The organism is Tessaracoccus lubricantis, from assembly GCF_039544535.1.
Lineage (GTDB): Bacteria > Actinomycetota > Actinomycetes > Propionibacteriales > Propionibacteriaceae > Arachnia > Arachnia lubricantis.
In genome coordinates, this window is record NZ_BAABLV010000046.1 from 1 (window position 1) to 44,526 (window position 44,526).

40 protein-coding genes are annotated in these 44,526 nt (G+C 70.5%); 13 read left to right on the plus strand and 27 right to left on the minus strand.

Annotated elements, in window-relative coordinates:
* Positions 1-229, plus strand: a 229-nt coding sequence (locus ABEA30_RS15050; RefSeq protein WP_345584304.1) for a hypothetical protein, incomplete at its 5' end; no start/stop codon positions are given.
* A gap of 63 nt (positions 230-292) precedes the next feature.
* Here the strand turns inward: ABEA30_RS15050 and ABEA30_RS15055 are convergent.
* From ABEA30_RS15055 to ABEA30_RS15135, 17 genes are all read right to left on the minus strand, one after another.
* The gene (locus tag ABEA30_RS15055) at positions 293-1,438 is read right to left on the minus strand and encodes an MFS transporter (RefSeq protein ID WP_345584306.1); all 1,146 of its coding nucleotides are present in this window, start codon (positions 1,436-1,438) and stop codon (positions 293-295) included.
* Positions 1,439-1,642: 204 nt separating this feature from the next.
* Positions 1,643-2,608, minus strand: coding sequence for a polyprenyl synthetase family protein (locus ABEA30_RS15060; protein WP_386085675.1), 966 nt, complete (start codon positions 2,606-2,608; stop codon positions 1,643-1,645).
* 16 nt (positions 2,609-2,624) lie between these two features.
* Positions 2,625-4,205 (minus strand): NADH-quinone oxidoreductase subunit NuoN, encoded by a 1,581-nt coding sequence (gene nuoN / locus ABEA30_RS15065; protein ID WP_345584308.1) that lies wholly within the window; start codon positions 4,203-4,205, stop codon positions 2,625-2,627.
* Positions 4,205-5,716 (minus strand): NADH-quinone oxidoreductase subunit M, encoded by a 1,512-nt coding sequence (locus ABEA30_RS15070; protein WP_345584374.1) that lies wholly within the window; start codon positions 5,714-5,716, stop codon positions 4,205-4,207. The genes nuoN and ABEA30_RS15070 overlap by 1 nt, the downstream gene beginning before the upstream one ends.
* Positions 5,717-5,736: 20 nt before the next feature.
* Positions 5,737-7,593, minus strand: a complete 1,857-nt coding sequence (nuoL, locus tag ABEA30_RS15075) for an NADH-quinone oxidoreductase subunit L (RefSeq protein ID WP_345584376.1) — start codon at positions 7,591-7,593, stop codon at positions 5,737-5,739.
* Positions 7,594-7,651: 58 nt separating this feature from the next.
* Positions 7,652-7,951 (minus strand): NADH-quinone oxidoreductase subunit NuoK, encoded by a 300-nt coding sequence (gene nuoK / locus ABEA30_RS15080; RefSeq protein ID WP_345584310.1) that lies wholly within the window; start codon positions 7,949-7,951, stop codon positions 7,652-7,654.
* Positions 7,948-8,769 carry an NADH-quinone oxidoreductase subunit J gene (locus ABEA30_RS15085; RefSeq protein ID WP_345584312.1) on the minus strand — a complete coding sequence of 274 codons (822 nt, stop codon included), beginning with the start codon at positions 8,767-8,769 and terminating at the stop codon, positions 7,948-7,950. The genes nuoK and ABEA30_RS15085 overlap by 4 nt, the downstream gene beginning before the upstream one ends.
* The gene (nuoI, locus tag ABEA30_RS15090) at positions 8,766-9,326 is read right to left on the minus strand and encodes an NADH-quinone oxidoreductase subunit NuoI (protein WP_345584314.1); all 561 of its coding nucleotides are present in this window, start codon (positions 9,324-9,326) and stop codon (positions 8,766-8,768) included. Before nuoI ends, ABEA30_RS15085 begins: the two co-directional genes overlap by 4 nt.
* Positions 9,326-10,654 (minus strand): NADH-quinone oxidoreductase subunit NuoH, encoded by a 1,329-nt coding sequence (gene nuoH / locus ABEA30_RS15095; protein WP_345584316.1) that lies wholly within the window; start codon positions 10,652-10,654, stop codon positions 9,326-9,328. The genes nuoI and nuoH overlap by 1 nt, the downstream gene beginning before the upstream one ends.
* The gene (locus ABEA30_RS15100) at positions 10,651-13,059 is read right to left on the minus strand and encodes an NADH-quinone oxidoreductase subunit G (protein WP_345584318.1); all 2,409 of its coding nucleotides are present in this window, start codon (positions 13,057-13,059) and stop codon (positions 10,651-10,653) included. Before ABEA30_RS15100 ends, nuoH begins: the two co-directional genes overlap by 4 nt.
* Entirely contained in the window at positions 13,056-14,369 is a 1,314-nt protein-coding gene (gene nuoF, locus ABEA30_RS15105) for an NADH-quinone oxidoreductase subunit NuoF (protein WP_345584320.1), read from the minus strand. Before nuoF ends, ABEA30_RS15100 begins: the two co-directional genes overlap by 4 nt.
* Complete coding sequence (nuoE, locus tag ABEA30_RS15110) at positions 14,366-15,109, minus strand: NADH-quinone oxidoreductase subunit NuoE (RefSeq protein ID WP_345584322.1); 744 nt, start codon at positions 15,107-15,109, stop codon at positions 14,366-14,368. The genes nuoF and nuoE overlap by 4 nt, the downstream gene beginning before the upstream one ends.
* Positions 15,106-16,401, minus strand: a complete 1,296-nt coding sequence (locus tag ABEA30_RS15115; RefSeq protein ID WP_345584378.1) for an NADH-quinone oxidoreductase subunit D — start codon at positions 16,399-16,401, stop codon at positions 15,106-15,108. The genes nuoE and ABEA30_RS15115 overlap by 4 nt, the downstream gene beginning before the upstream one ends.
* A gap of 53 nt (positions 16,402-16,454) precedes the next feature.
* Positions 16,455-17,156 carry an NADH-quinone oxidoreductase subunit C gene (locus ABEA30_RS15120; protein WP_345584323.1) on the minus strand — a complete coding sequence of 234 codons (702 nt, stop codon included), beginning with the start codon at positions 17,154-17,156 and terminating at the stop codon, positions 16,455-16,457.
* Positions 17,153-17,707, minus strand: coding sequence for an NADH-quinone oxidoreductase subunit B (locus ABEA30_RS15125; protein ID WP_345584325.1), 555 nt, complete (start codon positions 17,705-17,707; stop codon positions 17,153-17,155). Before ABEA30_RS15125 ends, ABEA30_RS15120 begins: the two co-directional genes overlap by 4 nt.
* 13 nt (positions 17,708-17,720) lie before the next feature.
* Positions 17,721-18,080 (minus strand): NADH-quinone oxidoreductase subunit A, encoded by a 360-nt coding sequence (locus ABEA30_RS15130; RefSeq protein ID WP_345584327.1) that lies wholly within the window; start codon positions 18,078-18,080, stop codon positions 17,721-17,723.
* Between the two features lie 16 nt (positions 18,081-18,096).
* A complete protein-coding gene (locus tag ABEA30_RS15135) occupies positions 18,097-19,386 on the minus strand; it encodes a geranylgeranyl reductase family protein (RefSeq protein ID WP_345584328.1) in 1,290 nt (429 codons plus the stop codon).
* Positions 19,387-19,627: 241 nt separating this feature from the next.
* On the opposite strand from ABEA30_RS15135, the gene ABEA30_RS15140 reads away from it, so the two are divergent.
* From ABEA30_RS15140 to ABEA30_RS15150, 3 genes are all read left to right on the plus strand, one after another.
* Positions 19,628-20,860, plus strand: coding sequence for an isochorismate synthase (locus ABEA30_RS15140; protein WP_345584330.1), 1,233 nt, complete (start codon positions 19,628-19,630; stop codon positions 20,858-20,860).
* Positions 20,861-20,904: 44 nt separating this feature from the next.
* Positions 20,905-22,701, plus strand: coding sequence for a glycoside hydrolase family 15 protein (locus tag ABEA30_RS15145; protein WP_345584332.1), 1,797 nt, complete (start codon positions 20,905-20,907; stop codon positions 22,699-22,701).
* Positions 22,702-22,770: 69 nt separating this feature from the next.
* Positions 22,771-23,427 carry a carbonic anhydrase gene (locus tag ABEA30_RS15150; protein ID WP_345584334.1) on the plus strand — a complete coding sequence of 219 codons (657 nt, stop codon included), beginning with the start codon at positions 22,771-22,773 and terminating at the stop codon, positions 23,425-23,427.
* A 12-nt stretch (positions 23,428-23,439) separates the two neighbouring features.
* On the opposite strand, the gene ABEA30_RS15155 is transcribed toward ABEA30_RS15150, so the two are convergent.
* Together ABEA30_RS15155 and ABEA30_RS15160 are read right to left on the minus strand one after the other, a co-directional pair.
* Positions 23,440-25,071, minus strand: a complete 1,632-nt coding sequence (locus ABEA30_RS15155; protein ID WP_345584336.1) for a DUF6297 family protein — start codon at positions 25,069-25,071, stop codon at positions 23,440-23,442.
* A 2-nt stretch (positions 25,072-25,073) separates the two neighbouring features.
* Positions 25,074-25,718, minus strand: a complete 645-nt coding sequence (locus ABEA30_RS15160; RefSeq protein WP_345584338.1) for an ABC transporter ATP-binding protein — start codon at positions 25,716-25,718, stop codon at positions 25,074-25,076.
* A gap of 74 nt (positions 25,719-25,792) precedes the next feature.
* Between ABEA30_RS15160 and ABEA30_RS15165 the strand changes: the two genes are divergently transcribed.
* Both ABEA30_RS15165 and ABEA30_RS15170 read left to right on the plus strand, forming a co-directional pair.
* On the plus strand, positions 25,793-26,500 hold the full coding sequence (locus ABEA30_RS15165; RefSeq protein ID WP_345584340.1) for a demethylmenaquinone methyltransferase: 708 nt from the start codon (positions 25,793-25,795) through the stop codon (positions 26,498-26,500).
* Positions 26,497-28,203: a TM0106 family RecB-like putative nuclease gene (locus ABEA30_RS15170; protein WP_345584342.1), complete on the plus strand. Its 1,707-nt coding sequence runs from the start codon at positions 26,497-26,499 to the stop codon at positions 28,201-28,203. The genes ABEA30_RS15165 and ABEA30_RS15170 overlap by 4 nt, the downstream gene beginning before the upstream one ends.
* Here the strand turns inward: ABEA30_RS15170 and menD are convergent.
* Genes menD through ABEA30_RS15190 form a run of 4 tightly spaced genes read right to left on the minus strand, consistent with a single transcriptional unit; the run spans position 28,169 to position 32,506 of the window.
* A complete protein-coding gene (menD, locus tag ABEA30_RS15175; RefSeq protein WP_345584344.1) occupies positions 28,169-29,707 on the minus strand; it encodes a 2-succinyl-5-enolpyruvyl-6-hydroxy-3-cyclohexene-1-carboxylic-acid synthase in 1,539 nt (512 codons plus the stop codon). The two genes, ABEA30_RS15170 and menD, sit on opposite strands and share 35 nt — an antisense overlap.
* Positions 29,704-30,630 (minus strand): o-succinylbenzoate synthase, encoded by a 927-nt coding sequence (locus ABEA30_RS15180; protein WP_345584346.1) that lies wholly within the window; start codon positions 30,628-30,630, stop codon positions 29,704-29,706. Before ABEA30_RS15180 ends, menD begins: the two co-directional genes overlap by 4 nt.
* The gene (locus ABEA30_RS15185) at positions 30,627-31,505 is read right to left on the minus strand and encodes a 1,4-dihydroxy-2-naphthoate polyprenyltransferase (protein WP_345584348.1); all 879 of its coding nucleotides are present in this window, start codon (positions 31,503-31,505) and stop codon (positions 30,627-30,629) included. The genes ABEA30_RS15180 and ABEA30_RS15185 overlap by 4 nt, the downstream gene beginning before the upstream one ends.
* Positions 31,502-32,506 (minus strand): AMP-binding protein, encoded by a 1,005-nt coding sequence (locus ABEA30_RS15190; protein ID WP_345584350.1) that lies wholly within the window; start codon positions 32,504-32,506, stop codon positions 31,502-31,504. Before ABEA30_RS15190 ends, ABEA30_RS15185 begins: the two co-directional genes overlap by 4 nt.
* 47 nt (positions 32,507-32,553) lie before the next feature.
* On the opposite strand from ABEA30_RS15190, the gene ABEA30_RS15195 reads away from it, so the two are divergent.
* The 4 genes from ABEA30_RS15195 (at position 32,554) to ABEA30_RS15210 (ending at position 35,531) form a co-directional block, all read left to right on the plus strand.
* Complete coding sequence (locus tag ABEA30_RS15195) at positions 32,554-32,802, plus strand: PLD nuclease N-terminal domain-containing protein (RefSeq protein ID WP_345584352.1); 249 nt, start codon at positions 32,554-32,556, stop codon at positions 32,800-32,802.
* A 63-nt stretch (positions 32,803-32,865) separates the two neighbouring features.
* Positions 32,866-33,486, plus strand: coding sequence for a dihydroxyacetone kinase subunit DhaL (gene dhaL, locus ABEA30_RS15200; protein ID WP_345584354.1), 621 nt, complete (start codon positions 32,866-32,868; stop codon positions 33,484-33,486).
* 42 nt (positions 33,487-33,528) lie between these two features.
* Complete coding sequence (locus ABEA30_RS15205) at positions 33,529-34,347, plus strand: nucleotidyltransferase family protein (RefSeq protein ID WP_345584356.1); 819 nt, start codon at positions 33,529-33,531, stop codon at positions 34,345-34,347.
* Positions 34,344-35,531, plus strand: coding sequence for a GHMP family kinase ATP-binding protein (locus tag ABEA30_RS15210; RefSeq protein WP_345584358.1), 1,188 nt, complete (start codon positions 34,344-34,346; stop codon positions 35,529-35,531). Before ABEA30_RS15205 ends, ABEA30_RS15210 begins: the two co-directional genes overlap by 4 nt.
* Positions 35,532-35,608: 77 nt before the next feature.
* Here ABEA30_RS15210 and ABEA30_RS15215 read toward each other — a convergent pair whose 3' ends face one another.
* The 3 genes from ABEA30_RS15215 to ABEA30_RS15225 all read right to left on the minus strand — a co-directional run bounded on the left by ABEA30_RS15215 (position 35,609) and on the right by ABEA30_RS15225 (position 38,510).
* Entirely contained in the window at positions 35,609-36,463 is an 855-nt protein-coding gene (locus ABEA30_RS15215) for a hypothetical protein (protein WP_345584360.1), read from the minus strand.
* 147 nt (positions 36,464-36,610) lie between these two features.
* Complete coding sequence (locus ABEA30_RS15220) at positions 36,611-37,522, minus strand: cation diffusion facilitator family transporter (protein WP_345584362.1); 912 nt, start codon at positions 37,520-37,522, stop codon at positions 36,611-36,613.
* A gap of 46 nt (positions 37,523-37,568) precedes the next feature.
* Entirely contained in the window at positions 37,569-38,510 is a 942-nt protein-coding gene (locus tag ABEA30_RS15225) for an NAD(P)-dependent oxidoreductase (RefSeq protein ID WP_345584364.1), read from the minus strand.
* A 110-nt stretch (positions 38,511-38,620) separates the two neighbouring features.
* Here ABEA30_RS15225 and ABEA30_RS15230 point away from each other — a divergent pair, with 110 nt between their 5' ends.
* Positions 38,621-41,728: a glycine--tRNA ligase gene (locus tag ABEA30_RS15230; RefSeq protein WP_345584380.1), complete on the plus strand. Its 3,108-nt coding sequence runs from the start codon at positions 38,621-38,623 to the stop codon at positions 41,726-41,728.
* A gap of 19 nt (positions 41,729-41,747) precedes the next feature.
* Positions 41,748-43,211, plus strand: a complete 1,464-nt coding sequence (locus tag ABEA30_RS15235) for a patatin-like phospholipase family protein (RefSeq protein ID WP_345584366.1) — start codon at positions 41,748-41,750, stop codon at positions 43,209-43,211.
* Here ABEA30_RS15235 and ABEA30_RS15240 read toward each other — a convergent pair.
* Positions 43,208-43,834 carry a hypothetical protein gene (locus ABEA30_RS15240; RefSeq protein ID WP_345584368.1) on the minus strand — a complete coding sequence of 209 codons (627 nt, stop codon included), beginning with the start codon at positions 43,832-43,834 and terminating at the stop codon, positions 43,208-43,210. The two genes, ABEA30_RS15235 and ABEA30_RS15240, sit on opposite strands and share 4 nt — an antisense overlap.
* Before the next feature lie 165 nt (positions 43,835-43,999).
* On the opposite strand from ABEA30_RS15240, the gene ABEA30_RS15245 reads away from it, so the two are divergent.
* Entirely contained in the window at positions 44,000-44,392 is a 393-nt protein-coding gene (locus ABEA30_RS15245; RefSeq protein ID WP_345584370.1) for a DUF488 domain-containing protein, read from the plus strand.
* Positions 44,393-44,526: the final 134 nt, after the last annotated feature.

The window sequence follows — 44,526 nt, forward strand, 5'->3', positions numbered from 1 at the left end:
CCTCTTCCACTGGACCTACCGCTCCGGCTACCAATTCCTCGTCAACAACCAAGGCACCACCCGCCTCCACACCCCTCAATCCGTCGACCCACCCCCACCCACGGCACCACCCATCAAGCCCTACACCGATCCCCCACCCCACGACCCCGCCTGGGACACATACCCCCACCACACCACCTGGCTCAACCCCCACGACCCCCTCACCGGCCTCACCTGCCTCGCCGGCTGAACCCCCGACACCCCACGCCAGCCCCATCACCAACCGGGATGAGGCCTACAGGCGCGCCTGCATTCAGGAGGTGCGCCCGCGCACCGCGACCACGACCGCTGCGACGCCGACCGTCACGGCCGTGACGACGAAGGCTTGGGGGAACCCGAAGCCGCCGGCCAGCGCGCCGATGGCCATGGCACCCACACCGGTGCCGACGTCGAACCCGACGTTCCACAGGACCGAGGCCGACGCCCTGTTCTCCTCGCCGGCGTCGACGAAGGCCCGCACCAGGGTCACCGTCTGGATCGCACCATAGGCCAGCCCCAGCAGGGCTGCGCCGGCGATCAACCACGCTGGCCGCTCCGAACGCAGCGCGGCCGCCACCGCCGCCACGCCGAGGGCCGCGATGCCCAGCAGGGACCAGATGAACGGCTTCGTGCCGAAGCGGTCGCTGAGCGTGCCCGCCAGCCAGCGGCCGACGGCGGCCAGCCCGGTCACGGCCATCAGGATGGTCATGGCCACCGCTGTCTCGCTGGCCAGCTGCGGGGCGAAGGTGAGCATGGCGCCACCGGAGGCCGTCACCAGCAGCAGCGCCGCCACCGGCATCCACATGAGGGCGAGCACACGCAGCAGCGGTGCACGCCGCGCCGAGGAGGCCCGGTCGGCCGCGGTCTGCCTCTCGATCTGGCGGCCCAGAGGCGTCACCCAGAGCAACGCTGCCACGGGCAGCAGGCCGAGCATGAGCGTCCCCTGAAGGCCCAGTGCGTCGACCAGCAGCGGCGCCACCGTCATCAGGGCGAGCTGCGGGATGGACACCGCCAGGCCGTAGAGGCCCAGCCCCCGTCCGCGAGCTTCCGGCGGTGTGAGGAGGGCGACCGCCGTGGCGCCGCAGACCGAGATGATGCCGAAGCCGATGCCGCGCACGGCGTTCGTGGCAAGCACGGCCCAGAGGTTGGGGCTGATCGCCTGCAGTGCCGCGGGTACACCGAGCGCCAACAGCCCGAGGCTGAGCGTCCGTGTCCAGCCCCACCGGAGAAGCCAGCGGTTGACCTGCAACTGCGTCAGTACCGTCGTCGCCATGAGGATGGTGGTGGTCATGCCCGAGCCGAACTCCGCCGCTCCGCCCTCCACCGCCCAGAGGGGCGAGACGGGCAGGAGCACCGCGAAGCCCGCGAAGGCGACCACGGCGGTCACCAGGATCAGCGGCATTCCGGGCGCGCGCAACACCACAGGGCATCACTCCAACGGGTGGGGGGTTCAGGATCGCCTCACTCTAGCGCCACGGCCGGGGAAGCCCGTCAGCGGCGAAGGGCCAAGCGCCTGGGCTGCGCCCACCGCGAGCGCGAAGACCGTCGCAACAGCAGCAAGTCAGAAGGCCCAGGGCCCTTCGACCGGGCGCTGGGCGCCCGGCTCAGGGACCGGTCACGACGGCTAGGAGCTGCGCTCGACGAGGTCCGTGCAGACCTGAAGCAGTGCGTCCTTGGCCTCGCCCTCGGGCAGCGGGGCGAGGTGGGCGCGCGCGATCTCGGCGTGGCGCTCGACCTCGGCCTTCGCGCGGGCCATCACGGGGTGCGCCTGCAGGGCAGTGAGCGCGGCCTCGAGCGCCTCGTCGGAGCTGAGGTCGCCGTCGATCATCGCCAGCAGATCCGCGTCGGCCGGGTTGTGCTCGGCCCGCAGCATCAGCACGGGGAGCGTCGGGACGCCCTCGCGCAGGTCGGTGCCGGGCGTCTTCCCCGTGCTGGTGGAGGTGATGTCGATGAGGTCGTCCGAGAGCTGGAACACCAGTCCGATCTCCTCACCGAAGTTCGCCAGGGCGGTGAGCACCTCGTCGGTGGCACCGGAAACCATGCCGCCGAACCGGGCGGACGCGGCGATCAACGAGCCGGTCTTGTCCGCGATCACCTGGATGTAGTGGGCCAACGGGTCGTCGCCCTCCCCCGGGCCCTTCGTCTCGGCGATCTGGCCCTGCACCAGGCGCGAGAACGTCTCGGCCTGCAGCATGACGTAGTCGACGCCGAGCTCGGCGACGGTGGTCGACGCACGGGCGAACAGGAAGTCGCCCACGAGGATCGCCACCGAGTTGCCCCACAGCCGGTTGGCCGACGGCGCGCCGCGGCGCAGGTCGGCGACGTCCATGACGTCGTCGTGGTAGAGGCTCGCCACGTGGGTGAGCTCCATGACCATGGCGGCCCGCATGAGGTCGTCGTGGTCAGTGCCTGACCCGAACTGGGACGAGAGGAACACCAGCGCCGGACGGAACCGCTTGCCGCCCGCCGCGATGATGTGGCGGGCAGCTTCGGTCACGAACGGCGAGCTGGCGACCGCACTCTCGACCAGACGCTCCTCGAATTCGTCGAGGAGCGCGGTCAGGTGTGCGTCGAGCGGGGCGTTGCCCACTGTGTCTCTCCTTGGGTCAGCGGATGAACTGCGAGGCGCCGGCGATGAGGTCGAGCAGACCGCCAGGCACCAGGCCGAGGACCAGCGTAGCCGCGGCAGAGATCGCCAGCACGACCCAGGTGGCGATGGACGGCGACTCGACGACTCCCACCGTCTCCTCGTCGGCCTCCTGGAACCACATGGCCACGACGACCTTGAGGTAGAAGAAGGCGGCGATGACGCTCATCACCACGGCGACCAGGACGAGCCAGCCGTAGCCGCCCTCCCACGCCGAGGCGAACACGGCCAGCTTGCCGACGAAGCCCGCCGTGAGCGGGATGCCGGCGAAGCTCAGCATGAACAGCGTCATGAGGACGGCGATGAACGGGCTGCGCCTGCCCAGCCCGCGCCAGGACTCGAGGCCGTTGGCCTCGCCACCGGCGCGGCGCACCATCATGACGATGGCGAACGCACCGAGCGTGGCGACTCCGTAGGTCAGCAGGTAGAACGCGACGGAGGCAACCGAGGCGACGGAGACGTTCTCGCCGGCCTGCACCGCGCCGACCACACCGACGAGGATGAAGCCCGCGTGGGCGATCGACGAGTACGCCAGCAGGCGCTTGATGTCGGTCTGGGCGAGCGCCGCGGTGGCGCCCACCAGCATCGTGACGACGGCCACGACGGAGAACAGCAGCTGCCAGTCCCAGGCCAGGCCGCCCATGGCGACGTAGTAGACGCGCAGCAGGGCCGCGACCGCCGCGGTCTTCGTGGCGATCGCCATGAAGCCGGTGACCGGGCTCGGGGCTCCCATGTAGGCGTCGGGCGTCCACGCGTGGAACGGGACGGCACCGATCTTGAACAGCAGGCCCACGGAGGTGAGCAGCATGCCGCCGAGCAGCAGCCATTCCGAGCCGGCGCCGGCGCCGATGGCGTCGGCGACGCCGGCAAGGCGCAGCGAGCCGGAGTAGCCGTAGAGCAGCGCGATGCCGTAGAGCATGATCGCCGAGGCGACCGAGCCGAGCAGGAAGTACTTCAGCGCACCCTCCTGGCTCAGCAGGCGACGGCGGCGGGCCATGCCGGTGAGCAGGTACAGCGGCAGCGAGAAGATCTCGACGGCGACGAACAGCACGAGCAGGTTGTTGGTCGAGGCGAACAGCATCATGCCGAACAGCGCGAACACCAGCAACGGGAAGACCTCGGTGTGCTCGCGACGGAGGCGGTCCGCCTCACGCTCGAGCGGCGAGCCCGGCACGGTGGCGGCCGACGACGCGAACGACGACACCCCGCCGCCGACGCGGCGCTCGGCGAAGAGCGCGACGCCCGCCAGGCCGACGACCAGCAACAGCGACCAGAAGACGTACGCAGGGCCGTCGATCGCGAGCAGCCCCATGGCCGCCAGCGACGGCGTCTCCTGGATCCAGTTGAGGACCGTGACGCCCAGCGCGGCGAGGATGCCGATGGCGGCCAGCCCCGCCTGCACGGTGTGGCGCAGGTGACGGGGCACGAACCCCTCCAGCAGGATGCCGAGGGAACCGACGCCCAGCAGGATGAACAGCGGCGCCAACAGCATCCACTCCAGCGAGGGAGCGGGGATCGGCGTCTCCAGGAGGTTGATCATCAGTTGCCTTCCTCAGCCTGCGGGGCGGGATCAGTCACGCCGACCGTGGCCATCGTGGCCTGTGCCGCATCGTCCGCCACCGCCAGCACCGGCTTCGGGAGGAAACCGAACACCAGGAGCAGGGCGATGAGCGGCGCGACGACGGCCTTCTCGCGGAGCGTGAGATCTGTCGTGACGTGGGTGGCGACCTGCTCGGTCACCGGGCCCGTCATCGTGGTCTTGTACATCCGCAGCACGTACACGGCCGCCAGCACCATGGCCAGCACCAGGAACGCGATGTGGACGGGGTAACGCTGCCACGAGCCGGCGAGCACCAGGAACTCGGCGACGAAGTTGCCGAAGCCCGGCAGCGACAGGGCCGACAGGCCCGACATCAGGAGGACGCCGGCGAGCACCGGGGCCACCTTCTGCACGCCGCCGAAGGCGTCGATGTCCGCCGAGCCACGGCGTCGCATCATGAACCCGACGACGAGGAACAGCGCGGCCGTCGACAGGCCGTGGTTGAGCATGTAGAAGATCGAGCCGCTCATCGACTGGCTGGTCAGCGCGAAGATGCCGAAGACCATCAGGCCGAAGTGGCTGATCGACGTGTAGGACACCAGGCGCAGGAGGTCCTTGGCGCCGAACGCCATGAGCGCGCCGTAGAGCATCGACACGATGGCCCAGATCAGGATCACCGGGGTCGCCCACTGGCTGGCCTCCGGGAAGGCCTGGAGGCAGATCTTGATCATGCCGAAGGTGCCGATCTTGTCGAGGATGCCCACGAGCAGCGTCGACGTGCCGGGCGTGGCCTGCTCCGCCGAATCCGGCAGCCAGGTGTGCAGGCCTGCCAGCGGGGCCTTCACCGCGAACGCGAAGAAGAAGCCGGCGAACAGCCAACGACCCAGGTTCGTGTCGATGTCGAGCCCGACCAGGTCCGCGATCAGGAAGCTCGGCGAGCCGGCACCGGCGGTGACGGCGTAGACGCCCGCGACCGCGACCAGCATGACCAGGCCACCGGCCAGGGAGTAGATCAGGAACTTGATGGCAGCGGCGCTGCGACGTGCCCGCCCGTAGCCGCCGATGAGGAAGTACGTCGGGATCAGCGTGGCCTCGAAGGCCACGTAGAACAGCAGGATGTCGGAGGCCATGAACACGTACAGCGCGAACCCCTGCAGCAGCAGCGCGAGCGCGAAGAACGTGGAGCCACCCCACCGGGCGCCTGGCTCGTCACCGGTGTGCCACTCGGCGAGCAGCACCGCGGGCACGATGAGGACGGTCATCAGCACGAGGATCGCGCCCATGCCGTCGAGGTCCAGTGCGTAGTGGGCGCCGATCGCGGGGATCCAGGAGACCTCCTCGGCCAGCACCGCCTCCTGCGAGTGCAGGATGAACGCCAGGACGCCCAGCACGAGCGTGGTCAGCGCGAAGCCGTAGCCGACGAGCTTGCCGACGTGGCCCTTCACGAAGAACAGCACGATGGCGCCGACGATCGGGACGAGGGCAAGGACCGTCAAGAGCGGGAATGCCAGTGTCATTTCTCAGTTACTCCTTAGCCCAGCTGCCCGATGACGACGACGACGGCGAGGGCCAGCAGACCCACACCTGCGGTCAGCCCGTAGCTGCGGACGTAGCCGTTCTGCAGTTTGCGGAACCATTCGCCGGCACCCGTGGCGACCGACGCCGAGCCCATCACCGCGCCGTCGGCGACGCCGCGGTCGAAGGCTCCGAGGCCGGCGGTCAGGCCCTTGGTGGGGCGGATGATCGCGTGCTCGTTGAAGGCGTCGCCGTAGAGGTCGTTGCGGCCGGCGTGCACCAGCGGGTTCCTCGTCTCCGGCGCCTCACGCGGGATGTCACCCTTGTGCAGGAACCACCCGATCGCCACGCCGACGACGACCACGGCCAGCGTGGCGATGCCGACGGTGGTGAAGTGGATCAGCGGCGTGTTGTGCGGCTCCTGGCCGGTGGCCGGCGCCAGCCAGTCCTGGATCCAGCCGTTCATGAGCAGGCCGGCGACGACGGACAGGACGGCCAGCACGATCAGCGGCACCGTCATGACGGCGGGCGACTCATGCGGGTGGACGCCCTCCTCCCAACGCTTGCGCCCGAAGAACGTCATCATCATCAGTCGCGTCATGTAGTACGCGGTGACGCCGGCGCCGATCAGGGCCAGCACGCCGTAGACGACGTTCTCGTGGAAGGCGGCCTCGATGATGTGGTCCTTCGAGTAGAAGCCCGAGAGGAACGGGAAGCCGATGATGGCCAGGTAGCCGATCCCGAAGGTCAGGAAGGTGACCTTCATGGGGCCGGCCAGCGCGCCGTAGCGGCGCATGTTCACGTCGTCGTCCATGCCGTGCATCACGGAGCCGGCGCCGAGGAACATGTTGGCCTTGAAGAAGCCGTGGGTGATCAGGTGGAAGATCGCGAACGACGCACCGACCGGCCCGAGGCCCGCGGCCAGCATCATGTAGCCGATCTGCGACATCGTGGAGCCCGCGAGGACCTTCTTGATGTCGTCCTTCGACGTACCGATCCACGCACCGGCCAGCAGCGTCACCGTGCCGACGATGGCCACGGCCGTCGACGCGATCGGCGCGGCCTCGTAGATCACGTGCGAACGCACGACGAGGTAGACGCCGGCGGTGACCATGGTGGCGGCGTGAATGAGGGCCGACACCGGAGTGGGGCCCTCCATCGCGTCCAGCAGCCAGGACTGCAGCGGCACCTGGGCCGACTTGCCACAGGCGCCCAGCAGCAGGAAGAAGCCGATCAGGGTGACCCACACCGGGCTGAGGCTGGCCACGCCCGCGTTGACGTCGTCGAAGCGGACCGAACCGAACATGGCCAGCATCGAGAAGATGGCCATCGACAGGCCGAGGTCGCCGACGCGGTTGACGATGAAGGCCTTGTTGCCTGCGGCCGACGCGGAGTTGCGGTGCGCCCAGAAGCTGATGAGCAGGTAGGACGCCAGGCCCACGCCCTCCCAGCCGAGGAACAGCACCAGGTAGTTGTCGGCCAGCACCAGGATCAGCATCGCGGCGATGAACAGGTTCAGGTAGGCGAAGAAGCGACGACGGCGCTCGTCGTGGGCCATGTAGCCGATCGAGTAGACGTGGATCAGCGAACCCACGCCGGTGACCAACAGGACGAACAGGATCGACAGCTGGTCGACGAGGAAGCCGAGGCCGATCGACCAGTTGCCGGTGGCGATCCACTCGTACAGCTGGACGTTGATGACCCGGTCGTCGGCCGACGCGCCGAGGAGCTGCAGGAACAGCACCACGCCGATGGCGAACGACGCGATCGGCGCCAGGGTGCCGAGCAGGTGGCCCCAGGTATTGGTCGCCTTGCCTGCGAGCAGCAGGAACGCGGCCGAGGCCAGCGGGATGGCCACGAGCAGCCAGACCATGAGTCCGGTGCTCGAGAGGGCGGAGACGGTTTCTAGGAGTTGCACGCTGCTTGTCCCCTTACAGCTTCATCAGGTTGGCGTCGTCGACCGAGGCCGAACGGCGGGACCGGTACACGGCGACGATGATCGCCAGGCCGACCACCACCTCGGCGGCTGCGACGACCATCACGAAGAAGGCCGCGACGATGCCGTCGAGGTTGCCGTGGAATCGGGCGAATGCGACGAATGCGAGGTTCGTGGCGTTGAGCATCAGTTCGATGCTCAGGAAGGCGATGATGGCGTTGCGGCGCAGCAGGAAGCCTGCGATGCCGATCGCGAACAGGATCGCCGAGAGGATCAGGTAACCCTCGGGGCTCATTCGTCGTCTCCTTCGATCTCAGCGGTACGACCCTCGAGCGCCTGGTAGGCCGACGAGGTGGGTGCGCGCAGCTCGTCGACGTCGACCACCACGCCACGCATGGTGAGCGTCTGGGACACCGACTTCTCCGCGATCGACCCGTCCGGCAGCAGCGCGGGGACCGAGATGGCGTTGTGCCGCGCGAAGACGCCCGAGTTCGGCAGCGGGCCGGGGTGCTCCCCCGTCTCGGCGTAGGCGAGCTTGCGCAGTTCCATCGACTCGACCTGCGTGAGCTTCTTCGTGAGTCGCTCGCCGTGCGCGAGCACCATCGCACCCACCGCAGCGGTGATGAGCAGCGCCGCACTGGCCTCGAAGAGGAACACGTACTCGCCGAACAGCTTGTTCGCCAGCGACGGGATGTTGCCGCCGTACTCCGCGTTGGCCTCCGCCAGGCCGGCCGGCTGGCCACCCAGGGTGAACTGGCCGACGGCGGCGATCAGCAGGATGCCGAAGCCCAGCGCCACCAGCGAGGCGGCGATGCGGTGGCCCTTCAGCGTCTCGACGACCGAGTCGAGCGAGTCGATGCCGATGAGCATCACGACGAAGAGGAACATCATCAGGATCGCGCCGGTGTAGACGACGATCTGGATGACGAACAGGAAGGGCGCGTCCTGCGCGGCGTAGAGCACCGCGAGCGAGACCATGACACCGGCCATGGCGATGGCCGAGTAGATGGGCTTGCGCGCCAGCAGGAAGATCAGGGCGCAGACCACCGCGACGGGGGCGCACACCCAGAATGCGACCTCACCGGCGGTCACCAGCGGGATCATGGGGGTCATTTGGCCGCTCCTGAAATCGTCGAGCCGGTGCGGGTGTCGGGCGTGCCCGTCGCGGGCAGGCCCAGGAAGTAGTCCTTCTCGTCGTCACCGAGTCGACGGGGGTGCGGAGGCTGCTCCATGCCACTGAGCAGCGGCGCGAGGAGGTCTTCCTTCTCGTAGATCAGCTTCAGGCGCGTGTCGTCGGAGATCTTGAACTCGTTGGTCATCGTGAGCGCCCGGGTGGGGCACGCCTCGATGCACAGTCCGCAGAAGATGCACCGCAGGTAGTTGATCTGGTACACGTGGCCGTAGCGTTCGCCGGGCGAGTAGCGGGCGTCGTCGGTGTTGTCGGCGCCCTCCACGTAGATCGCGTCCGCGGGGCACGCCCACGCACACAGCTCACAGCCGACGCACTTCTCCAGGCCGTCGGGCCAGCGGTTGAGCTGGTGCCGGCCGTGGAAGCGCGGCATCGTGACCTTCTCCGCGCCCTTCTTGTGGGGGTACGACTGCGTGAACGTCTTGCGGAAGATCGTGTTGAGCGTGACGCCGAAGCCGGCCCACGGATCGAAGATGCCCATCAGGCTTCCTTCCCTTCTGCGGTGACCTCTGCCGGGGTCTGGTCCTGCGCGGGTCCGCGAACGACGCCTGCCAGCTCGGGCAGCATCTGCCCTGGCATCGGCGGCACCGGGTAGCCGCCTGCGAACGGGTCGTAGACCTCCTCGACGACGGGGCGTTGCTCCGGCGTCTCGGCGACCGGGTGCTTGCCACCGAACAGCCACCACAGGACGATCAGCAGCGCGAGTCCGAGACCGAGGGTGGCGTTGCGGTACTGCGTGTTGGCCACCAGCGCGACCACGATGATCCAGATCAGCGAGATCTCGATCAGGGCCTTCCAACCGAGGCCCATGAACTGGTCGTAGCGCAGGCGCGGGAGCGTGCCGCGCAGCCACACGAACACCGAGATCAGGAACTGGACCTTCAGCATGAAGAAGATGGGCCCGAACCACGGGTTGTTGAAGAACTCGATGTTGTTCAGCGGCCAGAACGGCAGGTAGCCGCCCAGGAACAGCGTCGTGCAGACTGCCGAGACCGTGGCCATGTTGATGTACTCCGCCAAGAAGTACAGCGCGTAGCGGAAGCCGGAGTACTCGGTGAGGTAGCCGGAGACCAGCTCGGACTCACACTCGGGCAGGTCGAACGGTGCACGGTTGGTCTCGCCGACCATCGCGATCGCGTAGATGATGAACGACGGGATCAGCAGCAGGAAGTACCAGGTCTGCAGGCCCAGCGGCAGCACGATGTCGGTGAACGGCACCACGAGCTGCAGCGGGATCCGCTGCGACTCCACGATCTGCGAGGTCGACATGGAGCCGGCCATCAGGAAGACCGCCACCATCGACAGGCCCATCGAGATCTCGTAGGAGATCATCTGCGCCGTCGAGCGGATCGAGCCGAGGAACGAGTAGGTGGAGTTGCCCGCCCAGCCGGCCAGCACGATGCCGTAGATGCCGATCGAGGCCGAGGCCAGGATGAACACAGCAGCCACGGGCAGGTCGGTGAGCTGGAGGCGCGTCTCCACGCCGAAGATCGTCACCTGGCCGCCGAACGGGATGACCGTCCAGCAGGTGAAGGCTGCCACGGCGGTGAGGACGGGCGCGAGGTTGAACAGCCACTTGTCGGCGTTCTTCGGGCGGAAGTCCTCCTTGATGAGCGCCTTCATGCCGTCCGCCAGCGCCTGGCCGAGGCCGAAGGGGCCGTTCATGATGGGGCCGAGGCGGTGCTGCATCTTGCCGACGAGGCGCCGCTCGTACCACACGTTGAAGATCGTCCAGACCAGGAGGACGACGAACAGCGCCACCACCTTGATGAGGATCAACCACCAGGGGTCGTTCAGGAAGATGTTCATGCCTCTGCTCCTTCCACGACGGTGACCGGCGTGACGCGGACCGGCGAACCGGGTGCGGCGACGAGGCGCTCACCCAGGCCGGGGTTGACGGGCACCCAGACGACGTCGTCGACCATGCCCGGGACGATGTCGACCGGCAGCACGAGGCTGCTGCCCTCCGCCTCGACGGTGGCGACCTCGGTCAGGCCGAGGCGCTCCGCGGTGGCGGTGGAGACGCGGGCGACGGCGGGGCGTGCGGTGGCACGCAGCGCCAGCTCGTAGTCGTTGCCCTGTGAGGCGTCGAGCAGTTCGCGCCAGCCGGCGACGACCAGCTCACCCTGGGCCGGCACCGCCTCGACGGCGGGGGCTGCGGGTCGGGCGCCGTCCCAGGCACCGAGCTCCGAGAAGTCGGTGTACGCCTGGCCCGGTGCGCGGAACCCGAGGTCGGAGCCGAGTGCGTCGGACAGGGCCGCGAGGATGCGGATGTCGGTCATCGGCGAGACGGGCTGCTTGATGATGGTGTTGACGCGGCCGTGGCGGTGCTCCCAGTTCAGGAAGTGACCGGCCTGCTCCTCGAGGAGGGCTGCGGGGAAGACCACGTTCGCGCGCTCGGTGACGGCGCTGGCGCGCTGCTCGATGGACACGACGAAGTCTGCGGCCTCGAGGCCGGCCAGCGCGGCGGCGGGGTTTCCGAGGTCGTACGGGTCGACGCCCGCGATGACGACGGCCTTGAGCGTGCCGGCGGCCAGCGCCCTGAACTGCTCCGTGGCCGACAGGCCGGCCTCGGCAGGCAGTGTCGGCACGCCCCAGTGCGACGCCACGTCGACGCGGGCGGCCGCGTCGGCGACGGGACGGCCACCGGGCAGCAGACCCGGGAGGCAGCCGGCGTCGACGGCGCCGACGTCGCCGGCGCGGCGCGGGATCCAGGCGAGGCGGGCGCCGGTGGCGTCGGCCTTCGCTGCGGCGGCGCTGAGCACGCCCGGCAACACGGCGGCGCGCTCACCCACGAGGATGATCGAGCCGGCGTCGAGGTCTGCGAGGGAGTGAAGCGCCTCGGCCTCGCCGCCGGGGGCGGTGGGCACCAGCGTCGCCGACATCTTGTCGGAACCGCGCGACAGGAACGGCGCGATGGTGGTGACCTTCAGGCCACCCTTGCGCACGGCCTTGCGCAGGCGCAGGAACACGATCGGCGACTCGTCCTCAGGCTCGAAGCTGACCAGCACGACGTGCTTGGCGGCCTCGAGGTCTGCGTAGGTGACCGACTCCTCGACCCCGCGGCCGGCTACATGCGCGGCCAGGAAGTCGGACTCCTCCGTGGAGGAGGGACGGGAGCGGAAGTCGACGTTGTTGGTGCCGAGCACCGCACGGGCGAACTTGCCGTAGGCGTAGGCGCCCTCCACGGTCAGGCGGCCGCCGGTCTGCACGCCCACGGAGGCGCCGGCCGCGCGGAGGCCCTGCACCGCCGCGTCGATGGCCTCGGGCCACGAGGCGGGCTCCAGCACTCCCCCGCGGCGCACCAGCGGGCGGGTGATGCGATCGTCGCCGCGGCTGTACATGAAGCCGAAGCGGCCCTTGTCGCAGCTCCACTCCTCGTTCACGTCGGGCTTGTCGCCCGCGAGGCGGCGCTTGACCTGATGGTGACGCTGGTCCGTGCGCAGCTCGCAGCCGGAGGCGCAGTGCTCACAGGTGGTGGTCCGTGACACGAGGTCGAACGGGCGGGCCTGGAAGCGGTAGGCCGCCGACGTCAGCGCGCCCACGGGGCAGATCTGAACGACGTTGCCGGAGAAGTACGAGTCGTACGGGTCCTGCTCGTAGGTGCCGACCTGCTGCAGCGCGCCGCGCTCGACCAGCGCGATGAACGGGTCACCCGAGATCTGCTCGGAGAAGCGGGTGCAGCGCGCGCACAGCACGCAGCGCTCGCGGTCGAGGAGGATCTGCGCGGAGATGCTGACCGGCTTCGGGAACGTGCGCTTCAGTTCGGTGAAGCGGCTCTCCCCCGGGCCGTTGGCCAGCGCCTGGTTCTGCAGGGGGCACTCGCCGCCCTTGTCGCAGATGGGGCAGTCCAGCGGGTGGTTGATGAGGAGGAACTCCAGCATGCCCCGCTGCGCCTTCTCGGCGACGGGCGAGGTGAGCTGGGTGTTGACCTTCATGCCCTCGGCCACCGGCATGGTGCAGGAGGCCTGCGGCTTGGGGAACCCGCGGCCGTTGCCGGCGTCGGGGATGTCGACCATGCACTGGCGACAGGCGCCGACCGGGTCGAGCAGCGGGTGGTCGCAGAAGCGCGGGATGGCGGTGCCGATCATCTCGGCGGCCCGGATGATCAGCGTGCCCTTCGGGACGCTCACCTCCGTGCCGTCGATGGTCAGCGTGACCATGTCGGGCTTCGGCGCCACCTCAGCCGAGGTCTGCTTGGCGTCGACGGTCATCGCACGTCTCCTTCCGCGGCGAACAGTGCGCTCTTCTCGTAGGGGAACAGCTCCCAGGCGGGCGTGTGGTAGCCCGCCTCGAACTCGGAGCGGAAGTGCCGCACCGCCGAGGTGACGGCGGCGACCGCACCGTCGGCGAGCGCGCAGAACGAGCGGCCGCCGATGTTGTCACAGATGTCGAGGAGCTTGTCGACGTCGCCCTCCATGGCGGTGCCGGCCTCGAACTTCATCAAGAGCTGGACGAGCCACCAGGTGCCCTCACGGCACGGGGTGCACTTGCCGCAGCTCTCGTGCTTGTAGAACTCGACGAAGCGCAGCGTGGTGCGCACCACCGACGTGGTGTCGTCGAAGATCTGCAGGGCCTTGGTGCCCAGCATCGAGCCCGCCGCCGCCATGCCCTCGTAGTCCATCGGGAGGTCGAGGTGCTCGGGGGTCAGGATCGGGGTCGAGGAACCGCCCGGGGTGAAGAACTTCAGCTCGTGGCCGTCGCGCATGCCGCCGCCGAGCTCGATCAGCTCGCGCAGGGTGACGCCCATCGGCGCCTCGAACTGGCCGGGGGTCTTGATGTGGCCGGACAGCGAGTACAACGTGAAGCCCTTCGACTTCTCCGTGCCCATCGACTGGAACCATTCGGCGCCGTGGTTGACGATGGCCGGCACCGAGGAGATCGACTCGACGTTGTTGACCACCGTGGGCGAGGCGTACAGGCCGGCGACGGCGGGGAACGGCGGGCGCAGGCGCGGCTGGCCGCGTCGGCCCTCGAGCGAGTCGAGCAGCGCCGTCTCCTCACCGCAGATGTAGGCACCGGCGCCGGCGTGCACGATGATGTCGAGGTCGTAGCCGGTGCCGAGGATGTTCTTGCCCAGGTAGCCGGCCGCATAGGCCTCACGCACCGCCTGCTGCAGGCGGCGGATCACGTGCAGCACCTCACCGCGACAGTAGATGAACGCGGTGTGGCAGTTGATGGCGTAGGCCGACACGATGATGCCCTCCACCAGCGTGTGGGGCGTGGCCATCATCAGCGGGATGTCCTTGCAGGTGCCCGGCTCCGACTCGTCGGCGTTGACGACGAGGTACTTCGGGTTGGGGTTGTCCTGCGGCACGAAGGACCACTTCATGCCCGTCGGGAAGCCCGCGCCGCCGCGGCCGCGGAGGTTGGCGTCCTTGACCAGGTTGACCAGGTCCACCGGCTGCATCGTGAGCGCCGTGCGCATCGCGCGGTAGCCGCCAGTGGCTTCGTAGCGGGCCAACTTCCAGGAGTTCGGCTCGCCCCACTGTTCGCTGAGGACGGGGGTCAGCAGATCGGTCACCGTGCGGCCTCCTGCTCGGCAGCCGCCGGCTTCGCGTCAGCGGCCGGGGCCTTCCAGTTGTTCTCGCGGGCGATCTCGCGGCCGGCGAGCGACGCGGGGCCGGCCGAGGGGCCCTCGTCGGCGCGGCCGTCGGGGAAGCCGGCGAGCACGCGCTCGGCCTCACGCCACGAGGTGATCGTCGCGCCACGCGACGAGACGACCTCCTCGTCGTTGGCCAGCTTCTCCAGCAGGTCGTCGGCCTTCTCCGGCGTCATGTTGTCGAAGAACTCCCAGTTGACCATCATCACGGGGGCGAAGTCGCACGCCGCGTTGCACTCGAGGCGCTCCAGCGAGATCTGGCCGTCGGGCGTGGTCTCGCCCTCGTCGATGCCGAGCTTCTTCTTGGCGCGGTCCAGCAGGATGTCGCCACCCATCACGGCGCACAGCGCGGTGGTGCACACACCGACGTGCTGCTTGCCGGCCGGGCGGCGCTTGTACATGGTGTAGAAGGTGGCCACGCCGGAGACCTGCGCGGTGCTGATGCCCAGCACGTCGGCGCAGACCTCGATGCCGCGGGGGCTGATGCGGCCGTCGACGGACTGCACCAGGTGCAGCATCGGCAGCAGCGCGGACCGCGGCTGCGGGTACCGGGCGGCGAGTTCGCGGAGTTCACCGATCGTGGTGTCGTCGATGTTGCTCGACTGGTCGGTGTAATCCACCGAACCGGAATCGGGGAAGTGGCTGGCAAAGTGGCCGCTCATCGGTCCACACCTCCAAGGACGGGGTCGAGGCTGGCGATGGCGACGACGACGTCGGACATCATGCCGCCCTCGCACATCATCGGAATCGCCTGCAGGTGGTTGAATCCCGGGTCGCGGAAGTGCACCCGGTAGGGGCGGGTCCCGCCGTCTGAGACGACGTGGCACGCGAGTTCGCCCTTGGGGGATTCGATGGCCTGGTACACCTGGCCCACCGGAACCCTGAAACCCTCGGTCACGATCTTGAAGTGGTGGATGAGCGCTTCCATGGACTCGCCCATGATGTGCTTGATGTGCTCGTTGCTGTTGCCCTGGCCGTCGGCACCCACCGACAGCTGCGCGGGCCAGGCGATCTTCTGGTCTGCGACCATCACGGGCTGGCCCTGCGTGCGCTCGAGGCGCTCGATGCACTGCTCGACGATCTTCAGCGACTCCCAGCACTCCTGCAGGCGGATGCGGAAGCGGCCGTAGCAGTCATCCGAATCCCAGGTGACCACGTCGAAGTCGTAGGTCTCGTAGCCGCAGTAGGGCTGCGTCTTGCGCAGGTCCCAGGCATAGCCGGTGGCGCGCAGCGGTGGGCCGGACATGCCCATCATGGTGGCGGCGGTGAGGTCCATGACACCGACGCCGGACTGGCGGCCGATGAAGATGGGGTTCTCGTTGCAGAACGCCGCGTACTCCGGCAGGTGCTTCTTCAGCCAGTCGACGATGGTGCGCAGGTGGCTGATGCCGTCCTCGGGCAGGTCGTTGGCGACGCCGCCGGGGCGGATGAACGCGTGGTTCATGCGCAGGCCGGAGATGGCCTCGAAGAAGTCCAGGATCATCTCGCGCTCGCGGAACGCGATGGTCATCACGGTGAGCGCGCCGATCTCCATGCCACCGGTGCCCATGGCGACCAGGTGCGAGGCGATGCGGTTGAGCTCCATCATCAGCACGCGGATGACGTTGGCGCGCTCGGGGATGTCGTCGGTGATGCCGAGCAGCTTCTCGACGGCCAGGCAGTAGACGGCCTCGTTGAACAGCGGGGCGACGTAGTCCATGCGCGTGACGTAGGTCACGCCTTGGGTCCACGTCTTGTACTCCATGTTCTTCTCGATGCCGGTGTGCAGGAAGCCGATGCCGGGGCGGATGGACTTGACGGTCTCGCCGTCCATCTCGAGGATCAGGCGCAGCACGCCGTGCGTCGACGGGTGCTGGGGGCCCATGTTGACGACGATGGTCTCGTCGCCGCGCTCGGCCTGCTCGGCCGCGATGTCGGTCCAGTCGCCGCCCTGGGCCAGGTAGACCCGGTCGATCTTCTCGTCACCGCTGCCGGCGAAGATGTCCTCGGTGGTTGCGTGGGTCTGGGTCACGAGTAGGTCCTCCGGTTGTCGGGAGCGGGCACCTTCGCGCCCTTGTACTCGACGTCGACGCCACCCAGCGGGTAGTCCTTGCGCTGCGGGTGGCCCTTCCAGTCGTCCGGCATGAGGATGCGCGTGAGCGACGGGTGGTCGTCGAAGATGATGCCGAACATGTCCCACGTCTCGCGCTCGTGGTAGTCGGCCATCGGGTAGGTGGCCACCACCGACGGGATGTGGGGATCCTCCTCCGGGCACGTGACCTCGAGGCGGACGCGGCGGTTGTGGGTGTAGCTCAACAGGTGGTACACCGAGTGCAGTTCGGCACCCTTCTCGTTCGGGTAGTGCACGCCGGAGACCGACACGCACACCTCGAAGCGCAGGAAGGCGTCGTCGCGGAACGTCCTGGCGACGGTGGCCAGGTGCTCGCGCGGCACGTAGATGGTGAGTTCGCCGCGGTCGAACAGGAAGCGGGCGCCGCCCAGTTCCTCCGACAGCAGTTCCAGCGCACGGCCGTGGACGGCGTCGGAGGCGTCGTCGAAGGGCGGCTCGGTGCGGCCGGGCATGCTCAGGTCACGGCGGAGGCCGCCGTAGCCAGAGGTGTCACCGGCGCCGCGCGACCACATGCCCGCCTTGCTGGTGAAGACGGGCTGCTGGGCCGGGAGGCCCGAGGTGGCCGGCAGGTTCTCCTCGGGGGTGAGGTCGTCGCTCATCGCATGAGGCCCTTCATCTCGACCTTCGCCGGGGCCGCGAGGGCGGCCTGCTCGGTGTCCTCGACGTGGCGCACCATGTTGGCGCCCATCGGGTACTTCTGCACCTTCTCGCGCAGCTTGAACATGCCCTCGATCAGCATGTCGGGGCGGGGCGGGCAGCCGGGGATGTACATGTCGACGGGCAGGAAGTGGTCACAGCCCTGCACGATCGCGTAGTTGTTGAACATGCCGCCGGACGAGGCACAGGCACCCATGGAGATGACCCACTTGGGGTTGGGCATCTGGTCGTAGACCTGGCGGATGACGGGGGCCATCTTCTGCGACACCCGGCCCGACACGATCATCAGGTCCGCCTGGCGGGGGGACGCGCGGAAGACCTCCTGGCCCCACCGGCCGGCGTCGTAGCGGGGCGTGCCGAACGCCATCATCTCGATGGCGCAGCAGGCCAAGCCCATCGTCGCGGGCCAGAACGAGGCCTTGCGGACCCACCCGAAGATGCCTTCGAACGTGGTCAGCAGGATGCCGCTAGGAATCTTGTCTTCGATACCCATTGCTTATCTCCGATCATTCCCAGTCGAGGCCGTTGCGGCGCAGGACATAGACGTAAGGGATGAAGAACAGCACGATGAACACGATCATGGCGATGATCGCGAACATGCTGAGCTGGTTGTAGGCGACCGCCCACGGGAGCAGGAACACGACCTCGATGTCGAACACGATGAACATCATCGCCGTGATGTAGTACTTGACCGGGAACCGGCCGCCGCCGATCGGCTGCGGCGTCGGCTGGATGCCGCACTCGTAGCTGTCGTACTTCGCACGGTTGTAGCGAGCCGGCCCGACGACCAGGCTCAGCCCCATGGAGACCACGACGAACACGGTGGCGAGCAGCACCATGCCGACGATGGGGATATAGGGGTTCATCCTTCTTTCCTTCCGATCACGCCGACGGAGCGACCTTGCACAAGGTGTTGATGATCCGGTCCATCGCGTCGCCGTCGCGGGCGTCGGTGAGGTTGGCCAGCAGCTTCATCACGAAGCGCATCAACATGGGCCGGGGCAGACCGTACCGGGTGCAGATGTACATGATCCGCGGGTCGCCGATGAGTTTGGTGAAGATCATTCCGAGGCGATAGTAGCCACCGAGGCTGTCCTTGAGTGCGGCGGGGTACGCCTGCATGGCGCGCTCGGCGGATGCCGTGCCGACGCCGCGGGACTTCGCCTCGGCCAGGGCCTGCGCGGCGAGTTCGCCCGCCTCCATGGCGTAGGCGATGCCCTCACCGTTGAACGGGCTGACCATGCCACCGGCGTCGCCCACCAGCACCAAGCCCCGGCCGTAGTGCGGCTGGCGGTTGAAGGCCATCGGCAGCGCTGCGCTCTGCACCTTGCCCACCATGTTCTCGTCGCGGTAGCCCCACTCCTCCGGGGTACCGGCGAGCCAACGCTTCAGCAGGTCGCGGTAGTTGGTCTGGCCGAAGCCCTTCGAGGTGCTGAGCACGCCGAGGCCGACGTTGCAGGTGCCGTCGCCCATCGGGAAGATCCAGCCGTAGCCGGGCAGCAGCGTCGACTTGCCGGGCTCGCCGTCCCACAGCTGCAGGTGCGACTCGAGGAACTCGTCGTCGCTGAGCGGGCTCTTGTAGTACGTGCGAACGGCCACGCCCATGGGGCGGCTGTCGATCTTGTTGAGGCCCATCGAGATGGCCAGGCGGGCGGAGTTGCCGTCGGCGGCCACCACGTACGGGGCCTTGAAGATGCGGCCGTCCTTGGTCTCGACGCCGGTGATGCGCCCGGTGCGGTCGTCGAGCACCGCGTTGGTCACGTTGGCGCCCTCGACCAGTTCGGCGCCGGCCGCGACGGCGTGCCTGGCGAGCATGTCGTCGAAGTCGGAGCGGGGGCGCTGCACGCCGTAGGGCGGGAAGTCGGTGAGGTCAGGCCACAGCAGCTCGAACGGCTTCACGTGGCCGCCGTGCACGCGGAGGCCCTTGTTGTGGATCCAGCCGGCCTCTTCGGAGGTGTCGATGCCCAGCCGGGTCAGCGCGCGGGTGGCGCGGGGGGTGAGGCCGTCACCGCAGACCTTCTCCCGCGGGAAGTGCGACTTCTCGAGCAGGGTGACGCTGAGCCCGTGCCTCGCGAGGTAGGTGGCTGTCGCTGATCCGCCCGGTCCGGCGCCGACGACGATGACGTCGGACTCCTGGGTGGGGCGGGCCGTGCCAGAGCTGGCGAACGACATACACACTCCTGTCGACTACGACGGTGATTACCGGGTCAGTCTAGGGCTGGGGAAGGATTTCGGCCAACCAAGCGGTTCACAGCGCCAGACGTAGCCAATCGGGGGTTGACGGCACTATTTGGTCACGCCGAGCTTGTGTAATTACGGGGCTCGGCCCCGTCCGCAATTCAGGGCTGAATGGCCCCGTGGCGCACCGGCGACTATGCTCGCGTAGGTGATTCTGGACTTCGGGAGCGCTCGGATGCGTGCGACGACTGTCGCGATCGAGGACCCCGGGCCCCTGGAGAGATTCCTCCCCGAGTCCGGCCCGTCGACGGCGTTCCTGCGCCGGGGCGAGGGCTTCGTCGGGTTGGGCGAGGTCGCCCGCTTCGAGACCGACCGGCTGGAGGCCGCCGACGTCTGGTGGGACGAGATCTCCGACCAGATCGACCACGACTCCGAGATGCTCGGCGAGTTCGGCACCGGCCCCATCGCCGTGGGCACCTTCACCTTCGACCCGGACCGCTCGGAGGAACGCTCAGTCCTGACCGTCCCCGAGGTCGTGATCGGCCGCCGGGGCGGGCTCGCCTGGATCACCAAGCTCGGGCCCGCCCGGGTCGACGCGGCGCTGCCCGCCGTCGGCGAGCCTGTCCGCGTGCCGAAGGGCCTCACCACCGTCGGCGGCTCCATGGCCGAGGACGTCTGGACCGCGAAGGTCGGCAAGGTCGTCGACCTCATCCGCCGCGGCGACGTGCACAAGGTGGTCCTCGCCAGAGACCTCATCGCCCGCGCCGAGGAGCCGCTCGACCTGCGCCACCTGCTGCGCGAACTCATGGCCAGCTACCCCATGACGTGGGCCTACCTGGTCGACGGCATGATCGGCGCCACCCCCGAACTGCTGGTGCGGCGCGAGGGTGGCCTCGTCACCTCCCGCGTGCTCGCGGGCACGGTGTGGAGCGACGACGAGGCGGCAGACCCGTTGCGGCTCGCCACCCGCCTCGCGGGCTCCCGCAAGGACGTCTCCGAGCATGAGTTCGCCGTCGAATCCGTGGCACAGGCGCTGGCGCCCTACTGCAACGCGATGAACGTGCCCGAGGCGCCGTCGGTGCTGAAGCTGCCCAACGTCATGCACCTGGCCACCGACATCACCGGCGTGGTCGACGGCGACGCCAGCGCACTGACGCTCGCCGCTGCCCTGCACCCCAGCGCGGCGGTGTGCGGCACGCCGACGCACCTGGCGCTCGACGTCATCTCAGAGCTCGAATCCCTCGACCGCAGCCGCTACGCCGGCCCGGTCGGCTGGGTGGACACGCAGGGCGACGGCGAGTGGGCCATCGCGCTGCGCGGCGGCCAGGTGCGCCCCGAGACCCCGAACCAGATCCAACTGTTCGCCGGCGCCGGCATCGTGGCGGACTCCTCCCCCGAATCGGAACTGGCGGAGACCGCTGCGAAGTTCGTGCCGATGCTGCAGGCGCTGGGACTCCTCGCGGGCTAGCCCGACCTCTGGCACCGCGCGTGCCGCGGTGCCAAGATGGGCGGGTGGTGACCCCCATCGAGGACTACGCCCTGCTGAGCGACTGCCGCACGGCCGCACTCGTGTCGCGACACGGGCACATCGACTGGCTGTGCGTCCCGCGGCTCGACTCCCCCTCGGTGTTCGCCGGGCTGCTCGGCGGAACGGACGACGGCGGCTGGGGCCTCCACCCGGTAGACCGCGGGGCGACCGTCACCCGCAGGTACGACGACCACACCTTCGTGCTGGTCACCCGGTGGGAGACCGCGACCGGGGTGGCCGAGGTCCACGACTTCATGCCCGTGGGCGACGGTCCGCAAGCGGCGCCCGACCGCACCGACCTGGTGCGCAGGCTGGTCGGCGTCGAGGGCACCGTCGAGTTCGCCACGGACCTGCGGATTCGCTTCGACTACGCCCGCGCCCTGCCATGGGTACGCCAGACCGGTACGCCGGACCAGCCCGAGCTGGTCGCGATCGCCGGCCCTGACGCGATCGTCGTGCGCGGCGTCCAACTCCGTCCCGACGGCCACCGGCACGTGGCGCGCCTCCGGGTGGAGGCGGAGGACCGGGTCGACCTCACGCTGACCTGGTTCCCGTCGTTCAGGCCGGTGCCGGAGCCGGTCGACGTCGCGCAGTCGCTGGCGCAGACCCGGGAGTGGTGGCAGGAGTGGGCCGACCGGATCCAACTGGTCGACGGGCACGAGCCGGAGGTGGTCCGGTCCCTGCTGCTCCTGCGGGCCCTCACCAACCAGGACACGGGCGGGATCGCGGCGGCGGCCACCACCTCGCTGCCCGAGGACCTCGGCGGCGTCCGCAACTGGGACTACCGGTTCGTGTGGCTGCGCGACGCCGCCCTGACGCTCGAGGCGCTGCTCGCCCACGGATTCGTCGACCTCGCCGACAACTGGCGCACCTGGCTGCTGCGTGCCGTCGCGGGCGATCCGGCCGACCTGCAGATCATGTACGGCCTCGCCGGTGAGCGCAACCTCCCGGAGCATGAACTGCCGCACCTGTCCGGCTACGCCGGATCCCGCCCCGTGCGCGTGGGCAACGCCGCGTCGCTGCAGTACCAGGCCGACGTCGTGGGCGAGGTGCTCGTGACGCTGTCGGCCGCGCGCGATGCCGGCCTGGCCGACTCCGAGTTCTCCTGGCGGCTCGAGGTCCACCTCGTGCAGTACGCAGCCGACCAGTTCGACCGCCCCGACAACGGCCTGTGGGAGGTGCGGGGCGAGCCGCGCGCCTTCACCCATTCCCGGGTCATGATGTGGGCCACCTTCGACCGCGCAGTCAGGGCCGTCGAGAAGCACGGGCTCGAGGGACCGGTGGAGCACTGGCGCGAGCTGCGTCAGCGCGTCTGCGACGAGATCAACACCCATGGCGTCTCCGACGGCCACTTCACGCAGTACTACGGCACCACCGACGTCGACGCCTCGCTCCTCCTGCTCCCCCAGGTCGGCTACTGCGCCCCCGACGACCCCCGGATGCTCGCCACGGTCGAGCGGATCGAACAGACCCTGATGCGCGACGGCCTGGTGCACCGGTACCGCACCGACACCGGCGTCGACGGCCTGCCGGGCGACGAGCACCCGTTCCTGGCCTGCTCGTTCTGGCTGGTGGAGCAGTACGCGATGACCGGGCGCATGGATGACGCCCGCAGCCTCATGCGCCGCCTGTCCTCGTACGCCAACGACGTCGGCCTCCTCTCGGAGGAGTACGACCCGGTGGCGCGCAGGCAGATGGGCAACTTCCCCCAGGCGTTCTCGCACCTCGCCCTGGTGCGCGCCGCGGACGCGCTGGCGGGCACGGTCAGGCTGCCACGCTGACACGCTCCCGGACGACGGGGACCGGCGGCGCAGCGTGCCGTACTCTCGGACCCGACCGAAAGGACGCACATGACCGCACCACGCATGACCCCGCAGGAGGCCTGGGACATCCTCGCCGAGGGCAACCGCCGCTTCATGGCCGGCACGCTGGACCACCCGCAGCAGAGCGCCGAGCGCAGGAGCGAGCTGTCGTCCAGCCAAGCCCCCAACGCGGCGTTCCTGGGCTGCTCGGACTCGCGGGTGGCCGCCGAGATCCTCTTCGACTGCGGCCTGGGCGACCTGTTCGTCTTCCGCAACATCGGCCAGATCTCCAACTCCAACGCCACCGCCACGATGGAGTTCGCCGTCGCGGAACTGGGCATCGCCGTCATCGTGGTGCTGGCCCACGGCTCGTGCGGGGCGGTGGCAGCCGCCATCAACCAGTCGAGCGCGGAGCCGAGCGAGGTCACCCCGGCCATCCGCCGGGAACTGGAGGAGATCCAGCCAGCGGTGCAGCAGGAATGGCTCAGCGAACACCGCGACACGCCCTACGTCGACCCGAACGCGATCGACGCCGACGCCGTGGGCCGCCGGCACCTGGCCAACACCATCAACTCGTTGATGCGCAGCTCCCGGGTGATCAGCGACGCGGTCGCATCCCAGCGCCTGGGCATCGTGGGCTGCCAGTACCAGCTCACCGAGGGCCGGGTCGTGCCCATCGTGGCCGTCGGCAAGCTGTCGGTCTAGGCCCTCGGCAGGTCAGCGCTTGCGCTGGACCTTGATCTTGTCGCGGGGCGCCGCCGTACCGTCGCGGCGGCGGCGCTCCTCGTCGAGCTGACGCTTCTGCTCCTCCTGCTGCTCCATGAGCTGCTCGCGGTCCAGGCCGCTGCGCAGGATCATGAAGGCGATGAGGCCCACCACCAGCGAGATCCACACCGGCCACCCCAGCACCACGGGCAGGGTCACCAGCGCGACCATGTCGACGCCGCGCAGCAGCGAGAACATCAGGCCGGGCGGCATGGCACCGAACCCCGTCGACATGATGGGGCCCGAATAGTCCGGCGGGCGCGCCGAGACCCAGCGCACGGCGCCGAGGAACCCGGCGATGCCGGTCACGACCGCGGCCGAGGCCGCGTCGACCGGGGCGACGGCGACGCCGCCGCCGACGCCCATGAACGCCGGCAGCGCCGCGATGGACCACAGCAGCGCGAGCACGCCGGGCACCACCATCGCGGCCTGCTTGACCTTGCCCGGGTCGAACGGGAAGCAACGTTGCAGGCCCTTGGTGCGGGTCAGCACGCGCAGCGAGTTCATGAACGGGATCAGCGCCGCGACGAGCACGAGCGCGGAGATCGGCGGGTTGAGCGTGGCCAGGCCGAGCGCCTGCACGGCGTAGGGCACCACGACGGTGGCGGCCAGCGTCAGCAGGCGCAGCGGCTGGCGCCAGAGGCGCTGCACGTCGCGCATGACCAGGGCGTTCATGCCCGAACCCGACCCGCGGGTCGGGTTCACGTGGCCGCGCTCGCGTGCCTTGGCCTCGATGAGGATGTCGCGGATGAGCGCGAACTCCAGGGCGAAGGCCGCACCCTGCAGGCCGCTCAGCAGTGACCCGCCCGCGGTGAGGCGGTTGCGGCGCACGCCGCGGAGGCGGTGGTGGGCGACCAGGCCGGCCACGACGACCAGCAGCAGGCCTGCACCGGCCACGATGTAGGCGAGTTCGACGGCGAGGATCTTCGCCTCGCCGAGGTCGAGCCAGCCGGCCGCGCCGAAGACCAGGATGACGAGCGTGCCGATGGCGGCCGCGCCGATGATCCACTGCAGCGTGATGACGACCCAACGGCGGTCGAGGCCCTGTTCGGCGGCGGCGAACGCCAACAGGCCCGCGGCGCCGAAGCCGCCGGCCAACGCCCAGATGCCGACTTCCGCCAGCGACGACCCCGTCAGCGCCGCCACCAGCGCGCCGAGCAGGCCGCCGACCACGAGCGCGAGGACGATGGCCGCGACCAGCCTGCCGGCCAGCAGCCGGCGTCGGTCCGTGGGGCCGTCCATCAACCAGAAGCCCTCGGCGGCCGACGCCACGACGGGGCCGAACATGCGCGACAGCACCAACGTGGACGCGAGGATGCCGGCGACGGCGGCCCAGGGCAGCAGGCCACGCGCAGCCAGGCAGCCGGCGGTGTCACAGACGGCCACCACCTGTTGGGCCCGCACGATCGAGGAGACCAGCATGGCGGTGATCAGCACGATCGAGAACACCATGACGTAACCGTCGGACAGTGCCTGCCACAGGCTCCGGTCTGCGCGCCCGCGGCGCCAATCCTTCATCAGCAGCTTGAGCTGCTTCTCGTCGACGACGCCCACGGCATCGAACCGGTCGTTGGTGGCGGTCAAGGTCAGGCCCCCAGCCGGATGGTGCGCGCGCCGATGGCCTCCAACAGCGACGGCTCGTGGCTGGCCAGCACGATCGCCAGGCCGCCGTCGAGGTCCGCCTTGAGGCGCTGGCCCAGCCAGGCGACGCCCTCCACGTCGAGTCGCTGCTCGGGCTCGTCGAGCACCAGCAGTTGGCGCGGGCGGACGAACGCGGTGGCCAGCGCGAGGCGGCGACGCTGGCCCGACGACAGGGTCGAGGGCAGCTGGCCGGCCTGCGGCACGAGCTGGACCTCCTCGAGCACCTCGTCGACCAGCTCGTCGGGGTGCTCGAGCCCGTGCGCACGGGCGAGCAGGTCGAGGTGCTCGACCACCGACAGGTCGGGGAAGAAGTCGAGGTCGTCGATCACGGTCGCGACGTCGCGCCGGATGACGGGGTTGGTCTCGGAGACCTTGATGCCGTTGACGGTGACGGTGCCCTCGTCGGGCCGGTCCGCGCCGACGAGGCAGCGCAGCACCGTGGACTTGCCGGCGCCGTTGCGCCCCGTGAGCGCCACGGCCTCCCCCGCTCGCACCTTCATGGAGAAGCCCTCCACGATGGTCACCGGGCCATAGCCCTTCTTGAGGTTGTCCACCTGGAGCACGACGTCTTTCTTAGCCACGTCCGCCATTGTCCACCATGTGCGCAACCGGGTCGAACCCGGCGCCCTCGGCAACGGTCGGTGGGCAGCGCTAGGGTGAAACAATGCAGAGTGAGCCCGGCAGCCGCGCGAGCCTCGACAAGCGGCGAGGCGATGTCGCCGCCATGTTCGACGGCGTCGCCAAGCGCTATGACCTGTTCAACGACGTGCTGAGCATGGGGCAGGTGCGCAGGTGGCGCAGAGCCACCGTCGCGGCCGTGGAACCGGAGCCCGGGCAACGCATCCTGGACCTCGCGGCCGGCACCGGTACGTCGTCGGCGGCCCTCGCCGAGCACGGCGCCTACGTGGTGCCCAGCGACATCTCGTTGGGCATGCTCGCGCAGGGTCGCCGCCAGCAGCCGGGCCTCGACTTCGTCGCCGGCGACGCGCTGGCCCTGCCGTTCGACGACGACGCGTTCGACGCCGTGACCATCTCCTACGGCCTGCGCAACGTGGAGCGCACGCTCGACGCGCTGAGGGAGATGCACCGCGTCACGAAGCCGGGCGGCCGCGTGGTGATCGCGGAGTTCTCCTCCCCCACCAACAAGGCGTTCAAGCACGTCTACACCAACTACCTCGTGGCAGCGCTGCCGCGCATCGCGAAGCTGTCGAGCAACCCGGTGGCCTACGGCTACCTGGCCGAGTCGATCCTGGCCTGGCCAGACCAGCAGGGGCTCGCTGACCTGATGCGCGAGGCCGGCTGGCAGGGCGTCGAGTGGCAGGACCACGCGGGGGGCATCGTCGCGCTGCACCGCGGGTGGAAGCGCCGATGAACGGATTCGTGCTGGACGCCTACGCCGCGCGCAGTTGCCCGGTGAAGACGTTCCACACGTTCGACCCCACGGTCACGCAGCCCGACAAGCCGCACGACGAGTCGCTGCGCGAGTCCTTCCAGGGCGGGTCGGACTTCCGCGACGAAGTGCTCAACAGGCTGGTCCTGCGCACCGAGGGCGTGGTGGACCTCCGCGACATGCACGCCCAGGGGGCGTCCTGGGAGGACCGGCAGCAGGCGGCCCTCGAGGCCATGGGTGCCGGCGCGCCGCTCATCCTCGGCGGCGTGCTGCCGATGGACCTCGACGGGCACCGCAGCGGACGGCCCGACGCGCTCGTGCGCGGCGCCGACACCGAGGCCGGCGCCCCCGGCTACTGGCCGTTGAAGGTCAAGCCCTACCGCGTGCGCGAGAAGCAGAACGGTGCCACGCAGCTGCAGGTCTCGACGCTGGGCGCCATCGGCACCCTCGCCCCGCTACCAGACCTGCGCTACCGCCTCTACCGCGAGGGCGTGCTGCTGGAGTTGGCACACCACTGGCGGCTCCTCGAGTCCTGCGGGTTCGCCTCCTCGGCGCCGCTGGCCGCCGTCGTGGGCGACGACCGCGCCGCCGGAGGTGAGCCGTCGGCCACGTGGGTGGACCTCTCGGTGAAGTTCATCCGCACCTATTCGAAGACCGCCGGGCACAAGCTCCGCTCCGCGCTCGAGCGCTACGACCACGAGCACGGCTTCCGCGTGTACGTGGCGGAGCATGCCCGCGAACGCACCGGGGTCGACGACCCGCCCCCGGTGGTACGCCCCATCCGCATCAAGGAGTGCGAATGGTGCGCCTGGTGGCAGGTGTGCCGGCCGCTGATCGACGACGACGACCTCTCGCTGCGCATCTCCAAGGCGCCGCTCGACGTGCGCGAACTGCAGACGCTGCTCAGCCTCGGCATCAAGACCGTGGCGGAGTTGGCCGACGCCGACATCGACGCCATCCTCCCCCGCTACCTCCCGCTCACCGGCCACCGCGACCGGCCGGAGCACCGGCTGCGCCAGGCCGCCCGCCGCGCCCGGATGCTGGCCAGCGGCGTGGAGCTCGAGCGCGTCAGCATCGAGCCCATCGACGTGCCGCGCGCCGCCGTCGAGATCGACCTCGACATCGAGACCGCCGACGACGGCACCGTCTACCTGTGGGGCGTGCTGGTGACCGACGAACGGGGCTCGACGTTCCAGCACTTCAGCCGGTTCGAGCACCTCACGCAACGGTCGGAGACGGCCGTGGCCGCGGAGTTCGCGCGGTGGCTGCTCGGCATGGTGGAGCGCCACCCGGGCCTGAGGGTGTTCCACTACAGCGACTACGAGACGGTGCACTTGCGCCGGCTGGCCGAGCGCAGCGCAGACCCGGCCCTGCTCGCCGCCACCGAACTCATCAGGGACCACTTCACGGACCTGTTCGGCTACGTCCGCGACAACTTCGTCGGGGTCGACGGCCTGGGGCTCAAGGTGGTCGCCAGCCGCGGCGCCGGCTTCCGGTGGCGCGACGAGGAGCCGGGCGGCCTCGCGTCCCAGACGTGGTTCTCGCAGGCGGTGGACTCCGACGCGGAGGCGGAGCGGGCAGCGGCGCGGCAGCGCGTCCTCGACTACAACGAGGATGACGTGCGCGCCACGCTGGCCGTGCGCAACTGGCTCACGGCGCAGGACGGGGCACCGCAGCCACGATGAAGTCGGCGTCCGAGGCGAGCGCCCCGTCGAGCGCCTCCTGGTCAGCCACCCGCACCGCGCGCCAGCCCATCGCCGTGGCCACGGCCACGAGGTCGAGGCCCTGCGGCGTGCCGAACACCCGCTCGAAGCTGTCGGCGTAGTCGGGGGCGCCCTGCTCGAGGGTGTGGAAGATCGACCCGCCGTCGTCGTCGGCGACCACCACCCGCAGCGAGGGCCACGGTTCGAGGGTGGGGCGGACGAGGGCGCCCAGGTCGTGCTGCGCGGTGAGGTCGCCGATCAGCACGGTGCTGGGGCGGCCGTCGGCCAGCGCGATGCCGGTGGCGGTGGCGATGGTCCCGTCGATGCCCGCGACGCCCCGGTTGGCGAACACGCGGGGGGCGTCGTCGGTGGCCGCGATGGAGTCGGCGGCGCGGATGATCGAGCTGGAGCCGAGGACGAGGTCGTGGCCGCCGTCGAGCGACGCGAGGACCGAGCGTGCCACGTGGCGCTGCGAGAAGCCGCCGCCGACTGCGGCGGAGTCGGCGTTGCGCCAGCGCGCCAGCCAGGCCTCGTCCTGGGCGGGCAGTTCCACGACGTCTGCCACGACGACGGCGCGGTGCCCCGGGTCGGGCCAGTCCGCCGTCGACGTGACGACGACGAGTTCGACGTCGGCCCGGGACATGAGCGCGGTCACCGGCCGCGACAGCGTGGGGTGGCCGAACACGACGACGCGCTCGATGTCGCCGCCGAGCGTGGCCAGCAGGCGCCGGTAGCCGGCGATCGCACAGTCGCCTCCGCGGGCGTTCGAACTGGGTTCGGCGAACAGCGGCGCCCGGGCGGCCTCCGCCACGCGGCGGGCCTCGGCCCCCACCTCGGGCGGCGCGTCTCCCGCGAGCACGACCGTGCGCAGCGGCTCCTCGAGCCTGTGCGACGGGCCGGGTCTGCTGGGGGTCACCGCCAGCGGCCAGCGGGCGGGCTCGGGCAGCGGCGACACCATCGGCGCGGCGAACTCGGCATTGAGCTGGACCGGCCCGGGGCGGCGGGTGCGGTGCCCGGCGGCCAGCACGACGGCGCGGTGCACGCCGGCGGCCCAGGCCGCCGCGTCGCCCGATTCCGACGACAGGCGCACCACGCCCAGGCCCGCCGGGCCGAGCGCGCCGAGCTGGTCCGCGGTCTGGCTGGCGCCGGTGCCGACGAAGTGTGCGGGCCGGTCGGCGGTGACGAACACCAGCGGGACGCCGGAGGCGCGGGCCTCCATGGCGGCGGGTGCGAGATTGGCGACGGCGGTGCCGGAGGTGGTGATGACCGCCACGGGCCGCTCCGCCGCCTTCGCGAGGCCGAGCGCCGTGAACGACGCCACGCGCTCGTCGACCCGTACGTGCAGCCGCAGCGCCCCCGAGCGGGCCGCGCGGTCGACGGCCAGCGCCAGCGCTGCGCTGCGCGAGCCGGGCGCGAGCACGACGTCGCGCACGCCGGTGCTGACGAGGGCGTCGACGATGGTGCTGCCCAGGTGGATGCTGCTCATGAGGCCCTCCGCCATCTCTCCAACCAGAACCGGGTGAGCTCCGGGCCCGCTGCGTACCGCTCGAGCAGCGCGGGCTCGACCGTGACGGGGCGCACCGGCAGCACGCCGTCGACGGGGATGAGCGGCTCGGTGACCACGTCGCCGACCAGGAGGCGCCCGGTCTCGAGGCCGCAGGCGTAGGGCAGGTCTGGCAGCGCGGCAGCCAGCGCCACGCCGGCCCTGAGGCCCACCGAGGTCTCCACGGCGCTCGAGACCACCACCGGCAGCCCCAGCTCCTCCGCCAGCCGGAGGCAGGCGCGCACGCCACCCAGCGGCTGCACCTTCAGCACGGCGACGTCGGCCGCCCCGGCACGCTTGACCAGGAAGGGGTCCTCCGCCCGCCGGATCGACTCGTCGGCCGCGATGGGCGTGCCCGGGTCGAGGCGGCGCAGCGCGGCAAGTTCCTCGACGGTGGCGCAGGGCTGTTCGGCGTACTCCAGGCCGTACGGCTCGAGCTCGCGGAGGGCCGCGGCCGCGTCGCGCAGGCCCCAGCCGCCGTTGGCGTCGACGCGCAGCCGGGCGCCGGGGACGGCGGCGTGCACCGCGGCCACCCGCGCCACGTCGTCGTCGATGCTCTGGCCCGTGGCCGCCACCTTGACCTTGAGCGTGGCGCACCCGGAGGCGACTGCCCGCGCGGCGGCCTCCTCGGGCGGCAGCGCCGGCACGATCCCGTTGACCGGCACGCTCGTGCGCACCGGCTCCGGGTACCCGTCCTCGGCCATCTCGACGGCGGCGCGCCACCACGCGGCGGCCTCGGCGTCGTCGTACTCGGGGAACGGGCTCCACTCAGCCCAGCCGGCGGGCCCCTCGAACAGGACGCCGCTGCGGCGGGTGAGGCCGCGGAAGCCGACGGTGAGCGGGATGTCGTAGACGAAGGGCGTCATGCCAGGTAGATCCCGACGAGCAGCCCCAACCCGATGCCGATCTCGGCGAAACCGGTGGACTGGATCACGGGGATGAGCCCGCGGCCGTTGGCGCCGCCGAGCACGCGCCGCAGCGGCTCCACCAGCAGCCCGACGGCGAGCAGCGCGACCAGGGCCCACCACGTGGTGAGCGCGGCGAAGGCCACCACGGTGAGCACCGTCAGCAGCACCAGCGCCAGGTAGAAGAGGCGGCTGTTGCGGTCACCCAGCCGGGCGGGCAGCGTCATCTTGCCCGAGAGCCGGTCCGTGGGAATGTCGCGCAGGTTGTTGGCCACCAGGATGCCGCTGGCCAGCGCGCCGACGGCGGCCCCGGCGAGCCACGCGTGCCACGGCGCCTCGCCCGAGATGACGTAGGCGGTGCCGACGGTGGCCACCAGCCCGAAGAACACGAACACCATCACCTCGCCCAGGCCGAGGTAGCCGTAGGGCCGGGCGCCGCCGGTGTAGTACCAGGCGGCGAGGATGGCCGCGGCACCCACGAGCAGCAGCCACCAGTGGCCGGTGATGGCGACGACCGCCAGCCCCGCGACGGCGGCCACGCCGAACGACAGGAACGCGGCGCGCTTCACCGCCGACGGCGAGGCGAGGCCGGAGGCGGTGATGCGCAGCGGGCCCACGCGGTCGTCGTCGGTGCCGCGCACGCCGTCGGAATAGTCGTTGGCGTAGTTGACGCCCACCTGCAGCGCCAGCGCCACCACCATGCAGAGCGCCGCGATGCCCCAGTGGTGGTCGCCGAGCGCTGCCGCAGAGGCAGCTCCGGCGAGGATGGGGGCGACGGCGGCGGGGAGGGTGCGGGGGCGCGCCCCTGCCACCCAGACGGAGAGGGAGTCGTTCATGATTGGACCAATCCTAGGAGGATTCCCCGGTCCGGTTTGCCGCCGCCGGTGCGGGGCAGCGCGTCGAGGGTGACGAGTTGGCGTGGGAGGGCGGCCGGTGGCAGCGTGCCGCGGAGGTCGTCGCGCCAGGATGCGAGGGTGCCGGAGGTGGCGAACAACACCACGCGCGCACCCCACTCCGCGTCGTCGACAGCCAGCACGTCGGTGTCGGGGTCGAGCGCGGCCACGGCCCGGCGCACCTGGGCCAGGTCGACGTTGACGCCGCCGCTGATCACCACGTCGTCGAAGCGGCCGTCGATGACCAGCCGCCCGGCCTCGAAGTGCCCGCGGTCGTTGGTCACCACCATGCCGTTGACCGCACTGGGGCGAAGTGCGCCCGAGTCGTCCAGGTACCCCTCGAACACCGTCGGGCCACCGATCCCGATGCGCCCACGCTCCCCCAACGTGACCTCCACGCCGGGCAGCGGCGCCCCGTCCCACACGACGCCGCCACAGGTCTCGCTCATGCCGTAGGTCTCGATCACCCGGACGCCCTCGGCCTCAGCGCGGCTCCGCAGCTCGGGGCGCAGCGCGGCGCCGCCCACCAACACGGCGTCGAAGCGCGCCAGCATCGCGGTGACCGACGGCGACTCCAGCGCGCGGTACAGCTGCGTCGCCACGATCGAGAGGCAGTTTCGGCCGGGGGCGGGGTCCAGGCCGCTGAGGTCGGAGGCCGCGGTGCGCACGCCGTCGCCCAGGTGCCCGCGCACGAGCACCATGAGGCCGGCCACGTACTGCGGCGCCAGCGTGAGGTGCCAGGTGGCGTCGAAGCCCAGCCTCTCCCGGGCTGCGCGGGCGGCGGCGGTCAGCGCGTCGCGGTGCAGGACCACCAGCTTCGCGTCACCGGTGGAGCCGGAGGTGGCCACGACGACGCAGCCGTCGGGCGCCTGCCCTTGGCCGGGCGCGAGCCACAGGCCAGCGCCGCCGTCGAGGAGGTGCGCGACGTGGCTGATCAACTGCATCCCGCCACCATAAACCGGGCCCGAGGTGCGGTGGGTAGACTTGTCCCATGCCCAGGGTCCTGCTGATCATCGCAGTGGTGATGCTCACCGTGTACTGCGTGGTCGAGGTCGCGCAGTCGCGCGGTTACCGGGTCCGCGCGATGCCGCGCTGGCTGTGGGCGTTCGCCGTGATCGCGCTGCCGGTGGTGGGACCCGTGTCCTGGCTCCTGCTCGGCAGGCCGTTGAAGCATCGGCCGCAGGTCCGCGGTCATCGGGCACCCGATGACGACGAGGATTTCCTGCGCGGCCTGCACTGAGTAACGCGGCGTTCATGTTCGGCGCGTACAATCGCGGCCGATGTCTGCTCTGAGGAGGACGAAGTGGGAGCCGGAGTGATGGTGGTGGCCGAGTGGCTGCTGGAGTGCTCACGCGAGTTCGTCGCACGCAAGGACGAACTCGACGGCCTCGACCGGCTGCTGGGCGACGGCGACCACGGCACCAACATGGTGCGTGGCTTCGCGGCCGCCGAAGACCTCGACCTCAGCGCTCAGCAGCACGCCGCCGAGGCGCTGCGACAGGTGGGCATGGCCCTCGTCCAGAACGTCGGCGGCGCCTCCGGGCCGCTGTTCGGCACGTTCTTCCTGCGCGCCGGCGCCCATTGGGACCCGTCGCTGACCACGCACGGCATCGCGGTGGCGGTGCGCGAGGCGATGCGCGGCGTGCAGGCCCGCGGCAAGGCCACTGTCGGCGACAAGACGATGATCGATGCGCTGGCCCCCGCCTCCGCCTCCCTCGACGCGTCCGCCGCTGCGGGCGAGGACGTCGCCGTCGCCCTGGAGAAGGCTGCGGCGGCCGCAGAGCACGGGCGTGACGCCACCGTCGACATGGTGGCGAAGAAGGGTCGCGCCGCCCTCAAGGCCGACCAGTCGGTGGGGGTCGTGGACCCCGGGGCGGTGTCGATGGCGCTGATTCTGCGCACGGCCGTTCGCCACATCGGCTGACCGCTTCGCGTCGTCCCGGGGGCGGGCAATAGGGTGGGGGCCATGAGCTATGAGGCACCTCACAAGGCAGTCATCCTGGCCCGCGGGCTGGGTTCGCGCATGCGCAAGGAGGCTGAGGGTGTCGCCCTCAGCGAAGAGCAGTCCAAGGCCGCCGATGCCGGCGTGAAGGCGATGATCTCGGTCGGGCGTCCGTTCCTCGACCACGTCATCTCCGCGCTGGCCGACGCCGGGTTCACCGACATCTGTCTGGTGATCGGCCCGGAGCACGACATGATCCGCGAGTACTACGACAACGTGGCCAAGGAGCGCATCACCGTCTCCTACGCCATCCAGGAGGAGCCGCTGGGCACCGCCAACGCCGTGCTGGCTGCCGAGGAGTTCGCCGGCGACGACCGCGTCCTGGTCATCAACTCCGACAACTACTACCCGGCGGAGGCGCTCGAGCTGCTGGCCGACGTGCCGGGTTCCGCGCTGGTCGGCTTCACCCGCAACGGCATGCTGACCAAGTCCAACATCGCACCCGATCGCATCGCCGCCTTCGCGCTGGCCACCGCTGATGCTGAGGGCAACCTCGACGAGCTGGTCGAGAAGCCCAGCCAGGAGACCATCGAACGCCTCGGCGACGACGCGGTCATCTCGATGAACTGCTGGCTGTGCACGCCGGCGATCTTCGCCGCCGCCAAGGCCATCCCGATGTCGGCCCGCGGCGAGTACGAGATCACCGACGCCGTGCGCCGCGCCATCGAGGACGGCGACCCGTACAAGGTCGTCAAGGCCGACGCCGGCGTGCTCGACATGAGCAACCGCGGCGACATCGCCTCCGTCGTCGAAGCCCTGGGTGACCGCGAGGCCCGCCTGTGAAGTGGTTCGTCCCCGGCCGCCTCGAGGTCCTCGGCAAGCACACCGACTACGCCGGCGGCCGCTCGCTGCTGGCTGCCGTGGACCGGGGCATCACCATCACCCTGGAGGACTCCGACAAGGGCTTCCGTGCCTCCACCACCGCCGTTCCCGGCGAGCTGGAACTCACCCCCGGCACGCCGTCGGAGCTGCCGAAGGGCCACTGGGGCAACTACGTGCAGGCAACGCTGGACCGGTTGCACCTCAACTTCGGCGAGCTGAAGCCGGCACGCCTCGTGATCGACTCCAACCTGCCGCTGGCCTCGGGCATGAGCTCGTCGTCGGCGCTCGTGGTGGCGGTGGCGCTGGCCGTCATCGACCACAACGACATCCGCGAGCGTGCGGAGTGGAAGGCCAACATCCACGACGACATCGACCTGGCCGGTTACATGGCCACGATGGAGAACGGCCTGACGTTCGGCACCCTGGAGGGCCTGCGCGGCGTCGGCACGTTCGGCGGCTCGGAGGACCACACGGCGATGCTGTGCTGCCACGAGGGCAAGCTCACCGAGTTCACGTTCTGCCCCATCGAGGAGGGCACCTCGGTGGACCTCCCTGCGGAGTGGTCGTTCGTGGTCGCGGTCTCCGGCGTGCTGGCGGAGAAGACCGGCTCGGCGCTCGAGTCCTACAACAACGCCTCGCTGCGGGCCCGTGAGCTGGCCGAGGCGTGGAACGACGCCACCGGCCGCGAGGACGCCGTGCTCGCCGACGCCCTGGCCTCCGACGAGGACGCCCTCGAGGGGCTGCGTGCGATCGCGGCCTCCGACGAGGGGTTGACGAAGCGGCTGACCGCGTTCGTCACCGAGTCCGAGGTGGCGATCCCGCAGGCCGTCAAGGCTCTGCAGGCCGGCGACTTCGAGGCATTCGGCCGAGCCGCGGACCTGTCGCAGCGCAACGCGGATGAGCAGTTGGGCAACCAGATCCCCGAGACCAACCGGCTGCAGGCGCTGGCCCGGGAGCTGGGCGCGACGGCCTCGGCCGGCTTCGGCGCGGGCTTCGGCGGTTCCGTGTGGGCCCTGGTCAAGACCGAAGGGGCCACTGCGTTCGCCGACAAGTGGCTCGCGGCCTACGTGGCGGAGTACCCGAAGGTCGCCGAGACGGCCTCCACCATCGTCACCCGCCCCGGGGGCCCCGCTCGCCGCCTCTGACCCCGGTGACGGATCCACACTCGACCACAGCGCCCTGCGGCTCCTGCCGCGGGGCGCTGCCGTTGAGGGTGGATCTGTCACCGGGCCTTGCGCATCGCCACCGCCGCCTTCATCTGGGCCGCCAGGTCCTTCAGGGTCGTGGCGGTGAAGTGCAGCACCGTCCACCCGGCGAGGGCCAGTTCGTTCCACTTGATGCGGTCGGAGATGAATGCCTCGTGGCTCTTGTGGTGCTGCCATCCGTCGACCTCCGCAGCGATCGCCAGCTCCGGGATCGCGAGGTCGACGAAGTAGAGCTTGCCCTCGATCTCCACGGGATGATTGGCGACCCACTCGGGGAGGTGAATCTGCCTCAGCAGCACGTGCGCCTCCCGCTCCAGTTCTGACCAGGGTTCCGCCCGGGACTCTGCCAGCAAGCGGGCGCGTTCCTTGTTGCCGCGGCGCCGCCCGGTCACCGCCAGGGCGTCGTGCAGGTCCTCGAGTGTGACCACACCGCGCCGCAGCGCCTGATCGATCGCCTCTCCCCCGAGGGTGTCGGTGAGGTCGAGCACCGTGAGCGCCGGGTCGCTCAGGAAGTGCTCGCCGTTCCACGCCTTCAGCTCCGCGGGGACGGCTCGACGCTCCACGCTGAACCCCTTCTGTGCCCGGGCACTGGTGGGATCCGCGAACTGCACGGCGTCGACCGCCAGTTCGGGCCACCAGCTCAGCTTCGCCGCCGTATCCCTGACGAACACCGCGTTGGGACAGACCTCGCGGGCCACCGCGACCCGCACCTCGAACGAGGTCGCCGCCTCGGGAGTCGAGTAGCAGCCGCCGAGCACCCGCTCCAGCTGCCCACCGGCCACGTACCGGTCGATGACGCGGGCGAGCTTGGGCAGGCTCGTCCGCGAGATGTAGCCGGCCCGCTCCAATTCCTGCTGGATCTCCTCGTTCACGCCTTCACTATTGGCAGCGGGGGCCCCGATCCACCGCGGGCTCCCGGCCCTGTGGACAATTCGCGACCAGCGGGACAGCGGCGGCGACAAGACGCCCGTCGTGACCGGTCGAGGGGGCCCGGCTCAGCGCAGGCAGGGACGGCACCCCTAGATCAGGAACTCGTCCTCGTAGCTGCGGGGGTCCTCGATGGGCTCGAGGTGGCCGAGCACCCGCAGGTCGGGGAACTCGCCCTGGATGAGGTCCACCAGGTCCTCCATCCGGTCGTGCCCCTCCTGCACCGTCCAACTGCCGGGCACCAGCATGTGCATCTCCATGAAGGCGCGGGCGCCGGAGACGCGGGTGCGGAAGGCGTGGAAGTCCACTTCCTCGGTGGTGTGCGCAGCCAGGATCTCGCGCAGCCTGTCGTTGGCCTCCTTCGGCAGGGCCTCGTCCATGAAGCCCGACGACGATTCCATCACCAGCCGCCACCCGGTCCACAGGATGTTGAGGCCCACGAGGATCGCCAACACCGGGTCGAGCCAGAACCAGCCGGTGAGGCCCACCAGGATGACGCCCACCAACACGCCGGCCGTTGTGATGAGGTCGGTGTAGAGGTGGTTGGCGTCTGCCCGCAGCGTGATGGAGTTGTGCTTGCGCCCGGCGCGCATCAGCACGAACGCGACGGCGCCGTTGACCAGCGCTGCCACCACCGAGATCGCGAGGCCCAGCCCCACTTCCTCGAGGGGCTGCGGGTCCATGAGACGGCGGATGGCGAACACCAGGATGGCCGCGGCCGCCACGAAGATCATGACGCCTTCCACCGCGGCGCTGAAGTACTCGGCCTTGGTGTGCCCGAAGTGGTGGTTCTTGTCTGCTGGCTTGGCCGCCACCTTCAGCACGTACAGCGCCACGAAGGCGGCCACGAGGTTGACGACAGACTCTGCCGCATCCGACAGGAGGCCGACCGACCCGGTGACCCACCACGCCCCGGTCTTCAGCAGGATCGTGACGATTGCGGCGGCGATGGAGAGCCACGCGAACCTGGTCAGGTCGACGCGCTGCGAGGGAGTGGATTGCACGCGTCCATCGTGGCCCTCCGTGCCGGTCAAGACAAGCCGGGCCGTGTCACCGCATGAGGTTGCGGACCGTTCCGCCCGTAGTCAGCGCGTGGATCTGCGCCCCGAGGAAGGCTGAGGCCCCGGTCGGACGGTCGCTGGCGATGTGCGGGGTGATGAGCACGTTCGGCTCGTCCCACAGCGGCGACTCCTGCGGCAAGGGCTCCACCGACGTCACGTCCAATGCTGCGGCGGCCAGCCGGCCCGAGCGCAGCGCCGCCACCAGCGCCCCTTCGTCGACGGTGGTGCCGCGCCCCACGTTGACCACCAGCGCGCCCTCCTTCAGCGCAGCCAGGCGTTGCGCGTTGAGCGCGTTCGCCGTCGACTCCAGGCTGGGCAGGATCATCACGAGGATGTCGGTGGCACCCAGCAGTTCGTCGAGCCCGTCGTCGGCGACCACCGGGAACCCGTGCCGCTCCCCCGCGCTCCGGGCGACTCCCGTCACCTCGGCCCCCAACGACTTCAGCAACGGCGCGACAGTGCCGCCGATGGACCCGAAGCCCCAGACGGTGACGCGCGCACCGCGCAGGCTCACCACTCGCCCGTCGTCGCCGCGGGGCGCCACGGCGCCGCCAAGGTGGTGGTCCCAGGTGTGTTCGCGCTGCCGTCGCATCGCCAGCGGGAGGAACCGCACCAGCGCCAGCGTGAGGGCGAGGACGTGCTCGGCCACGTTGTCGTCGTGCAGCCCGACGCCGTTGGCCAGCAGCACGTCGTCGGCGAACCCCGCCGCCACGACGGTGTCGGCACCCGCCGCCAACCCCTGCACCAGCCGCAGCCCGGCCATGCGCCGGGCCGCGTCCTCCAGCACCTGCTGCGGCTGGCCCCACACGACGAGGACCTCGGCGTCCACGTGCTCCTCGGGCACCGCCTCGTCATGCGGCACGACGACGACCTCCACGCCGTCGAACTGCGGCGCCTCACCGGGGTAGCTGCTGGGAATGACAACCTTCATGCACGCACACTATCCGTGCGGGCGCCGCTCTCCCCGCGAGCACCGCCCACCCCGCGGGCGCCCGATGGGATTCCACGGCGCGAACTCGATAGCATGACGGGGTGCTGACCATGCAAGATGCCCTCCGCCGTCTCTCCGACTACTGGACCTCGAAGGGTTGCCTCACCTGGCAACCGTTCAACACCGAGGTCGGGGCGGGGACGATGAACCCCGCCACGGTGCTGCGCGTGCTGGGACCGGAGCCGTGGGACGTCGCCTACGTCGAGCCGTCGGTGCGCCCGGACGACTCGCGCTACGGCGAGAACCCCAACCGCCTGCAGATGCACACGCAGTTCCAGGTGATCCTGAAGCCGGAGCCCGGCAACCCGCAGGAGTTGTACCTCGGCTCGCTCGAGGCGCTGGGCATCGACCTGTCCGCCCACGACGTGCGCTTCGTCGAGGACAACTGGCAGCAGCCCGCCATCGGCGCGTGGGGCCTGGGCTGGGAGGTCTGGCTCGACGGCATGGAGATCACCCAGTTCACCTACTTCCAGCAGGTGGGCGGCCAGAACCTCGACCCCATCCCGGCCGAGCTGACCTACGGCGTCGAGCGCATCCTGATGGCACAGCAGGGCGTGACGCACTTCAAGGACATCGTCTACTCCATCGCCTCCGACGGCCGCCCTGTCACGTACGGCGAGGCGTTCGGCCAGCAGGAGTATGAGATGAGCCGCTACTACCTCGACGACGCCGACGTCGACGCCAATCGCCGCCTCTACGAGACCTACGTGGCCGAGGCCACCCGCATGGTCGAGGAGCGCCTGCCCGTGCCGGCGCACGCCTACATCCTCAAGTCCAGCCACGCGTTCAACGTGATGGACGCCCGCGGCGCGATCTCCACCACCGAGCGCGCCAAGGCGTTCGCGACGATGCGCCGCCTCATGCGCGACACCGCCGCGCTGTGGATCGAGCGCCGCGAGGAACTCGGCTTCCCGCTGCTGCGCGAGGCCGAGGACCCGGCCCGGTCCCTGAGCGTCGCCGGCGAGGACCCCGCCCGGTCCCTGAGCGTCGCCGGCGAGGAACGAGCCAGCGACGACGAAGGGCCGCGCAACCTTCCCGACGAGCCCCAGACCCTCGCCTTCGAGATCGGCGTGGAGGAACTCCCGCCGCACGTGGTGCCGCAGACCATCGACGCCGTGCGCGCCGCCCTCACCGAGAAGCTCGGCGCCACGCGCCTGACCTACGGCGACATCACCGTCGACGGCACGCCGCGCCGCATCGTCGCAGTGGTCGACGGCGTGGCCGCCCGTGAACCCGACGCCGAGCAGCTGCGCAAGGGCCCCAAGTGGAGCGCGGCGTTCGACGCCGACGGCAACCCCACCAAGGCGCTCGAGGGCTTCATGCGTGGCCAGGGCGTCACCGCTGACCAGGTGGTGAAGGCCGAGATCGGCGGCAACGAGCACGCCGCCGTGTCCGTGCAGGTGGAGGGGCGCCACGTCATCGATGTCGCCGCCGAGGCCATCGCCTCCATCGTCGGTGGCCTGCGCGCCGAGAAGAACATGCGCTGGAACGACGCGAACCTGTCGTTCTCCCGCGCCATCCGCTGGCTGGTGGCGCTCTGGGGCGAGACCGTCGTGCCGGTCAGCGTCTCCGGCCTGAGCGCCGGCCGGACCACCTACCTGCAGCGCCCCGTCGCGGGCCAGGAGGACGGCACCCGCGCCGACGGCGCACTCGTCGGCCACGTGGACGTCGCCTCCGCCGCAGAGCTGCTGCCGACCATCGCCAAGGGCGCCATCGAGCTGTCGACGGCGGCGCGCCGCGCGGCGGTCGTCGAGCAGGCCGAGTCCCTCGCCGCGGGCGTGGGTGGCACGATCGACGTCGACGGCGAGGCGGCCGTGATCGACGAGATCACCAACCTCGTCGAGGACCCCCGGGGCGTGCTGGGCAGCTTCGACGAGCGCTACCTGGAGCTCCCTGAGCAGATCCTCACCACCGTCATGCGCAAGCACCAGCGGTACCTGCCCGTGCAGGTCGACGGCAGGCTCGCGCCGTACTTCGTCACGATGGCCAACGGCCTGTGCGACGACGCGGTGGTGCGCGCCGGCAACGAGTCGGTCATCCGCGCCCGCTACGAGGACGCACTGTTCTTCTGGAACGCCGACCTCGCCGCCGAGGACGTGGCGGGCTTCGTGCCCGGCCTCGACCAGCTCACGTTCGAGGACCGCCTCGGCTCCGTGGGCATGCGCGCGCGCCGCATCGCCGACGTCGCGGGCAAACTGGCGGACCGCCTCGGCATCGACGGGGCCGACCGCGAGACCCTGACCCGCGCGGGCCAGCTGGCCAAGTTCGACCTCGCCACCCAGATGGTGGTCGAGATGAGCTCTCTCGCAGGCTTCATCGCCCGTGAGTACGCCGTGCGCAAGGGCGAGACGCAGGCCGTGGCCGATGCCCTCTACGAGATGGAGCAGCCGCACACCTCGGCCGACGCCGTGCCTGCCTCCGTACCGGGTGCGCTGCTCGCGCTGGGCGACCGCTTCGACCTCCTGGCCGCGATGTTCGCGCTGGGCGCCAAGCCCACCGGGTCGTCGGACCCGTTCGGCCTGCGCCGCGCGGCACTGGGCGTGGTGCGCATCCTGCGCGAGTCGGCCGGCACCCCGCTGGAGCGCCTCACCGTCCGCGCCGGGCTGGAGGACGCCGTCGCGCGGCTTGCCGAGCAGGGTGTCGACGTGGCCGAGGACGCCGTCGAGTCCGCGCTGGAGTTCGCCATCGGCCGCTTCGCGCAGCTGCTGCGCGACGAGGGCACCTCCGCCGACCTGGTGGCCGCGGTCCTGCCCGCCGCTGACGCCCCGGGCCGCGCCGCCCGCCTGCTCGCTGAGCTGGACGCGGCGAAGGAGGAGCAGCAGCTGCGCGACCTGGTTGCCACCAACGTGCGCATCGCGCGCATCCTGCCCGACGGCGTCGCGGCCGACTACGACGCTGCGCGGCTGACCGAGCCCGCCGAAGTCGCCCTGCGGGAGGCCGTGGAGGCGGTGCCGGCCGGCACTGCGGACCAGCCCATCGGCGAGGTGCTGTCGCGCACCGCCCCGGTGGTCGCGGCCGCGGCGAGGTTCTTCGACGACATCCTCGTCAACGCAGAGGACGCCGACGTGCGCGCAGCCCGCCAGGGCCTGCTCGGCTCGGTGCTGGCGCTGTCGCCCCTGGGCATCGACTGGAAGGCCCTCGACACGGCCATCGGCTGACGCCAGTACGCTGGGGGGCATGGCAGGCAAGGGTTGGTTCGGGCTCCCGTTCTTCGGACAGGACCCGCAGCCCGAGGTGGTGACCTGCACGCTCTCGGGCGGCGGGTCGCGGGCGTCCTTCCAGTTGGGGGCGCTGGACTACCTGTACAAGCACGACGAGCGGTTCACCCCCTCGGTGTTCGTCGGTACGTCGGCAGGCTCGATCATCGCCAGCGCGCTGGCGCAGGGCGCCACCCGCGACGAACAGCGTGCCTACCTGGAGCGACTGCGCACCATTTGGGACGGCATGCGCGAGCAGGGCGACATGTTCACGCCCCGCCCGTGGTTCTCGACCGTCGAGAAGCAGGGCCCGACTCTCCTGGAACTGGTCAAGCCGCCACGTCCGGAGCCGCCGAAGCCGCGCCAGCCGCTGATCCAGTTGCCGTTCCTGCGCCAGCAGCACCAGACGCCGGTGACGCCATCGTCGCCCGTCGAGGACCTCGACCCACTGGAGCTCGCGCTGCAGCCCGACGAGGAGGTCCGCTCCGAATGGTCGCTGGCCACCATCGGCGCCATGGCCGGCGCCTTCGGCCGGCTTCGGCTGAGCGACCTGAACGCTGTGGCCACGGGGGTCGAACGCACGCGCTCCATGTATCGCCCGGGGCCGGTGCTCGCGCAGTTGCTGGACCACGACATGTTCGTGCCGAACCGGGTGGCCGGCTCGGGGATGACGCTGCGCATCGCCATGGTGGGCCTCGAGTCCGGTGAACTGCGCTTCATGACCCAGGACGGCCAGCTCGTCGACCGCTGGAACGAGCCCTACGACCAGACCCGGCACGACCTCGGCATCGGTGTACTGGCGTCCTGCTCCATCCCTGCGGTCTTCCGGCCGGTGCCGATCGGCGACGAGACCTACGTCGACGGCGGGGCGCGGGAGAACCTGCCGGCCGAGTTGGCGATCGGCCACCTGGGCGGGGCCCGCAACTATGTGATCAGCTCGCAGAGCCAGGGCGTGCAGCGCCGCGCCTCGATGGCGGACGCGGACCTGTTCTCCATCGTGATGCGCTCCACCGAGATCCTCATCGACGAGGCCGGCCGCGACGAGCTGGCATACGCCCACTCGACGGCCTCGCGCGTCATCCACCCCGAGCTCAGCGTGCACGACGCGATGACCGTGCACCCCGCGCTCATCGCGATCAACGAGGCCTACGGCTGGCTGCGCGCCGCCGAGCTGCACCTCGAGCTCGGCGAAAGCGAGGAGGCCCGGCACCGGCGGATCATCGAGTTGCGGATGCGCATCGTGCAGCTGGAGGAGGAGTTCCTGGCGCTGGCGGAGCCCACCAAGCGTGACGTGCAACGGCTCCGCAGCGCCAAGGTGGAGCTGCGCGACACCGTCCGCTCGGCCCACTTCACGCCCATGCCGCCCGGCGCCGACGACTGGTGGCGCAACTGGGAGAAGCACCCCATGCCGCCGTCGGCGGACCCGCCCTGGATGACGCCCTAAGCAGCACGACGGCGGCGCCGGGCCTCCTGCTCCGCCCGGGCGCGCCCGCCGTGCTCGAGCCCGGCCAGCTGGGTCTCCCCCCACCACACCGTCCTGCCGTCCCGCCGGACCCGCACCCGCATCCGCCCGGCCAGGTGTTCCAGCGCCCCTGGCGTGCCGCGCCGTTCGTCGACGAGCGGCACGGGCAGCACCAGCCCCGTGACCTCGGTGCGCCGGGCCGGCGTGGACCTCGCCGCCGGCGAAGGCGACGCACGCCCCCTCCTCCGCGAAGGCCTGTGCCTGTCCCCCCACCACTCGTCAGGGAAGCCCGCCCGGCCCCAGTTCTTCTCCCCGTACACCGCCGCCCCCGTCAGGCCCCACGCCTCTCCGTCGACGACCGCCCCGCCGTCGGCACGTCCGCCGAGCAGCCACGGGTGCCAGTACTGGTTGAGCGCCGGCACGCCCTGGAAATAGCTGGACCCACCGAAGAGCCGGTGCGGCCAGCGCCTGAGGCCGGTCAGCCTGACGTCGAGACGGGCGTCGGAGCCGAGGTCGACGGCGACCCGCCCGTCGTCGCCGAAGAAGCGGCCGTCGAGGGTGCGGGCACCGAGCCCTCCCCGCCGCGCCTCGGCCCCCTCGATCACCGCCTGGTGCCAGGACCCGTCGGAGGTGCCGAGCCCACACAGGGCCCACGGCCCGGAGGCCGACTGCTGGATGCCGATCAGCGCGATCAGGAGCTCACCCTAGACCGGGGCCATGCCGGTCGGGCACGATGGCGATGACCGGAGGAAATCCGCGGAGGAACAGCGATGAGCGCACCGTCCATCAGGACCCGGCGGGTCCACGACCACCTCGACGACCCGGCCAGCACCGAGGGGCTGGTGGTGCCCGTCGACAGGCTCTGGCCCCGTGGCGTGCGCAAGGAGGCCCTCCACCACGACGTGTGGGCCAAGGAGGTCGCCCCCAGCACTGAGCTGCGCACCTGGTTCCACCGGCTGTCGGCCCAGGAGCAGGATCAACGCTTCGACGAGTTCGTGACCCGCTACCGCGAGGAACTGTCCGGCGACTCCGCCGCCGCGCTGGGCGAGCTGGTCGAGCGGCTCCGCGGCGAGAAGGTGGTCACGTTGCTGTTCGGGCTCAAGGACGTGGCGCACAACCACGCCCAGGTGCTCGCGGAGCGGCTACGGGCCAGGCTCCGGTAGCGGCGCCGCGTCCAGCTCCGCGCGTTCGATGCCGATGAGCGCGCCGTAGGTGAACGACGATTCCCGGCTCTTCGTACCTGAGCGTGGGGTGAGCGGGGATCCGATGGCGGGCGTGTCGGCGGGGTGAAGGGGGT

Bases quoted from the DNA above. Each gene is read 5' to 3' on its own strand.
- ABEA30_RS15230 (WP_345584380.1), top strand. From the start codon at position 38,621: ATGCAAGATGCCCTCCGCCGTCTCTCCGACTACTGGACCTCGAAGGGT.
- ABEA30_RS15160 (WP_345584338.1), bottom strand. From the start codon at position 25,718: ATGGCGGACGTGGCTAAGAAAGACGTCGTGCTCCAGGTGGACAACCTC.
- ABEA30_RS15245 (WP_345584370.1), top strand. From the start codon at position 44,000: ATGAGCGCACCGTCCATCAGGACCCGGCGGGTCCACGACCACCTCGAC.
- ABEA30_RS15120 (WP_345584323.1), bottom strand. From the start codon at position 17,156: ATGAGCGACGACCTCACCCCCGAGGAGAACCTGCCGGCCACCTCGGGC.
- nuoL (WP_345584376.1), bottom strand. From the start codon at position 7,593: ATGGTCTGGCTGCTCGTGGCCATCCCGCTGGCCTCGGCCGCGTTCCTG.
- ABEA30_RS15165 (WP_345584340.1), top strand. From the start codon at position 25,793: ATGCAGAGTGAGCCCGGCAGCCGCGCGAGCCTCGACAAGCGGCGAGGC.
- ABEA30_RS15195 (WP_345584352.1), top strand. From the start codon at position 32,554: ATGCCCAGGGTCCTGCTGATCATCGCAGTGGTGATGCTCACCGTGTAC.
- ABEA30_RS15225 (WP_345584364.1), bottom strand. From the start codon at position 38,510: ATGAAGGTTGTCATTCCCAGCAGCTACCCCGGTGAGGCGCCGCAGTTC.
- nuoI (WP_345584314.1), bottom strand. From the start codon at position 9,326: ATGGGCATCTTCGATCCGTGGGCCGGCTTCGGCGTCACGCTCAACACG.
- ABEA30_RS15100 (WP_345584318.1), bottom strand. From the start codon at position 13,059: ATGACCGTCGACGCCAAGCAGACCTCGGCTGAGGTGGCGCCGAAGCCC.
- ABEA30_RS15135 (WP_345584328.1), bottom strand. From the start codon at position 19,386: ATGTCGTTCGCCAGCTCTGGCACGGCCCGCCCCACCCAGGAGTCCGAC.
- ABEA30_RS15190 (WP_345584350.1), bottom strand. From the start codon at position 32,506: ATGCAGTTGATCAGCCACGTCGCGCACCTCCTCGACGGCGGCGCTGGC.
- ABEA30_RS15140 (WP_345584330.1), top strand. From the start codon at position 19,628: ATGCGTGCGACGACTGTCGCGATCGAGGACCCCGGGCCCCTGGAGAGA.
- menD (WP_345584344.1), bottom strand. From the start codon at position 29,707: ATGAGCAGCATCCACCTGGGCAGCACCATCGTCGACGCCCTCGTCAGC.
- ABEA30_RS15185 (WP_345584348.1), bottom strand. From the start codon at position 31,505: ATGAACGACTCCCTCTCCGTCTGGGTGGCAGGGGCGCGCCCCCGCACC.
- ABEA30_RS15085 (WP_345584312.1), bottom strand. From the start codon at position 8,769: ATGACCCCCATGATCCCGCTGGTGACCGCCGGTGAGGTCGCATTCTGG.
- ABEA30_RS15180 (WP_345584346.1), bottom strand. From the start codon at position 30,630: ATGACGCCCTTCGTCTACGACATCCCGCTCACCGTCGGCTTCCGCGGC.
- nuoH (WP_345584316.1), bottom strand. From the start codon at position 10,654: ATGAACATCTTCCTGAACGACCCCTGGTGGTTGATCCTCATCAAGGTG.
- nuoN (WP_345584308.1), bottom strand. From the start codon at position 4,205: ATGATCAACCTCCTGGAGACGCCGATCCCCGCTCCCTCGCTGGAGTGG.
- ABEA30_RS15235 (WP_345584366.1), top strand. From the start codon at position 41,748: ATGGCAGGCAAGGGTTGGTTCGGGCTCCCGTTCTTCGGACAGGACCCG.
- ABEA30_RS15150 (WP_345584334.1), top strand. From the start codon at position 22,771: ATGACCGCACCACGCATGACCCCGCAGGAGGCCTGGGACATCCTCGCC.
- nuoK (WP_345584310.1), bottom strand. From the start codon at position 7,951: ATGAGCCCCGAGGGTTACCTGATCCTCTCGGCGATCCTGTTCGCGATC.
- ABEA30_RS15170 (WP_345584342.1), top strand. From the start codon at position 26,497: ATGAACGGATTCGTGCTGGACGCCTACGCCGCGCGCAGTTGCCCGGTG.
- ABEA30_RS15130 (WP_345584327.1), bottom strand. From the start codon at position 18,080: ATGAACCCCTATATCCCCATCGTCGGCATGGTGCTGCTCGCCACCGTG.
- ABEA30_RS15205 (WP_345584356.1), top strand. From the start codon at position 33,529: ATGAGCTATGAGGCACCTCACAAGGCAGTCATCCTGGCCCGCGGGCTG.
- nuoE (WP_345584322.1), bottom strand. From the start codon at position 15,109: ATGAGCGGCCACTTTGCCAGCCACTTCCCCGATTCCGGTTCGGTGGAT.
- ABEA30_RS15125 (WP_345584325.1), bottom strand. From the start codon at position 17,707: ATGGGTATCGAAGACAAGATTCCTAGCGGCATCCTGCTGACCACGTTC.